At 62.4% G+C, this 57,145-nt stretch carries 49 protein-coding genes, 1 tRNA gene and 1 riboswitch (1 of these 51 cut by a window edge); of the genes, 35 read left to right on the top strand and 15 right to left on the bottom strand.

All coding sequences use genetic code 11. The features are described 5' to 3' along the window. The first annotated feature begins 46 nt into the window (after positions 1–46). Positions 47–2,686 (top strand): alanine--tRNA ligase, encoded by a 2,640-nt coding sequence (gene alaS / locus HAD_RS15605; protein ID WP_035573361.1) that lies wholly within the window; start codon positions 47–49, stop codon positions 2,684–2,686. 205 nt (positions 2,687–2,891) lie between these two features. Then, positions 2,892–3,899: a tryptophan--tRNA ligase gene (gene trpS, locus HAD_RS15600; protein WP_035573359.1), complete on the top strand. Its 1,008-nt coding sequence runs from the start codon at positions 2,892–2,894 to the stop codon at positions 3,897–3,899. A 60-nt stretch (positions 3,900–3,959) separates the two neighbouring features. On the opposite strand, the gene HAD_RS15595 is transcribed toward trpS, so the two are convergent. The 5 genes from HAD_RS15595 to trhO form a co-directional block, all read right to left on the bottom strand. Further along, entirely contained in the window at positions 3,960–5,342 is a 1,383-nt protein-coding gene (locus HAD_RS15595; RefSeq protein WP_035573358.1) for an MATE family efflux transporter, read from the bottom strand. 319 nt (positions 5,343–5,661) lie between these two features. After that, positions 5,662–5,738, bottom strand: a tRNA-Pro gene (locus tag HAD_RS15590). 68 nt (positions 5,739–5,806) lie between these two features. After that, complete coding sequence (locus HAD_RS15585) at positions 5,807–6,493, bottom strand: glutathione S-transferase (protein ID WP_035573356.1); 687 nt, start codon at positions 6,491–6,493, stop codon at positions 5,807–5,809. Continuing rightward, complete coding sequence (locus tag HAD_RS15580; RefSeq protein ID WP_206741289.1) at positions 6,493–6,936, bottom strand: GFA family protein; 444 nt, start codon at positions 6,934–6,936, stop codon at positions 6,493–6,495. The genes HAD_RS15585 and HAD_RS15580 overlap by 1 nt, the downstream gene beginning before the upstream one ends. Next, entirely contained in the window at positions 6,887–7,891 is a 1,005-nt protein-coding gene (gene trhO / locus HAD_RS15575) for an oxygen-dependent tRNA uridine(34) hydroxylase TrhO (protein ID WP_051596368.1), read from the bottom strand. The genes HAD_RS15580 and trhO overlap by 50 nt, the downstream gene beginning before the upstream one ends. Positions 7,892–8,076: 185 nt before the next feature. Here trhO and HAD_RS15570 point away from each other — a divergent pair, with 185 nt between their 5' ends. Both HAD_RS15570 and HAD_RS15565 read left to right on the top strand, forming a co-directional pair. Then, on the top strand, positions 8,077–8,607 hold the full coding sequence (locus HAD_RS15570) for a c-type cytochrome (RefSeq protein WP_051596367.1): 531 nt from the start codon (positions 8,077–8,079) through the stop codon (positions 8,605–8,607). 6 nt (positions 8,608–8,613) lie between these two features. After that, a complete protein-coding gene (locus tag HAD_RS15565; protein ID WP_035573352.1) occupies positions 8,614–9,291 on the top strand; it encodes a cytochrome b/b6 domain-containing protein in 678 nt (225 codons plus the stop codon). Positions 9,292–9,347: 56 nt separating this feature from the next. Here HAD_RS15565 and HAD_RS15560 read toward each other — a convergent pair whose 3' ends face one another. Further along, a complete protein-coding gene (locus HAD_RS15560; RefSeq protein ID WP_035573351.1) occupies positions 9,348–10,463 on the bottom strand; it encodes a ferritin-like domain-containing protein in 1,116 nt (371 codons plus the stop codon). Positions 10,464–10,642: 179 nt separating this feature from the next. Further along, a complete protein-coding gene (gene ispH, locus HAD_RS15555) occupies positions 10,643–11,590 on the bottom strand; it encodes a 4-hydroxy-3-methylbut-2-enyl diphosphate reductase (protein WP_035573350.1) in 948 nt (315 codons plus the stop codon). Positions 11,591–11,752: 162 nt separating this feature from the next. On the opposite strand from ispH, the gene HAD_RS15550 reads away from it, so the two are divergent. From HAD_RS15550 to HAD_RS18685, 3 genes are all read left to right on the top strand, one after another. After that, positions 11,753–12,319, top strand: coding sequence for a hypothetical protein (locus HAD_RS15550; protein WP_035573349.1), 567 nt, complete (start codon positions 11,753–11,755; stop codon positions 12,317–12,319). Between the two features lie 3 nt (positions 12,320–12,322). Beyond that, the gene (gene argS, locus HAD_RS15545) at positions 12,323–14,095 is read left to right on the top strand and encodes an arginine--tRNA ligase (protein ID WP_035573348.1); all 1,773 of its coding nucleotides are present in this window, start codon (positions 12,323–12,325) and stop codon (positions 14,093–14,095) included. A gap of 238 nt (positions 14,096–14,333) precedes the next feature. After that, positions 14,334–14,564, top strand: a complete 231-nt coding sequence (locus HAD_RS18685) for a hypothetical protein (protein ID WP_162177524.1) — start codon at positions 14,334–14,336, stop codon at positions 14,562–14,564. Here the strand turns inward: HAD_RS18685 and HAD_RS15535 are convergent. Next, positions 14,555–15,301, bottom strand: coding sequence for a DUF1223 domain-containing protein (locus HAD_RS15535; RefSeq protein WP_051596366.1), 747 nt, complete (start codon positions 15,299–15,301; stop codon positions 14,555–14,557). The genes HAD_RS18685 and HAD_RS15535 overlap by 10 nt on opposite strands. A gap of 331 nt (positions 15,302–15,632) precedes the next feature. Between HAD_RS15535 and HAD_RS15530 the strand changes: the two genes are divergently transcribed. From HAD_RS15530 to gcvPB, 6 genes are all read left to right on the top strand, one after another. Then, positions 15,633–16,013: a hypothetical protein gene (locus HAD_RS15530; protein WP_035573345.1), complete on the top strand. Its 381-nt coding sequence runs from the start codon at positions 15,633–15,635 to the stop codon at positions 16,011–16,013. Positions 16,014–16,161: 148 nt separating this feature from the next. Then, entirely contained in the window at positions 16,162–17,316 is a 1,155-nt protein-coding gene (locus tag HAD_RS15525) for a YcjF family protein (RefSeq protein WP_035573344.1), read from the top strand. Positions 17,317–17,426: 110 nt separating this feature from the next. Continuing rightward, a riboswitch (glycine riboswitch) is annotated at positions 17,427–17,518 on the top strand. A gap of 147 nt (positions 17,519–17,665) precedes the next feature. Further along, positions 17,666–18,823: a glycine cleavage system aminomethyltransferase GcvT gene (gcvT, locus tag HAD_RS15520; protein ID WP_035573343.1), complete on the top strand. Its 1,158-nt coding sequence runs from the start codon at positions 17,666–17,668 to the stop codon at positions 18,821–18,823. A 12-nt stretch (positions 18,824–18,835) separates the two neighbouring features. Beyond that, positions 18,836–19,225, top strand: coding sequence for a glycine cleavage system protein GcvH (gene gcvH / locus HAD_RS15515; RefSeq protein ID WP_035573342.1), 390 nt, complete (start codon positions 18,836–18,838; stop codon positions 19,223–19,225). Between the two features lie 28 nt (positions 19,226–19,253). Continuing rightward, positions 19,254–20,597, top strand: coding sequence for an aminomethyl-transferring glycine dehydrogenase subunit GcvPA (gcvPA, locus tag HAD_RS15510; RefSeq protein ID WP_035573340.1), 1,344 nt, complete (start codon positions 19,254–19,256; stop codon positions 20,595–20,597). Then, positions 20,597–22,171: an aminomethyl-transferring glycine dehydrogenase subunit GcvPB gene (gcvPB, locus tag HAD_RS15505; RefSeq protein ID WP_035573338.1), complete on the top strand. Its 1,575-nt coding sequence runs from the start codon at positions 20,597–20,599 to the stop codon at positions 22,169–22,171. Before gcvPA ends, gcvPB begins: the two co-directional genes overlap by 1 nt. Positions 22,172–22,197: 26 nt before the next feature. On the opposite strand, the gene HAD_RS15500 is transcribed toward gcvPB, so the two are convergent. After that, on the bottom strand, positions 22,198–23,568 hold the full coding sequence (locus tag HAD_RS15500) for an acyltransferase family protein (RefSeq protein WP_035573335.1): 1,371 nt from the start codon (positions 23,566–23,568) through the stop codon (positions 22,198–22,200). A 160-nt stretch (positions 23,569–23,728) separates the two neighbouring features. Between HAD_RS15500 and HAD_RS15495 the strand changes: the two genes are divergently transcribed. From HAD_RS15495 to HAD_RS15485, 3 genes are all read left to right on the top strand, one after another. Continuing rightward, a complete protein-coding gene (locus HAD_RS15495; RefSeq protein ID WP_199285854.1) occupies positions 23,729–24,061 on the top strand; it encodes a hypothetical protein in 333 nt (110 codons plus the stop codon). Between the two features lie 82 nt (positions 24,062–24,143). Further along, entirely contained in the window at positions 24,144–25,565 is a 1,422-nt protein-coding gene (locus HAD_RS15490; protein WP_035573333.1) for an amidohydrolase, read from the top strand. Beyond that, entirely contained in the window at positions 25,562–26,833 is a 1,272-nt protein-coding gene (locus HAD_RS15485; RefSeq protein WP_035573331.1) for an amidohydrolase family protein, read from the top strand. Before HAD_RS15490 ends, HAD_RS15485 begins: the two co-directional genes overlap by 4 nt. Before the next feature lie 12 nt (positions 26,834–26,845). Here HAD_RS15485 and HAD_RS15480 read toward each other — a convergent pair whose 3' ends face one another. Further along, positions 26,846–30,472: a peptidoglycan-binding protein gene (locus HAD_RS15480; RefSeq protein WP_035573329.1), complete on the bottom strand. Its 3,627-nt coding sequence runs from the start codon at positions 30,470–30,472 to the stop codon at positions 26,846–26,848. Between the two features lie 237 nt (positions 30,473–30,709). Here HAD_RS15480 and HAD_RS15475 point away from each other — a divergent pair, with 237 nt between their 5' ends. From HAD_RS15475 to HAD_RS15445, 7 genes are all read left to right on the top strand, one after another. Beyond that, positions 30,710–31,189: a MerR family transcriptional regulator gene (locus HAD_RS15475; RefSeq protein WP_051596365.1), complete on the top strand. Its 480-nt coding sequence runs from the start codon at positions 30,710–30,712 to the stop codon at positions 31,187–31,189. Positions 31,190–31,287: 98 nt separating this feature from the next. Next, positions 31,288–33,069, top strand: a complete 1,782-nt coding sequence (locus tag HAD_RS15470) for an acyl-CoA dehydrogenase C-terminal domain-containing protein (protein ID WP_035573328.1) — start codon at positions 31,288–31,290, stop codon at positions 33,067–33,069. 214 nt (positions 33,070–33,283) lie between these two features. Then, positions 33,284–34,450, top strand: coding sequence for an acyl-CoA dehydrogenase family protein (locus HAD_RS15465; RefSeq protein WP_035573327.1), 1,167 nt, complete (start codon positions 33,284–33,286; stop codon positions 34,448–34,450). A 6-nt stretch (positions 34,451–34,456) separates the two neighbouring features. Further along, on the top strand, positions 34,457–34,891 hold the full coding sequence (locus tag HAD_RS15460; protein ID WP_051596364.1) for a PaaI family thioesterase: 435 nt from the start codon (positions 34,457–34,459) through the stop codon (positions 34,889–34,891). Between the two features lies 1 nt (position 34,892). Then, positions 34,893–35,531 carry a pyridoxamine 5'-phosphate oxidase family protein gene (locus HAD_RS15455; RefSeq protein WP_206741288.1) on the top strand — a complete coding sequence of 213 codons (639 nt, stop codon included), beginning with the start codon at positions 34,893–34,895 and terminating at the stop codon, positions 35,529–35,531. Positions 35,532–35,570: 39 nt separating this feature from the next. Then, positions 35,571–36,776 carry an acetyl-CoA C-acetyltransferase gene (locus tag HAD_RS15450; protein ID WP_035573326.1) on the top strand — a complete coding sequence of 402 codons (1,206 nt, stop codon included), beginning with the start codon at positions 35,571–35,573 and terminating at the stop codon, positions 36,774–36,776. A gap of 31 nt (positions 36,777–36,807) precedes the next feature. Next, complete coding sequence (locus tag HAD_RS15445) at positions 36,808–39,039, top strand: 3-hydroxyacyl-CoA dehydrogenase NAD-binding domain-containing protein (protein ID WP_035573324.1); 2,232 nt, start codon at positions 36,808–36,810, stop codon at positions 39,037–39,039. Positions 39,040–39,116: 77 nt separating this feature from the next. Here HAD_RS15445 and HAD_RS15440 read toward each other — a convergent pair whose 3' ends face one another. Continuing rightward, positions 39,117–41,840, bottom strand: coding sequence for an Rne/Rng family ribonuclease (locus HAD_RS15440; protein ID WP_035573323.1), 2,724 nt, complete (start codon positions 41,838–41,840; stop codon positions 39,117–39,119). 431 nt (positions 41,841–42,271) lie between these two features. Here HAD_RS15440 and HAD_RS15435 point away from each other — a divergent pair, with 431 nt between their 5' ends. From HAD_RS15435 to HAD_RS15420, 4 genes are read left to right on the top strand one after another with little or no spacing between them, the layout of a single operon-like run. Continuing rightward, positions 42,272–43,456, top strand: a complete 1,185-nt coding sequence (locus HAD_RS15435; RefSeq protein ID WP_035573321.1) for an N-acetylmuramoyl-L-alanine amidase family protein — start codon at positions 42,272–42,274, stop codon at positions 43,454–43,456. Between the two features lie 50 nt (positions 43,457–43,506). Continuing rightward, a complete protein-coding gene (locus HAD_RS15430) occupies positions 43,507–45,261 on the top strand; it encodes a tetratricopeptide repeat protein (RefSeq protein WP_035573318.1) in 1,755 nt (584 codons plus the stop codon). Between the two features lie 5 nt (positions 45,262–45,266). After that, the gene (locus HAD_RS15425; protein WP_035573315.1) at positions 45,267–46,160 is read left to right on the top strand and encodes a 4-(cytidine 5'-diphospho)-2-C-methyl-D-erythritol kinase; all 894 of its coding nucleotides are present in this window, start codon (positions 45,267–45,269) and stop codon (positions 46,158–46,160) included. Further along, the gene (locus HAD_RS15420; protein ID WP_035573312.1) at positions 46,157–47,191 is read left to right on the top strand and encodes a glycosyltransferase family 4 protein; all 1,035 of its coding nucleotides are present in this window, start codon (positions 46,157–46,159) and stop codon (positions 47,189–47,191) included. The genes HAD_RS15425 and HAD_RS15420 overlap by 4 nt, the downstream gene beginning before the upstream one ends. 50 nt (positions 47,192–47,241) lie before the next feature. Here the strand turns inward: HAD_RS15420 and HAD_RS18890 are convergent, their stop codons facing one another. Together HAD_RS18890 and HAD_RS15415 are read right to left on the bottom strand one after the other, a co-directional pair. Then, positions 47,242–47,529 carry a CBU_0592 family membrane protein gene (locus HAD_RS18890; protein ID WP_084332004.1) on the bottom strand — a complete coding sequence of 96 codons (288 nt, stop codon included), beginning with the start codon at positions 47,527–47,529 and terminating at the stop codon, positions 47,242–47,244. Then, on the bottom strand, positions 47,483–48,226 hold the full coding sequence (locus tag HAD_RS15415; RefSeq protein ID WP_035573310.1) for a hypothetical protein: 744 nt from the start codon (positions 48,224–48,226) through the stop codon (positions 47,483–47,485). The genes HAD_RS18890 and HAD_RS15415 overlap by 47 nt, the downstream gene beginning before the upstream one ends. Positions 48,227–48,622: 396 nt before the next feature. On the opposite strand from HAD_RS15415, the gene HAD_RS15410 reads away from it, so the two are divergent. After that, a complete protein-coding gene (locus HAD_RS15410) occupies positions 48,623–49,870 on the top strand; it encodes an acyl-CoA dehydrogenase family protein (RefSeq protein WP_035573297.1) in 1,248 nt (415 codons plus the stop codon). 36 nt (positions 49,871–49,906) lie between these two features. Here the strand turns inward: HAD_RS15410 and HAD_RS15405 are convergent, their stop codons facing one another. Further along, positions 49,907–50,587 (bottom strand): transglutaminase-like domain-containing protein, encoded by a 681-nt coding sequence (locus tag HAD_RS15405; protein WP_035573295.1) that lies wholly within the window; start codon positions 50,585–50,587, stop codon positions 49,907–49,909. Positions 50,588–50,845: 258 nt separating this feature from the next. Here HAD_RS15405 and HAD_RS15400 point away from each other — a divergent pair, with 258 nt between their 5' ends. Further along, the gene (locus HAD_RS15400) at positions 50,846–52,771 is read left to right on the top strand and encodes a CocE/NonD family hydrolase (RefSeq protein WP_035573292.1); all 1,926 of its coding nucleotides are present in this window, start codon (positions 50,846–50,848) and stop codon (positions 52,769–52,771) included. Positions 52,772–52,828: 57 nt separating this feature from the next. On the opposite strand, the gene HAD_RS15395 is transcribed toward HAD_RS15400, so the two are convergent. Next, complete coding sequence (locus tag HAD_RS15395) at positions 52,829–53,785, bottom strand: polyprenyl synthetase family protein (protein WP_199285856.1); 957 nt, start codon at positions 53,783–53,785, stop codon at positions 52,829–52,831. A 213-nt stretch (positions 53,786–53,998) separates the two neighbouring features. On the opposite strand from HAD_RS15395, the gene HAD_RS15390 reads away from it, so the two are divergent. The 6 genes from HAD_RS15390 to HAD_RS15370 all read left to right on the top strand — a co-directional run. Continuing rightward, complete coding sequence (locus HAD_RS15390; protein WP_035573290.1) at positions 53,999–54,493, top strand: CC0125/CC1285 family lipoprotein; 495 nt, start codon at positions 53,999–54,001, stop codon at positions 54,491–54,493. Further along, on the top strand, positions 54,493–54,699 hold the full coding sequence (locus tag HAD_RS15385) for a putative signal transducing protein (RefSeq protein ID WP_035573287.1): 207 nt from the start codon (positions 54,493–54,495) through the stop codon (positions 54,697–54,699). Before HAD_RS15390 ends, HAD_RS15385 begins: the two co-directional genes overlap by 1 nt. After that, positions 54,696–55,418, top strand: coding sequence for a tRNA1(Val) (adenine(37)-N6)-methyltransferase (locus tag HAD_RS15380; protein WP_035573285.1), 723 nt, complete (start codon positions 54,696–54,698; stop codon positions 55,416–55,418). The genes HAD_RS15385 and HAD_RS15380 overlap by 4 nt, the downstream gene beginning before the upstream one ends. A 202-nt stretch (positions 55,419–55,620) precedes the next feature. Further along, complete coding sequence (locus HAD_RS18630) at positions 55,621–55,758, top strand: hypothetical protein (protein ID WP_156942307.1); 138 nt, start codon at positions 55,621–55,623, stop codon at positions 55,756–55,758. A 73-nt stretch (positions 55,759–55,831) separates the two neighbouring features. After that, positions 55,832–56,734 carry a glycine--tRNA ligase subunit alpha gene (locus HAD_RS15375; protein ID WP_035573282.1) on the top strand — a complete coding sequence of 301 codons (903 nt, stop codon included), beginning with the start codon at positions 55,832–55,834 and terminating at the stop codon, positions 56,732–56,734. Further along, on the top strand, positions 56,731–57,145 hold the 5' portion of the coding sequence (locus HAD_RS15370; protein WP_035573280.1) for a DUF2314 domain-containing protein. 71 nt of this gene lie beyond the right edge of the window; the window shows 415 of its 486 coding nt (coding positions 1–415); its start codon is at positions 56,731–56,733; its stop codon lies off the right edge, out of view. Before HAD_RS15375 ends, HAD_RS15370 begins: the two co-directional genes overlap by 4 nt.

The raw sequence follows: 57,145 nt of genomic DNA, 5'->3' as shown, positions 1-57,145 counted from the left end.
TTCGGCGGTTCGGGACAATTTTATACGCCGAGGACCCTGAGATCATATGACCAGCGTAAACCAGATCCGCGAAGCTTTTCTCGCCTATTTCGAGAAGCACGGGCACACCCGGCAGCCATCCGCGCCGCTGGTGCCGCAGAACGATCCGAGCCTTCTGTTCGTCAATGCCGGCATGGTGCCGTTCAAGAACATTTTCACCGGGGCGGAAACGCCTGTGTCCCCGCGCGCGGTGACCTCGCAGAAATGTGTCCGCGCTGGCGGCAAGCACAACGACCTCGACAATGTCGGCTATACGGCGCGCCATCACACTTTCTTCGAAATGCTGGGGAACTTCTCCTTCGGCGACTATTTCAAGGACGAGGCGATTGCCTTTGCCTGGGAAGTGGTGACGAAGGAATTCGGCCTCGACCCGAAACGTCTGCTCGTCACGGTCTATTCCGAGGACGACGAAGCCGCGGCCATCTGGAAGAAAGTGGCCGGGTTCGACGATTCGAAGATCATTCGCATCAGCACGTCGGACAATTTCTGGTCCATGGGCGATACCGGCCCGTGCGGTCCGTGCTCCGAAATCTTCTATGATCATGGCGAAGACATTCCCGGCGGCCCGCCCGGCAGCCCGGACGAGGATGGCGACCGGTTCATCGAGATCTGGAACCTGGTCTTCATGCAGTTCAACCAGCTCGCTGGCGGCGCCCGCGAGAATTTGCCGAAACCGTCCATCGACACCGGCATGGGTCTGGAGCGGATTTCCGCCGTCCTGCAGCATGTCCACAACAATTACGAAATCGACCTTTTCCGTGGCCTGATCGAAGCGGAAGAAAGCGTCTATGGCGCCAGGGCGACGGGCGACAAGCTCGCCTCCTTCCGCGTCATCGCTGACCATTTGCGGACGTCCGCCTTCCTGATTGCCGACGGGGTTCTGCCGTCCAATGAAGGGCGCGGCTATGTCCTGCGCCGCATCATGCGCCGCGCCATGCGCCACGGCCACCTCCTGGGCGCGCGCGAACCGCTGATGTACAAGCTGACCCCGGCGCTGATCTCCGAAATGGGCGAAGCCTATCCGGAGCTTGGCCGCGCCAAGGCCGCTATCGAGGCTGCGCTGGAGCAGGAAGAGGCCCGCTTCCAGCGGACGCTGGGCAATGGCCTTTCGCTGCTGGAAAAGGAATCCGAAACGCTGAAGCAAGGCGATGCCTTGCCGGGCGAGACGGCCTTCAAACTCTATGACACCTATGGCTTCCCGCTGGACCTGACGCAGGACATCCTGCGCGCCCGCGGCATGACAGTCGATGTCGACGCGTTCGATGCCTCCATGGAAGTCCAGCGCGAAGGCAGCCGCGCCGCAGGCTTTGCCTCCGGCGATCAGGCAACGGACGAAATCTGGTTCCGTGTCCGCGACAAGGTGGGCGCAACGAACTTCACTGGTTATGGCAAGACTGAAGGCACCGGCAAGCTGGTCGCCATCGCCGCTGGTGGGGCGCTGACCGATACATTGTCGCCCGGCCCGGCCGAACTCGTCTTCGATGCAACGCCGTTCTACGCCGAATCCGGCGGCCAGGCCGGCGACCATGGCGAGATCGTCTTCGAGGATGGCGCCCGCTTCATCGTGCGCGATGTGCAGAAACGCGCCGGCGATGTGCACGTCCATATCGGCGAACTCGTGTCGGGCGCGGCGAAGACCGGCGCATCGGCCCAGCTTCATGTCGATGCCGTCCGCCGCAAGGCCGTGATGGCGAACCATTCGGCAACGCACCTGATGCACGCCGCCCTGCGCAAGGTGCTGGGCGAACATGTCACGCAGAAGGGCTCCCTGGTGGAGGCCGATCGTCTGCGCTTTGACTTCTCGCATGGCGCGCCGCTCAGCGCAGCGGAGATTGAGGCCGTCGAAGATGAGGTCAACGCCCAGATCCGCGCGAACCTGCCAACGGGCATTCAGGTGACCACGCCGGAAAAAGCGATCGAGGCCGGCGCGCTGGCCCTGTTCGGTGAGAAATATGGCGATGAAGTCCGCGTGCTGTCCATGGGAACAGGCGACGACCGCCGGTATTCGGTGGAACTGTGCGGCGGAACCCACGTCGAACGCTCCGGCGATATTGCCGTGTTCATCATCACGTCGGAAAGTGGCGTCTCCGCTGGTGTGCGCCGGATCGAGGCCGCCACCGGCGCGGAAGCGCTGACCTGGCTGAAAGGCCGTGCACAGATCGGGGCGGATATTGCCGACAGTCTGAAAGTGCCGCTGAAAGACCTGCCCAAACGTGTCGCCACGCTGGGCGAGGAAAAGCGCAGCCTGGAACGCGAACTGGCCGAGACAAAACGCAAGCTCGCCATGGGCGGCAGCGGCGGCGCGCCGGCAGGCCCGGAAGAGATCGATGGCGTGAAGCTGCTCGCCCGTGTGGCCGAAGGTGTCGGCGGGAAAGACCTGCGCGCACTGGTCGATGAGGCCAAGGCCCAGATCGGTTCCGGCATTGTGGTCTTTGTCGGCGTCGCCGATGGCAAGGCAGGCGTGGCCGTCGGGGTCACCAAAGACCTGACGGACAAATTCTCCGCCGTGGACCTGGTCAAGGCCGCGTCCGAAGCGGTGGGCGGCAAGGGCGGCGGCGGCCGTCCCGACATGGCCATGGCCGGTGGCCCGGACGGCTCCAAAGCCGAAGAGGCCCTGAACGCCGTCCGCGCGATCCTGAAGGGCTGACCAGGCGGCATTGACGCGTGAGCGGGCCGGGTCTATCCGGCCCCTCATGGTCAACCGTCCGCATCTTCCGGCTTTCATCTGGTGGCGCTCCTTCTAGGAGCGGCCGGACGGATTCACCTTTTCCTCAAGGCCGCCGCGGAGGCGGCCTTTTTGTTTTTCCGGTCTTCTGCGGCGTGCCCTGTTTTCTTCAACAGGAGCTTCTCACATGACCACTCTACGCCCCGTCATTCTCACCGGTGACCGCACCACGGGACAGTTGCACCTCGGCCACTATGCCGGATCCCTGCGCAACCGGCTGGACCTGCAGGAAACGCACGACCAGTTCCTGCTGCTGGCCGATGCCCAGGCCCTGACAGACAATGCGCATAATATCGCGAAGGTCCGCGAGAATGTGTTCCAGGTCGCGCTGGATTACCTGGCCGTTGGCATCGATCCGGCGAAGTCCACGATCTGCCTTCAGTCTGCCTTGCCCGCACTGGCGCAGCTGTCGATGCTGTACCTGAACTTCGTCACGGTCTCGCGGCTGGAGCGGAACCCGACGATCAAGGACGAAATCCAGGCGCGCGGCTTCGGGCGGGATATTCCGGCAGGCTTTCTCTGTTACCCGGCGGCGCAGGCGGCCGACATCACGGCCTTCCGCGCGACGCTGGTGCCTGTGGGGGAAGACCAGGCGCCGCTGATCGAGCAGACGAACGAGATCGTCCGCCGCATCAATGCCGCCGCAGGGGCAGACCTGTTGCCGGAGGCCCGCGCGCTGATCCCGCCGGTGGGGCGGCTGCCGGGGATCGATGGGCGCCAGAAGATGAGCAAGTCCAGCGGCAACGCCATCCCCCTCTCGGCCAGTGCAGACGAGATTTCACATGCCGTGCGGCAGATGTTCACCGACCCGAACCATCTGCGCGTGGAGGATCCCGGCTGTGTAGAGGGCAATGTCGTGTTCCGCTACCTCGACGCATTCGATCCGGATAAGAAAGAGTTGGAGGCGCTGAAGGATCATTATCGCCGGGGTGGGCTGGGAGACCAGAAAGTGAAGCGGCGGCTGGAGGATATCCTGCAGGCTCTGCTGGAACCGATCCGTGAACGGCGTTTGGAACTGGCAGAGGCGCCGGACTATGTGATGGACGTCATCCGCAAGGGCACCGGACGCGCGCGTGAGATCACGGACCGCACATTTGACGATGTGGCGCGCGGTCTGGGCCTGTTTGTCCTTTGAGATGAGGGGGAGGGGCAACATCAGGAAAAGTGCGGGCCGGAAGAACCGGCCCGCACAAAGTCATTCCGCAAAGTCCGGCTGTGGCCTGTCAGGCTGCTGCTTCAGCGCGGTGATGAAGATTGCGGCGGCCACGAAGGCCATGACCCCGTCCGACAGGGGGAACGCGAACCAGACCGCGCCAGCCCCTCTGGTCGCCGCCAGCGCGGCGATCAGGACGGGCAACAGAATGAAGGCTTTCGACAGGGTCAGCACGGCGGCCTTCTGCGGTTGCCCGATGGACTGGAAATACATCGCTAGCGCCAGAACGGGGCCCGTGAACAGGTAGAAGACCGCCATCAGGCGCAGGATGCCTGCCACTCTTGCGATGACGCCAGCGTCGCCGATGAACGCGGCCCCGATGGCGTGCCCGCCTGTCAGGAACAGCCCTTCCATGCCAAGGCTGTAGACGAAGGCCGCCCCCATCGCGATGTGCAACACACTTCGTACACGGTCATAAAGACCTGCGCCCCAATTGTTGCCTACGATGCTCTGCAGGGCGAGCGCAAAGGCCATGCTTGGCAGGTAGGCAAAGCCGAGGATGCGCGTGACGATGCCATAGGCGGCGATCGTATCCGCATAGTCCGCCCCGGCCGTCAGGCGCAGCGAGACGATGACGCAGGCAGACACCAGTGCCATGCCGATGAAGCTGAGGCTAAGCGGCGCGCCGAGCCCCGCGAGGCGGCCCCACCCTCCCGTCCAGCGGTATCGGCGCAGCGCCAGCAGCGGGATAGCACCTTGTCCGCGGCCACGCAGCCACAGCAAGAGACCCAGCCCGAACACCTGCGCCAGGGCCGTGCCCCAGGCAGACCCCGCCACGCCCAGACCCAGCTCACCGATCAGGACATAGTTCAGCAGGATATTGGCCAGTGTCACGCCGACGGACAGGAGCGCGACCAGTCCGGCCCGGCCTTCATTCCGCCATGTGTCCGCATGCAGACCAAGGGCAAACTGCACAGGCAGGGCGAGCACGGTGATCGCCATATAGGTGAAGGCCATGCCCGCGATGACCGGGTCAGAGGCGGAAAGCTGGTCCGCGACCGCCCGTCCGCCGCACAGAAAGGCAATCATCACAATGGCCGAGATGGCAATGGCGAGGCCGTGGGCGCTGGCCAGCGTCGCGCCTGCGCTATCGGTATCACCTGCGCCCAGCTGGCGGGCCAGAAGGCTGGACATGCCGCCGCTGACCAGCGTGGACAGGGCGATCAGCACCATGATGGCCGGGAAGACCAGGCCGATGGCCGTCATCGCGCCGGTGCCCACGAAGTGGCCCAGGAAGACGGCATCGATAATGTTCAGCAGCCCGTTCATCAACATGATCAGCATCATGGGCAGGGCGTTGGCCACGAACACACGGCCCGGCGGCAGATGCAGGAAACGATTGTCGGGCGATGGTCGCAAAGACATCACACACTCCTCGAAAGAGGCATTCCGACTGGGATGGGGGCCTGCATTACCCACCGTCGAAATGCATCGAGGGTGAGGGAAGAGATGTCTTGAAAGAGCTTCACCGTGACAAGACGTCTGCAGGCGGCAGGTGCTCAAGAACCTTGCGCGGGGCAATAGGCCGGGTTGGGGCGGGTTGTCAATTGGGGATCGAAGGACGCCTTCGCTGGCGCTCAATCATTCATTGCCGGGAGATGGCTCTCGCTTGCGCGTCGAGCATTTCATCGCTCTTTTTGATCCACTGGATCAAAAAGTCCGGCAAAGCCGGACCGCGATGAAATGGTCGGAGTGAGAGGATTCGAACCTCCGGCCCCTGCCTCCCGAAGACAGTGCTCTACCAGGCTGAGCTACACTCCGTGCCGAAGAACGGGCTGTTTACGCCGCGCGGCGGATTTTGCAAGGGGGGAAAAGCGGGCCGGTGCAGCTTAACCGGCGACAGGCCCGGCAGCAGGCCCTGCTAGAGGTAAGACGGGTTCGGCCTCGCCCGGCGCCCATTGCGGATACTTCTTCATGATCGCGCGGAAGCGGGCGCTTTCCTTGTGCCCGGCCAGCCAGGTTTTCACCGGGCCGGGCGCCGCCGTTTCCCACCAGTCCATATCGGTATGGGCGAACTGGCGGACGAAGGGGAAGATCGCCATGTCGGCCAGCGTCGGCGCGGCGCCGAACAGCTGCCCGCCATGGGCCGCGATCCGCTCCGACAAATCTTGAAGAATGGCGAGGCCCGCATCGCGGTTTGCGGCCGGGTCGGCGCCTTCATCCTCATACCGGTTCGGATATTTGTAGCGGTCGAGCGCGTGTTTGAACGGTCCGTCATTCCGGGCGATGAGCGCGTCGGTCTCGCCCGCATCCGCGCTCAGCCAGCCTTCCGGGTCAGCCTGCGCCAGGGCCCAGCGCATCACGTCGAGGCTCTCGTCGATCACGCGGCCATCCGGCAGCACCAGCACCGGCACCGTGCCCTTGGGGCTCGCTTCCAGCATCGCCGCCGGCTTGTCGCGCAGCACCACTTCCCGCACGCGAATGTCCAGCCGCGCCGCCGACAGCGCCAGCCGCGCGCGCATGGCATAGGGACAGCGGCGGAACGTGTAGAGGATCGGGGCTGCGTCGTCCGGCATCACTTCGCGGGGAAGCCTTCCGGATATTCCGGAAGCACATCTTTCGGACTGTACCAGGTGGCGCAATCCGACCGCCAGATATGGCCCAGCGGATTGCCTTCGATCTCTGTATCGAGACAGCCCAGCCGCAACAGGACGACGGGCTGGCTCTCCCGCTCCGCCATGATGTGCGAGCCGCATTTGCTGCAGAAATGGCGGAACTTGCCTTCGCTGGATTCAAACCGGTTCAGCGCTTCGTCGCCAGCGGTCCAGCGGAACGCCTCCCGCGCCACCGGCATGACGGAGGAAAATGCGGCCCCGTGCGCCTTGCGGCAGGTGTGGCAATGGCAGTGAACGATGGGGCCGGGATCGGCCGACACTGCATAGCGCACCGCGCCGCACAGACAGCCGCCCTCAAGCATCTTCGGTGCCTGCGTCTTCCCTGGCGGCTTCTTGCGCTTCAAGCGCTTCTTCGCGGCGGCGGGCAGCGACGGCGGCTGCGTCCGGGCCCATATGCGCTTCGCCGCGCTTGCGGGCGAGGTTGATCTGTTTCTGGCGCTCGGCAAAGCGGCGCTTCTGTTCGGCGGACATTTCATCGATACAGTGCGGGCAGGAGACGCCGGGCACATAGGCATTGCCCTGTTTGTCTTCCTCGGTGATCGGCCGCTTGCAGGCATGGCACATGTCATAGTCACCTGGGGTCAGGTCATGTTTCACCGAGACCCGTTCGTCGAACACGAAACATTCCCCGCGCCACAGACTGTTTTCCTCCGGCACCTCTTCCAGATATTTCAGGATGCCGCCCTGCAGGTGGAACACATCGTCGATGCCTTCAGCCTTCACGAAGCTGGTCGCCTTCTCACAGCGGATGCCGCCTGTGCAGAACATGGCGATCTTCGGCTTGCGGCCTTCGGCTTCCAGTTTTTCGCGGAAGTCGCGGAACCAGTCCGGGAATTCGCGGAAGGTCTTGGTTTCCGGGTCGATGGCGCCCTCGAATGTGCCGATGGCGTATTCATAATCGTTGCGGGTATCGATCAGCACCGTGTCCGGGTCGCTGATCAGCGCGTTCCACTCTTCCGGCGTGACATAGGTGCCGACGAGCGCCTTCGGGTCCGTACCTGGCACGCCCATGGTGACGATTTCCTGCTTCAGGCGGACTTTCAGGCGCAGGAACGGGTTTTCGTCGGCCTCGGAGAACTTGGCCTCCAGCGCCTCGGCCCCCGGCAGGGCACGCAGCGCGGCGAGCGCCGTGTCGATGCCCTCGGGGCTGGCGGCGATGGTGCCGTTCACGCCTTCGGCGGCGAGCAGCACAGTGCCTTTGACACCGGCGGCCTCCAGCGTGGCGCGCAGCGGCTCGCGCGCGGCCTCATAGGTCGGGAACGGGAAGAACAGGTAAAAGGCGGCAATACGTGTGGTCATGGCGGGCCTTATGCCAGATTGCGCGGCAGATTTGAACAATTCGCTGCACGCGGCAAAAGACCGGCGCGTCCGATGTGCGCCCTTCATGGGCAACCGGTTCGCTTTGCCGCATGACGCCCCGGTTTCGATTGCACCGCCGGGGGGCTTCGCTTACCGTCCCTATGGGAAAGCCCATGGAGACTTGCATGAAGATTCGCCAAACCACATTTGCCCTTGCCGCGATTGCCGGCGCCTCCCTGCTGGCCGCTTGCGGCGGCAGTGACAACAGCGCACCCGAGGCCGACGCTGCGGCCCCCGCTGCCGAAGAAGTCGTGCTGGACAATGGCATGACCCCGAAAGAGCAGATCGAACTGCGCCAGGGCCAGCTGAAGAAAATGGGCAAGGCCTTCAAGACGATCAGCGACCAGCTGAAGGCCAGTGAGCCGGACATGGCGGCCATCCAGGCCGCGGCGGCCAGCGTGCCGGTCGAATCCGAAGGGATGGCGGACTGGTTCCCGGCAGGCACCGGTCCGGACTCCGGCGTGAAAACCGATGCCCTGCCGGCAATCTGGGAACAGCCGGACCTCTTCACCGAGAAGCTCTCTGACTTCCAGATGGCAGCAGGCGGTCTCGCAACAGCCGCGGAAACCGGTGACATGGCGGCGATCGGCGCAGCCTTCGCCACAACCGGCGGCACCTGCAAATCCTGCCACGAAACATTCCGCGAAGACGACTGATCCGTCATGGCCGGCAGTCAGCGTATCCTCGTCTGGGACGGCGCCCTGCGCCTGTTCCACTGGTCGCTCGTGCTTCTTGTCGCTGCCATGTGGTGGACGGCCGAGAATGGCGTGATGGACTGGCACAGGCGGACGGGCATGATCCTTGTCGGCCTGCTCACCTTCCGGTTCGTTTGGGGGCTGATCGGCTCGCAAACGGCCCGGTTTGGCAGTTGGCGCATCGGCCCGTCGGCGCTGCTTGGCTATTTCAAGGCCCTGCGCAGCGGGGTCCACAAGCCGAGCTTCGGGCACAATCCTGCCGGCACGCTCAGCGTGATCGCCATCCTGGTGGCGCTGTGCGTGCAGGTCGGCACCGGCCTGTTCGCGGTGGATGTGGACGGGCTGGAATCCGGCCCGCTCGCCAGGCTCGTCTCGTTCGAGGCCGGGCGTCAGGCGGCGGAGATCCACGAGATCAGCTTCAACATCCTGCTGGCGCTGATTGGCCTGCACCTTGCGGCGATCGTGACCTATCTCTTTTTCTTCAAGGACAATCTCGTCCGCCCGATGGTGACGGGCCGCCGCGACAGCGCAGACTTCAGCGCCGGGGACACCCTGTCCGACAGCAAGCTGTCCTGGGTCCGCCTTGCCATCGCACTGGCCGCCGCGCTCGCGGCGATGTGGGCTGTGCTTAATATCGGCGGCTGAGACGGAAAACCGGGGACGCAGCAGTCTGCGCCCCCGGCCCGTCGCATCGTCCCCACCTATTCGGCTGCGACATCCACGATCGGGCCTGTCTCCAGCGGACGCTCGAGCGCGGCCCAATCGATTTCTGCGTCGGTTGCGGCATCCTCGTACTGCAGAACGCCAAGCGCCTCGAATTTCGGTTTCACGCTTTCGGTCAGCAGGCCGACGCGTTTCAGGTTCGGGATCATTCGTTCAAAGAGGAAGTTCCGGAAAGCCTGGCCCCCGGCAGAGTCAATCGACATGCGGCGGGCTTCCTCGCGGTCGAAGCCGAATTCCTCGTCCACCACCGTCGAGAACAGGCGCTCGCGCATGATGGCACAGGCCTCATAGGCGAACTGGGCGCGTTCCTCGATGTCTTCCTGGGGCATCGCCTTGATCCAGTCTTCCAGATAATTGACGCCGAAGGCGACGTGCCGGCCTTCGTCCCGCATCACGAGATGCAGGATCTGACGCAGCAGCGGATCGCGCGTCGTCTGTGACATGGTCTGGAAAGCGGCCAGCGCCAGGCCTTCGATCAACACCTGCATGCCGATGAATTTCAGGTCCCAGCGCGGATCGGTCAGGATCTTGTCCAGCAACAGTTTGAGGCTGGGATTGACCGGATATTCGACATTGCAGCGCGTGCGCAGGTATTTGTTGAACACTTCCACATGGCGGGCCTCATCGAAGGTCTGCGAGGCGGCATACAGCTTGGCGTCATAGGTCGGCGCACACGAGACGAGCTGTGAGGCGACCATCATCGCGCCCTGTTCGCCGTGCAGGAATTGCGACAGAACCTGCGCCAGAGAGCGCCAGGCATATTCCTTCTTCTGTTCGTCGGTCATCGCCTTGTAGACCGGGTGATCGTGCAGGGGATTATAGCCCTCTTCAGACGGGCCTTCGGTCTTGTCGAAATGCACGTCCCAGTCGACATCCAGTTCGGCGTTCCAGTTGAACCGTTTCCCCAGCTCATACAGGCGGCGAATTTTGGAATTCGCGCTCTCATAGTCCCAATTGTAGGAACCGGTCAGCGGCGTGTTGAAGATTTCGCGGACGATTTCGACATCATCCGGCGTCAGCTTGTCCGCCAGTTCACCGGGGTCTTCAAAGGTGCGTGGCTGGCTGGGCGGGGCGTCAACGAGACGGACTTTCATGGTGTTTCCTCCTGGTCAGTCCCAGCCAGAGAGGGGGAAACGGCCGGAACAGAAGGAAGGCTAAACCCTGAAAAATCCGGGCGATATACGGAAAATGACGGAGGCGTCATCTTTTTCGGGTTAAATTTCGGTAAGGCGGGCACACGCCCTGTGACGCGGGAAGCGGGCGGACTGGCGCCTTACGCGGTCAGCACGCGGGGCAGTTTGAACGTCACCGTTTCGCGGGCGGTTTCGATCTTCTGGACGGACACGTCGAAGCGCGCGCGGCAGGCGGCGATGACATCCTGAACCAGGTCTTCAGGTGCGCTCGCTCCGGCGGTGAGGCCCAGCAGGGTCACCCCCTCGAACCAGTCCCAGTCGATGTCGTCGGCGCTGGCGACCAGTTCGGCCCGGTCGGCCCCGGCGCGCAGGGCCACTTCGACGAGGCGTTTGGAATTGGAGCTCGACTCCGCCCCGATCACGAGGACGAGGCCCGTGCCTTCGCCGATCACCTTCACCGCTTCCTGGCGGTTGGTGGTGGCGTAGCAGATATCTTCCTTGTGCGGGGTCGAGATGCCGGGAAAGCGCCTTTGCAGGGTCGCCACAATGTCGGCGGTGTCGTCCACGCTGAGCGTTGTCTGGGTGACGAAGGCGACGTTGGCCGGGTCTTTCGGCTGGAAGGCTTCGGCATCCTCCACCGTTTCGATCAGGTGGATGCGCCCCGGTGGCAGCTGGCCCATCGTGCCGATGACTTCCGGGTGACCGGCATGGCCAATCAGGATGATTTCGCGGCCTTCGCGGTCGTGGCGCTCGGCCTCGACATGCACCTTGGAAACCAGCGGGCAGGTCGCATCGACGAAGATCATGTTGCGGGATTTCGCCTCGGCGGGCACCGATTTGGGCACACCATGGGCAGAGAAGATGACCGGGCGGTCCTCCGGGCATTCGTCCAGTTCGTCCACGAATACAGCCCCCATGGCCTCCAGCCGGGACACGACGTGTGCGTTGTGGACGATCTCGTGGCGCACATAGACCGGCGCGCCCCACTTCTGCAGCGCTTCCTCGACGATCTGGATGGCGCGGTCGACCCCGGCGCAGAAGCCGCGCGGGGCGGCGAGGCGGATAATTAGCGGACGCCTTTCCGTCATTTCATCTCGTCTCCGGTTGCCATGGCGACCTGTCTGCCTTAGCGGCGTTGCACGGGGGCGCGTAGCCCTTTAACACAGGCCGGGCAAGTTCAGATGGGGCCACCAGGCTGCCCCGCCAAGAGATACGCCCAGAGATACTGGCCAAGAAGGACAGCGAAACGCATGCGCATTATCCTACCGATCCTCGCCCTGGCACTGGTGGCCGGCTGCTCCAGCACCAAGGACCTGGCCGAGTCGTTCGACAGCCGCCAGAACGCTGGTGCCTGCCCGCCGGTCGGATCGGTCTATGATGCCGCACGGATCGTCGAATTCGGCGACAATTCGGACGAACTTTACTCCGATATCCGCTACACCGGCGAAATTACCGACGTGCGCTCCTTCTGCCGTTATACCGGCGACAATCCGCTGACCGCCGAGATCGAGGTCGATTTCGCCTTCGGCAAGGGGGATCAGGCGGATTCGAACGAGCATGATTTTGGCTACTGGGTCGCCGTAACGCGCCGCAACGGCAAGGTTCTGGCCAAGGAATATTATACGGTCTCGGCCAAATTCCCGGGCAATGCCCCGCTGGCCGGCGCGACCCAGAAAATTGACCGGATCACCATCCCCCGCGCCGACGAGACCATCGCCGGCAGCAATTTCGAGATCCTGGTCGGCTTCGACCTGACGGAAGAAGAACTGGCGTTCAACCGCGCGGGCAAACGCTTCCGCATGGACGCCGGGTCCTGATCCATGGCCAGCTTGATGCAAGATCTGTCGGCGGCCGCCAGCGCCGCCTTTGAGGCCATGGGCCTCGAAGCCCGCTGGGGCGATATACGCCGCTCCGACAAGCCCGAACTGGCAGACTTCCAGTGCAATGGCGCGATGGGCGCGGCCAAGAAGGCCGGCAAGATCCCGCGCGACGTGGCCGCCGAGGTCGCCGCGGCGCTGAAGGAAAACGACATGGTCCTGTCGGCGGAAGTCGCCGGGCCGGGCTTCATCAATATCCGCGTCTCCGATGACGCGCTGGCCGCGCGGGCAGAGGCTGTGCGGGGCGAGAAGATGGCCGGGGCCGAAGGCGCGAGCGACCCGCAGGTCACCGTCATCGATTTCGGCGGCCCGAACGTCGCCAAGCCCATGCATGTCGGCCATTTGCGCTCTGCCGTGATCGGCGACACGCTGCGCCGCCTGCTGACCTTCCTTGGCGATCAGGTGACCGGCGATGTCCACCTCGGCGACTGGGGCCTGCAGATGGGCCACCTCGTTACCGAACTTCAGGACGAACAGCCGGGCCTCATCTATTTCGATGCAGATTTCACCGGTCCGTACCCGGAAGAGCCGCCGGTCACGATCGACGATCTGGCCCGCATGTACCCGGCCGCCAGCGCCAAGGCGAAGGACGACCCGGCCCGGCTGGAGCGCAGCCAGAAAGCCGTCGCCGAACTTCAGGCCGGCCGCCCCGGCTATCGCGCGCTGCTGAAGCATTTCATCGATGTCTCGGTCGCCGCGCTGAAGATCGACTATGAATTCCTCAACGTGCATTTCGACCTCTGGAAGGGCGAAAGCGATGTCGATGATCTGATCCCGGACCTGGTCGAGCAGTTCAAGAGGGCTGGCCTTGCCGAGGAAGACGGCGGCGCCGTGATTGTCCGCATCGCGCGCGACAGTGACAAGAAAGAGATGCCGCCGGTCATGCTGATCAACAGCCGCGGCGGCACCGGCTATCACACGACAGACCTCGCCACGATCATGGACCGGATGGAGACCCTCCAGCCGACGCCGCAGCGCATGCTCTACGTGGTGGACCAGCGCCAGGCGCTCCACTTCGAACAGGTGTTCCGCGCGGCGGAAATGGTCGGCCTGATAGACGAGGGCCGCCTCGAACATATCGGCTTCGGCACCGTGAACGGCCCGGACGGCAAACCCTTCAAGACCCGGGAAGGCGGCGTCCTGCGGCTGGCCGATCTCAACGCCATGGCGCTGGAAGAAGCGCAGAAGAAAATCGCCGAGGCCGGCAAGCTGCCGGAGGACATGGGCGCGGAAGAACGCGAAGAGGTCGCCGCAAGCGTCGCGCTCGCTGCACTGCGTTTCTCGGACCTGATGAATACACGGACCACGAACTATGTCTTCGATCTCGACAAGTTCACCAGCTTCGAAGGCAAGACCGGGCCGTACCTGCTGTACGCCGCCGTACGTGTGAAATCGCTGCTGCGCCGGGCCGAAGCCGACGGCAATGAAGCCGGCGACATCGCCATCGGCCACGATGCCGAGCGGGCGCTGGTCCTGCAGCTCGACAATTTTGCCTTCGCCTGCCTGCAGGCGCGCGAAAAGCGCATGCCGCATGTCCTGTGCGAACATCTCTACAATCTGGCGCAGGCGTTCAGCAGCTTCTATTCGGCCCTGCCGATTGCGTCGGAGAGCGACGCCACGCTGCGCGCCAGCCGTCTCGGCCTCGCCTCTGCCGTGCTGAAACAGCTGGAGACCGGGTTGGACCTTCTGGGCATTCGCGTGCCGGAGCGGATGTAGCGGCAGTTGAAGCGGCGGGCACGCGCTCAAGGCAACAGATCTGAATGAAGGCCACCGTCTGCAGCGCCGCGAGCAGCAGCGCGGGCAGGAACACGGCGTCGCTCGGCATCATCCGCCGGAAATTGCGCGGGTCCGGATCACCGTTGATCCAGAACAGCGCCGCCACAGCCGGAATGAGACACACGATGGCGGCATCGAGTGCCCGGTGCAATGTGCGCTGGTGCCGGTGGTCCGCCGCATGCCGGGGCAGCAACAGCGTGCCGAACGACCAGGCCGCATACCAGATCACGCCGCCCGCCAGCAGCCAGAGATTGGCGTGCAGCTTCGCGCGTTCGAGCAGGAAGCCGATATTGCCCGCCGGGTGGCGTTCCAGCAGGAAACTGCCCAGCCACAGCCATGGGCCGCCCGCAAGGAAAGCGGCGGTCCAGCAGGCATGACGGGCAGGGGCGCGCAGACGGGTCATGGGTAGGCCGGGCAGTATGCGGCGCCGAGTATGGCGCCATGGCCGGGCGCCTGCACAAAGAGGGCGCAGCTTTCCCCCGGTTTCAGGACGGGCAGGGCATAATTGTCGGGCGTGCCGGAATACTGGCCCAGCTTTTCCATTCCCAGCGCAACATTGCGGCCCTTCAGCTGGCGGCCCTTGTTCTCCCCGCCTCGCACGTTCGTTTCATGCTGTGTCAGCAGGCGGACGAAATATACATCCCCGCGGCCTTCGCCGGAGACCGACAAGGATCCGGGGCAGGTGGCAAGGCGCAGGGACGGGGCGGCGGCCCTGGCACGGGCGGCTTTCATGTCTCCGGCGCGGGAGCCGACGAATTCCGCCTTGCCACCCAGAATGGCTTGCGGCGTGTAGACCGAGGCCGTGCCGCGCAGGGCCTTGTTGTAGGCGCGTTGCCGGGCCGTGAAGTCCGGGGAGGAAAACGGGTCCTGCCAGCGCGAGCCGCCATATCGCAATTGGTCCCAGTAATCGACATGCCACTCAATGGTGACGAGGTCCGGGTCTTGGGCCAACCGGGCGAACAGCGCCTCGGCCGGCGGGCAGGAGGAACACCCTTGCGAGGTGAACAGTTCTGCGAGCTGGCGTCCCTGTGCTGTGTCTTGGGGCGTGCCTTGCGGTGGCTCGGATTTCGCCGGGGCGGCCATCAGGCTGAGGCTGGCGAGCACTGCCAGGGCGAGGATCGCGGACAAGGAAAGGGAACGGGACATCTGACGGCTCCGATTGCGGCAGCTGCCGTTCTGCCACCACCCGGTGCGCCATTTGAAATCACAAGGGCTCACACTTCTGTGCGCGCGCAGGGGCCCGTCGTGATCCGGTATCGTGTCGTGATCCGGTATAGTCCGGCATGATCATGGCTGGTCATGCAGGATCATGGCGTAGACGGATTTTGTGCAGCGGAAGTCATGTTCCACACGCGTCCCGCCCGATGGCTGCAAGTGGTGGGCTTATCCACCATTCCCGCCATCTGATCCTGCTGCAATCATTGCCGCGAAAACAAACTTATCCGACACTTCCGTCCCCGGACGTATACTCCGGCCCATGTCACTCTTCCAACCACCCGCGGGCTTCCCGCCGCATCTTGCGTATTTCTGGCCGCTGATCTGGTGCCAGGTGCTGTTGCTCCGTGCCGCGGTGCGGGCGGCCTATGGGCGGGGTGTGCAGTATCACTGGAGCGTCTCGCCCAATGGCCGCGTGTTTCTGACAAGCATTGACTGGCTGCCGTCCCAGAAGGCTGAACGCGCCTGGCTGGCGCCGGGCGAATATTCCAACAAGCGCCTCGCAGCGGCCTGCGATGGGACGGCCTTGTTGCTGGCCTATGCCCGTTTGTGCCTTGAACCGGCGGACTTTATGACAGCTGCACCGCTGCGTGGCCTTTGTCCGTTTGCCGTTGCTGGAAACCTGCCCCTGCCGGAAACCTGACACGCGGCCAGCCTCCGAAAACCTGTTCTCTGACGAAGCGCCTTCACGGGCGTCGCCCGCGCTTGCGGCGATGCAAGCTGTTGCCTCTGCGCCGCCTCTATCCCACCTATGGAGGGAGTTCAGCTTAAAAACAGGGAGGATGCGCGACATGGCCAGAAAGAAGGCCAAGGCGATACCGGGCCCGGACCAGCCCGCCAAGGACGGCACGGAGTGGGAACTTGCGTCCCAATGGGCGCAGGGCTGGAAATTCCTCAAATGGTCGGCCACTGCCTTTTTCGTGATCGCTTTCCTTGTGGTGATCGGGCAGGGCTTCCTGTTCTACCGCCTGTTCGACGACGTCCATCCGGTGCTGGGCTATGCCTATATCGTCATCCTGGCGCTGATGCTGGTGGTGCTGGTGGGCCGGCCGGTCATGGGCTTCCTGTCCATGCCGGTAGCGGCGAAACCGCCTTCCATCGCGATCGATCCGGACGCGCCAGCCCCGAAAGCCCTCGCCGCGCGCCTGCGCTATGACCTGAAATACCTGCTGATGCTGGTCGAGAATCCGCTGGTGCAGGAGGAGCGCGGCGCGATCGAGGAAGGCATCCTGCGCGGCCAGGCCCTTCTGCAGCGTGCCCGCCAGGCCGGGCCGGAAGAGGCGCTGATGATCTCCGCCGATCTCGAGCATTTCGAGCGCGACCATATCGAGGCGCTCCTGAAGCCGCTCGACAAGAAGGTGGAGCAGCTGATCCATGCCGAAGCTGTCGGCGTCGGCATCGCCACCGCCGTGTCGATGAACGGTACCGTGGATGCCTTCATCGTGCTTTGGCGGAACGCGAATCTCGTGGCCAAGGTGGCCCGGGTCTATTTCGGGCGCCCGCACCTGTGGGGCAGCCTGCGCATCCTGCGCGATGTTGCCGCCATCGTCGTGGTCGCCCGCGCGCTGGAGGATGTGACGGATCTGACCGGCGATGTCATCGGCAGCCTGCTGGGCCGGATGGGCGGCCTCGTCGCCGGGCCGGTCATGGATGGCGGGGTGAACGCGATGATGACGCTGAAGCTCGGCTATCTCGCCAAACGCCGCTGCCGCAGCTTCAAGGGCTGGTCGGCCGGGCAGGCGAAATCCATCTCGGCCGAGGCGCTGAAGGATGTGAAGGAGGAATCGGGTTCGGTCATCGGCGATCTGCTGAAGGGCGTGGGCGGGCTCACCTCCACGGCCTCAAGGGCGACAGAGAAGGCGCTGGCTGGCTCGCGCAGTGCCTGGGGTCTGGTGCAGAGCTGGTTCGGCGGCAACAAACCGGCCGGGGCGGGGCCGGAGAGCTGATCCGGCCATTTCAGGGCGCCCGATTCTGAGGCAGGCCTGTGGATTGCGCATCTGGCAGGGCTGTGCGCGCTTGCTGGCGCCGGGAATCCACGCTAGCAGGAGCACAGTATAAGTCCCCCCCGGGAGAGAGCGGGTATCAAGCCCCGCCGCCGAAGGCGCAACCGCCCCGGAAACGCTCAGGCAAAAGGGCCGGGAGAGGACCAACACGCTGGAAAGAGGCGGGCCGTCTGGCGCCACCTCGCCGAAGGAGCAAGCCCGGAGTTCACGGGCGGAATCTCTCAGGCGCCGAGACAGCGGGGGCGACGGACATGCGGCCGAGGCCGCTGACGTCTCCTGTGATGAGGGCGCCATGAGCGACGCAACAACCGAAGACCTGAAGCGAACCCCGCTGTACGACCTGCACGTCAAATGTGAGGCGAAGCTGGTGCCGTTCGCCGGGTATGAAATGCCGGTCCAGTTCCCCGCCGGCGTGATGGAAGAACACAACTGGACCCGCCAGCATGCGGGCCTGTTCGATGTCTCCCATATGGGGCCATGCTTCCTGACGCTGGAAGACGGCATTGGCGGCGGCGACGAAGCGCACGCGAAGATCGCGGCCATGGTCGAGGAACTGGTGCCGAGCGACATCACCAGCCTGAAGCCCGGCCAGGCGCGCCTCACCGTGCTGTTGAATGCGGAAGGCGGCATCCTGGACGACCTGATCATCACCCGCCCGATCGGCGATGACGCGCAGGGTAGCCTCTACATCGTCGTCAACGGCGCGATGAAAGAGCAGGACTGGGGCATCTTCGAAAAGGCGCTGGCTGGCCGCGCCGTGCTGACCCGGGCCGACGACCGCATCCTGTTCGCGCTTCAGGGGCCGGAAGCGGCTGACGTCATGAAGGATTTCTTCCCTGGCTGCGAAGAGCTCAAATTCATGCATCACATGCCGTTTGAACTGAACGGCACGCGCTGCATCGTTTCGCGCTGCGGCTATACCGGCGAAGACGGGTTCGAGGTTCTGGTGAAGCCGGAGGCGGGCATTCCGCTGGTCACGGAAATGCTGACCGATGAGCGGGTCAATCCCATCGGCCTCGGCGCGCGGGACTCGCTCCGCCTCGAAGCCGGCCTTTGCCTGTACGGGCATGACCTTGGCCCCGACACCTCGCCCATTGAAGCCGATCTTGGCTGGGTCATCCAGAAGCGCCGCCGCGAAGCGGGCGACTTCCCCGGCGCCGAGCGCATTCTCCGCGAGCGCAGCGAAGGCCCGTCCCGCAAGCGCGTCGGCATCAAGCCGCTGGAACGCGCCCCGGCCCGCGAGGGCACGGAAATCTTCATCGGGGACGAGAAAGTCGGCGTGGTCACGTCCGGCGGGTTCGGCCCGACGGTCGGCCATCCGGTCGCCATGGGCTATATTGCCACCGCCCACGCCGCACCGGGCACCGAAGTCCAGCTGATGGTGCGCGGCAAGGCGCGCCCGGCAGTTGTCGCCGATCTTCCCTTTGTTCCGCATAATTATAAGCGATAGGAGCCAGACCCCATGACCCGCTACACGCAACCGACGACCTTCTATACCGAAGACCATGAATGGGTGACGGTTCACAACGACCTCGCAACGGTCGGTATCACGCATTATGCCGAGAATGCCCTCGGCGACATCGTATTTGTCGAGCTTCCTGAAGTCGGTGCCGAGTTCGCGCCGGGCGACGACATGGCCGTCGTGGAAAGCGTCAAGGCCGCCTCCGACGTCTATGCCCCGATCCACGGCAAGGTCGTCGAAGTCAACGGCGCGCTCTCCGACAAGCCGGAAACGGTAAACGAGTCCCCGACGGAAAAAGGCTGGTTCTGCGTCCTGGAAATCAAGGACGGCGCCGAGATTGCCGGCCTGATGGATGAGGCAGCTTACAAGGCCTATTGCGAGAAGCTCTAGGCTTTTTCCAACACTTATGGAGTACGGGATGCGATATCTTCCCCTGACAGCGGACGACCGCGCCGAGATGCTGAAAACCATCGGTGCGAAATCGGTCGATGATTTTTATGCGGATGTTCCGGAGGCAGCCCGCCTGAACGGCACGGTCGAAGGCCTGCCGGATCATCAGGGGGAACTGGCCGTGGAGCGGCACATGTCGAACCTGGCTGCGAAGAACCGTGCGGCCTCGTCCGGCCCGTTCTTCGTCGGCGCCGGGGCCTACAAACACCATGTGCCGGCCACCGTGGACATGGTCATCCAGCGTTCCGAATTCCTGACGACCTACACGCCTTACCAGCCGGAAATCGCGCAGGGCACACTGCAGACCCTGTTTGAATTCCAGACGCAAGTTGCGGCCCTCACTGCCATGGATGTGGCCAACGCCTCCATGTATGACGGCTCGACGGCCTGCGCCGAAGCTGCCGTGATGGCGACACGCGCGACGCGCCGGAAGAAGGTGGTCCTCTCCGGCGGCCTGCATCCGCACTATGCCGCCGCAACGAAACTGCTGTGCGAAGCGCAGGGCATCGAAGTGGTGCAGCTGGAGCATGCCATCGATGGCGAACTGGCACTGGCCGACGCTGTCGACGATGCCACGGCCTGTGTGATCGGCCAGTCGCCGAACACGTTCGGGACGGTGACGGACCTCTCGCCTGTGGCCGAAGCGGCGCACGGAAAAGGCGCGCTGCTGGTCTCCGTGTTTACCGAAGCGGTCTCGCTCGGCCTCGTTACGCCACCCGGTGAAATGGGCGCCGACATCGCGGTCGGCGAAGGCCAGTCCATCGGGAACGGCCTGAATTTTGGCGGGCCTTATGTGGGCCTGTTTGCCTGTACCCAGAAACTTGTGCGGCAGATGCCGGGCCGCCTGTGCGGCGAGACGGTCGACGCGGAAGGCAAGCGCGGTTTCGTGCTGACGCTTTCGACCCGCGAGCAGCATATCCGCCGCGACAAGGCGACCTCGAACATCTGCACCAATTCCGGCCTCTGCGCGCTGGCCTTCACGGCGCACATGACGCTGCTGGGTGGTAAAGGCATGGAGCAGCTGGCCGTGCTGAACCATGAAGCCGCCTGCGACCTGGCCGACGCGCTGGCGGGCGTGCCCGGGGTCGAGATCCTCACGCCGCGCTTCTTCAACGAGTTCGCGTTCCGTACGCCCGTAAACGCAGAAGCCGTCCTCGCCATGCTGGACGAAGCCGGCATTGTCGGCGGCGTCCGTGCCAGCCGCTTGTTCCCGGGCGATCATCTGGGCGACGTCATCCTGTGCGCTGCGACGGAGTGCACGACACCGGAAGACATCGCCGCCTATGCCGCCGCCCTGAAGGAGATCATCTGATGACCATGAACACACAGGGCCGTCCCACTGCACCGGAGTCAGTCTCCATGTCCTCCATCGAAACCGTGTCCGGCTCGCGCGGCCTGTTGCAGCATGAAGACCTGCTGTTCGAGATCGGCACGTCTGAGACGACCGGCGTCGACTTGCCGGCCCCGAAAGGCACGAAGAACCGTCTCGGCGGTGTGGCCCGCAAGCAGCCGACCGGCCTGCCGGGCCTGTCCGAGCCGCAGGCGGTGCGCCACTACATGCGCCTCAGCCAGAAGAACTATGCCATCGACCTTGGCCTGTTCCCACTGGGCAGCTGCACGATGAAGCACAATCCGCGCCTCAATGAGAAGGTCGCGCGCCTGCCGGGGTTTGGCGACATTCACCCGCTGCAGCCGCAGGCGACGGTGCAGGGGGCGCTGGAGCTGATCGACGAACTGGCGATGTGGCTGAAGACGCTGACCAATATGCCGGCCGTGGCGATGAGCCCGAAGGCCGGCGCGCATGGTGAGTTCTGCGGCATGATGGCGATCCGCCAGGCGCTGATCGCGCGCGGCGAAGGGGAGACGCGCAAGCGCGTTCTGGTGCCGGAGTCCGCTCACGGAACGAACCCTGCGACGGCTGCCCAATGCGGTTTCATCGTCGACGAGATCAAGGCCAACAAGCGTGGCCGGGTCGATATGGACGACCTGAAAGCGAAGCTGGAAAAGCCGGATGATATTGCCGGCATCATGCTGACCAACCCGAACACGTGCGGCCTGTTCGAAACCGACATCAAGGAAATCGCCGATCTCATCCATGCGGCCGGCGGCTATTTCTATTGCGACGGCGCGAACTTCAACGCGATTGTCGGCCGGGTCCGTCCAGGTGATTTGGGCGTCGATGCGATGCACATCAATCTGCACAAGACCTTCTCTACCCCGCATGGCGGTGGCGGCCCGGGCTCCGGCCCGACAGTCCTGTCCGAAGCGCTGGCGCCCTATGCGCCGGTGCCATTCGTGGTGAAGGATGCCGACGGCATGTACCGCCTCGTCGAAGACATCGAAGGCGATGCGTCTGAAAGCTTTGGCCGCATGGTCGCTTTCCATGGCCAGATGGGCATGTTCGTGCGGGCGTTGACCTACATTCTCAGCCACGGCGCGGATGGGCTGAAACAGGCCAGCGAAGATGCGGTGCTGAACGCGAACTACATCCAGGCGCGCCTGAAGAGCGTGATGACAGCGCCGTTCGAAGGCTATTGCATGCACGAGGCGCTGTTCTCGGATGCATTCACGGCCGAAGGTATCGAGACGATCGACATCGCCAAGGCGCTGATCGACGAGGGATACCATCCGATGACGATGTATTTCCCGCTCGTGGTGCATGGCGCGATGCTGATCGAGCCGACGGAGTCGGAATCGAAGGCGGAGCTGGACAGGTTCTGTGACGCCTTGGAATCCATCGCCCGCCGCGCTGCGCAAGGGGATGAGGCGCTGAAAGGCGCACCGTATCTTGCTCCGATGCGGCGCCTCGATGAGACGAAAGCAGCGCGCAAGCCAGTGCTGAAATGGGCAGAGCCTGAACTGGCCCCGCCGGTCGCAGCCGAATAGGCTTTCTGTTCAGGCCACTACGTTGTTCAGGCTGGGGCGGGTCGCGGCTGGCCCCGGCGGAACAACCTCTCGCGCAGGCGCCCGAACAGGATGGTCAGCGGTTGCTCGTAGAAGCGATAGCTGAGCGCCGATGCGGTGAGGGTGAGGATGAGCCCGGTGACCGCGAAGGTGATGTTGTCCAGAACACCCGGATGCCCCAGCCGGAAAAACGGGGCGAGGCTTTCGGATTGTCCAAGCAATCCGAAGACATTTCGCAAAGCGCTGAGCACGATCAGGTGGCTAAGATAGAGTGCGAATGACCAGTCACCGACCTGGACCGCACCATCGAGCAGGGATTTGAAGAAGGATCGTATTCGCCGCAACTGGTCCGGCGCCCTCTGTCCCAGAAGCCAGCCGAACCAGATCACGATCGCCATGGCGATTGCCCCAACTGAAACAGTCAGGATCGTGGCGCCGCGCCGGACCGCTTCCGGGCTGTTCCTGTCGAACCCGGTGAGCTGATACAGCGCAAGCGTGACGAGGGCGCCAATCAGTGCGGGGATCAGCCAGGCGTGCCGTTTGGTCATGTCGAGCCCGGCGCAACCATAAACGAGAAGGGCGCACGGCAGGCCAAACGAGATCACCCGGCCCCACTGCAGCAGGAAATCGATTCCAGCGCCCTCATAGCACAGCGCCGCCAACAGCCACAAAGTGGCGACCAGGGTCAGGAGGCCGCTGCGCCAGATCAGGCCTTTCGTCACTGCCAGGCCAACGGCCGCGCCCAGAGTGAATTCCAGTGTCATCGGGTGAACGGCCAGCGCCAAAAAGGTCGTCGCGGTTGGCTGCGAGTAGCCCAGCAGCGCGCCGCTGGCGACGATGGCAGTCCAGATGGCGAGAAGGAGGGGCAGCCATCTGCGGGGCATCAGAAGGAACAGCGTGAAGACGAGGTAGAAATAGACTTCGTGGATAAGGGTCCAGCCCACGTTCAGCACCGGAAACGGTTCCTGCGGGACCAGGAGGAAAGACTTCACCAAGTATGGCACCATCGGATGCCCGAATGCCACCTTGTGCCAGCCGTCACTTTGTCCGCTGACCCCATGGGCGGCCAGCATGTAGATCGTTATACATCCCGCAAATGCCCACCAAACCGGATAGATCCGGGTGACCCGGGCGAAGAGGAAAGAAGCGGCAGGCTTCAGGCCGGTCAAACCATCGCGTGTGACGAACACCATGATGAAACCGGAAATCACGAAAAACAGATCGACCCCGGCAAAGCCGTTCGTGAAAAGTCCACCGATCAGGGGCTGCTCGGTCAGGCCATTCGCGGCAATGCCTTTGATTTCGAGTGCCCGGGCGTGCAACATGACGACCAGCAGCGCCGCGACGCCGCGAAGCGCCTGGATGGACTGCAGTTTCATATCGGCCTCGCTGTCCGGCGCCCCCCGGCGGTCATTTTCTAAGCAGGGTGTAGCAACCGGGCAACGTGGTTGCCAGACTTTGGACACATGGAAGTGATTTTACTTGGCAATGAAATTGGTCTGAACCCATATCCTCTTCATGTCCTCTACCGAACCTCCCATGACTGACTCACCTGCCGACGTTATTCGCAAACCGATCGACTCGGCCCGCAAGCATGTTGGAGGCTTGTTCCGCCAGATGCTGGCTGTGGTGGGCCTCATGCATATCGCGGTTGCGATCCCGGTGGGCATGGCGACACCCTTCCTGCCGATCGGCCTGCCGATCGCGATCATCGGCGTGATTCTGCTTGGACGGAACTCGACCTGGGGCCGCCGATGGATGGAAGGTGTCATGACGCGCCATCCCCGCGTGGAGCAGTTTGCTCCCAACTGGCTGATGCGGCTCGTCTTTGGCCGCGACAAACGGACCAACCTGAAAAGCCGCGCTGATTGATTGCTGTTGCACGGCTTGCAGCGCGCGCTGATCCACGCTCTATGGGGCCTGCACGAAACGGGAAGAACCGGGGCGAAGTATTATGACAAAATGGAACTGGGTGGCGCTCGCAGCGACGGCCATATTTCTTGCCGCATGCGGTGGCAGTGGTGATAACGGCGAACCGGCGATCAAGCCGTTTACGCCGAATGAACCGTTCGATCCCGATCCTTACCCATCGACTTACAAGGCCTATCCCAGCGCGCCTGTGTTGATCACCAACGCCACGATCCTGGATGGGGAAGGCGCGAAGATCGAAGAAGGCAGTCTGCTCCTGCAGGACGGAAAGGTTTCCGCCATTGGCGCAGACCTGGAGGCGCCGGAAGGCGTGACGGTCATCGACGCATCCGGCCGCTGGGTGACACCGGGTATCATCGACAATCACAGCCACCTCGGCGCGTATCCGTCTCCCTCCGTTTCTGCCCATCAGGATGGCAACGAAATTTCCGGGCCGGTCACCGCAGAAGTCTGGGTCGAGCATGGCATCTGGCCACAGGATCCAGGATTTGACCGGGCCTTGGCAGGCGGCGTGACCTCACTTCAGATTCTGCCCGGCAGCGCGAACCTGTTCGGCGGTCGCGGCATTACCCTGAAGAACGTCCCGGCGCGCACCGTGCAGGGCATGAAGTTTCCGGCTGCGCCGTACACGCTGAAGATGGCCTGCGGGGAAAACCCCAAGCGCGTGTATGGCTATGGCAGCGGCACGATTCCGGGCGGCGCGCCATTTTCCCGGATGGGGAACATGGCTGGCTACAGGGCCGCGTGGATCAAGGCGGCCGAATACAAGCGTAAATGGGACAAGTATTCCGCCGAGGGCGGCGAGATGCCGGCTCGCGACCTGGAACTCGATACGCTGGCTGGCGTGCTCGCGGGTGAGATCCTGGTTCACATGCACTGCTACCGTGCCGACGAGATGGCGCAGATCATGGATCTGTCGAACGAGTTTGGCTACAAGGTCACCGCTTTCCACCACGCCGTGGAGAGCTACAAGATCGCCGACAAACTGGCTGACTATGGCGCCTGTTCGTCCATGTGGGCGGACTGGTGGGGCTTCAAGATGGAAGCCTATGACGGCATCCCTGAAAACATTCCGATGGTTCATAATGCCGGCGCCTGTGCGATCGTGCATTCCGACAGCGACATCGGCATTCAGCGCCTGAACCAGGAAGCCGCCAAGGCGTGGGCCGACGGCAAGCGCGTCGGCATAGACGTGCCCATCGAAGAGGCCTGGGAATGGCTCTCACTGAACCCGGCAAAATCACTCGGCATTGATGCGCGGACTGGCTCCCTGAAGCCCGGCAAGATGGGCGATGTTGTGATCTGGTCCGGCAATCCGTTCAGCGTCTACACAAAGGCCGATCAGGTCTTTATCGATGGCGCTCTGATGTATGATCGCGCCGACGATTCCGTTCGTCCCGTCAGGGACTTTGAACTCGGCCAGCCTGGCGAAGGAGACATGAAATGATCCGCAAGCTGATGGCAAGCGCTGCAATTGCCGCCGTGGCCGTGCTCGGCGCTTCGGCACAAACCTATGTGGTCGAAGGCAAGAAAGTGTGGACCGGCACCGATGCCGGTACGATCGAGAATGGGGTCGTGGTTATCCGCAATGGCACGATCATGTCGGTCGGCCCCTCCACCACGACGAAACCAGAGGGCGCGGAAGTCATCAGTGCCGAATGGGTGACGCCCGGCCTCATCTCGGCTTATTCCCGGACGGGGATCATCGAAGTCGATGCGGAAGATTCGACCAATGATGCCATCGCGGCCCTGTCAGGATTTTCTGCTTCGCTGGATGCGTCCGATGGCTTCAATCCGGATGACACCGCGGTGGATGTCAGCCGGCTTGGCGGCGTGACTCGCGTTGCCGTCGTACCGCAACCATCGACCAATCTGTTTGCCGGTCAGGGCTTTATTGCCGATACGAGCGGCGCGCAGGACACCGACCTGACGCCGAAGGCTTTCACCTTCATCACGCTCGGTGAAGGCGGGGCAGGGCTGGCTGGCGGATCGCGCCCGGCGGCCTGGGCCCAGCTGAGGGCTGCCTTCGATGACGCCCGTGCCTATCCCACCCGCTATATTGCGGGCGGTGAAGGGGATGTCTTGTCCCGCCGGGATGCAGAAGCCCTGGCGCCAGCCGCACGAGGACGCCAGCTGATCCTGATCGATGCGCGCAGCGCGACCGATCTGAATGCTGTGATGGACCTTGCGGAATCGAACCGGAACCTGAAATTTGCCATCATCGGCGCTGACGAAGGCTGGCGAGTGGCAGACCGGCTGGCAGAGCTGGATATTCCGGTCATTGTCGACGGGTTCGCAAACCTGCCCGCGAGCTTCTCACAGCTTGCTGCGACGCAGGAAAATGCTGCCCGGCTCGATGATGCCGGGGTTCAGGTCGCGATCGTCAACCTTGATGACTCGACGCATCTGGCCCGCCTGATGACGCAAATTGCCGGCAATGCCGTGGCCAATGGCATGGACTGGGACGATGCCATGAAGGCACTGACCGTAACCCCTGCATCCATCTACGGATTGTCTGGCTACGGAATTCTGGCGCCCGGCGCCCATGCCGATGTCGTCGCATGGGACGGTGATCCACTGGAGGTGACCACGAACACCGATGCGGTCTTCATTGACGGGGAACCCCAGGAGATGACCTCGCGCCAGACGGAGCTGCGCGATCGTTACCTGTCGCTGGACAAGACTGATCGCCCCTATGCCTATGTGAAGCCATAGAGGCTGGAAGCATCAGCCGGCGCTTGCGCCTGCATTCAGTGCATTGATCAGATCCGCCGTGACCGTGCCCGTTACGGGCAGGTTGTTGGCGCGCTGATAATCACGGATCGCGGTGGCCGTTCCATCCCCCATGATGCCGTCTGGCGTGCCGGTCGCGTAACCGAGCGCGCTCAGGGCTTTCTGGATCGCCTGAACCTGCAGAGGGTTGCCCATATTCCAGGACTGGGCTCCGAAGCGGCCATTGGCAATCGCATTGGCCGGGGCAGGCTGCCAGGTTGCGGCGCGGCTGCGGGCCTGTGCGGCGGCTTCCGGTGAAACGCGTTCCATCAGTTCGGCGATCTTTGCCGGTGCGCCGCCGTCACCATTGCGGTTGGCGACGTCGAACCAGAACAGGGATTCGGTGAGGTTCGGGCTGATGCCGAGACCTTGCTCATAGAGGACGCCCAGATTGTACTGGCTGTCGACCACGCCATATTCGGCGCCCTTGCGGAACCATTCCACAGCGCCGGCATAGGTTTGCTCGCCACCTTCTCCTTCGGCCATGAAGACGGCCAGGTCGTGCATTGCTTTCACATTCCCGCCGGTTGCCGCTTTCTCGGTCCACTCCCGTGCAAGGGCAAGATCTTTCGGAACGCCGGTGCCGCGCTCGTGCAGCTTCGCGAGCGCATATTGCGCAATGGGGAGACCCTTCTGCGCGGCTTTGCGCATCAGTGCTGCGCCGTCGGCATAGTCCCCGGATGTCAGTTTTTCCTGAGCCAGTTGATACTGCGCGATATAGTTTCCGGATGCGGCAGCGGCCTGAACCGTCACGACGGGCGGGATTGGGGCATATTGTGCCTGAGCGGGCGGTGTTGCCGGTTCGCCGAACAGGTCCTCTTCGATGGCCGCTGCGGACTGGTCATCTGCATCGGCCGTATCATCGCTGGTCGCGAGCGAGGCGGCCGCGGCGTCGTTGGCACCCGGATCAACATAGGTGCTGACCGGCGCTGACTGGACCGGCGCGTCCTGCTTGCCGCGAATGTAGAGGTAGCCGCCTGCAGCCACGCCTGCGACGGCAACAGCTGAAGCAGCCGCGATCAGGGGCAGGCGGCTGGAGCCGACAGACGTCATCCGGACCAAGGGGCGCCCGGAGTTGCCGGCGGTTTGCGTGCTGCCTTTGCCGAAGCTTGCCGCCATGGCGGCTTTGCGCGCGCGTGTCAGGTAATCGGCGGTGTCGGCGTCGAGCTGTTTATCAGCCTCTTCAGCAGCTTCCGCTTCACTGGATTCCGGTTCCGCGGCCACGGCCACTTCTGCCTCATCCGCTGGCAGCTCGGCGGCGGGCAGGTCGATCGCCTCAAACTCTTCATCGTCGAAAATGTCGGATTCCCGTGCCTCGGTATGGGCTTCGTCGAGGCCTTCAAGCCCATCCAGCGCCTCCAGAGGGGTGACGAGTTCGTCTTCACTTTCCTCCGTAAACAGATCCGGGGTCTCGTCCGGTTCTGTTTCGCCGTCTGCTTCAGCCTCCAAGGTGGCAAAGCTCAGGCCTTCGACTGCGGCGCGGATAGCGTCGAAATCGTCTTCGAATGACTCTGCCGTTTCCGCCTGAATGTCGTCATCAGGTTCGGAATCCCAGGACTCGAGACCCGCTTCAAATGTGTCAGCATCATCATCGGCGGCATGGTCTTCTTCGACCGGGCCTTCGGCGTAAATTTCTTCGGCTTCGAAGGCGACGCCATCGTCGTCCTCTGAAACCTCAGTTTCTGCTTCGGGCGGGGCCGTGTCGGAGGCGTCGGCAGGCGGTGGCGTGTCTTCGGTTTCTGGCAGGGAGACCGCCGGCTCTATTTGTGAGCCCGGCTCATCTGCTTCGAAATCGGCAAAGGCCTCGAATGTGTCGAAGTCTTCAAAGCTGTCGAACTCGGATGGCGTGTCAAAGGCTTCGAACTGGCTGTCCGACAAGGGATTATCATCGATGTCAGCCAAGCTGGCGGGGACGCTGTCCAGTTCAACCGGCGCGCCGGGGGGCGGCGTGTTTTCTTCCAGGCTTTCGAGACGGGCCGCCAACATGGCGATGGCCTTCTGCACCGGAGACACGGATTCATTGGCCTGCGACTGCATTTGTTCCAGACGCTCGGAGACGCCGGCAAGCGCATCGGAAAGGCGGGCATCCGCTTTCTTCCGGTTTTCGTCGACCTGTTCGGCCAAGGCCTTGATCGCCTCGTTCTGGCGCGACTGGAGGCGATTATTGGCCGCGGCAACCTGATCGCCGATCTGCTCAATCGCTTCAGCGCTGCGGGATTCGCTGTCATTGACCCGTTGGGTCAGGTCTTCGGCCAGTTCATCGATCCGCTCACTGACCGTCTTGCCAAGACGCTCGATCTCTTCGCGCACGGCTTCGCCCGTGGCGGCATCACTGCGTTCTTCAACTTCGCGCAACCGGGTATCAAAGGTCTTGTTGAGCGAACCCACCTGCGCAGAGACTTGCTCGATGGCGCTGGCCTGACGCTCTTCGTTGGCGTCCAGCCGCTCCTGCATGCCGCTGAGCGTTTCCTTCACCTCGGCGACGGCTTCCTCTCCGGAGGTCGTTGCCGTGCGCGTGATTTCTTCCGCCAGCTCCTGGCGTACGGCATCAACCGTCTCGCGCACAGAGGACATCATGTCTTCGAAGCGGGCTTCAAATTCGGTCCGCAACTGGTCGGCGAGATCCGGGGCCATCTTGCTGGCAACGTCGCCGATCCGCTCATCGAGACTTGAGACCGTTGTTTCGAGATTCTTCAGCGCCGAGTCGGTCGTGGTTTCCGCACGCGTCAGCCGGTTCTGAATTTGGTCGAACCGCATATCCAGGGAATCGAGCGCGCCGGAGACATCGGTCTCAATGGCCTCCATGCGCGTTTCGGTTGCTTCCAGCCGTTCTGCCCGGTCGCTGACGGCCTCCAGGCGCTCCTGCACTTCCGTTTCGAGGCCGTCCATGCGTTCGGAAACCTGGCGCGCAACGCCGGCAGCACGAAGCGCGGCTTGTTCGACGCCCTGCTTGATTTGTTCGGCGGTGTCGGTCCGTGTGGTCTCGACCCGGGTTTCCATGGCCTCGACGCGTTCGATGATGTCCATGAACCCGGATTCGACCCGGCCCTTGATCGCCTGGGTTTCCTGCTCGGCGAGTTCGCTCTCTTCGTAGACATGGCTGGCCAGCTTGCCGAGGGCGCTTTCGAGCGCTTTCATGGCCTCAAGATTTTCCTGCTGGGAATCGTCTTCTTCCAGCCGGCGGACCTTCTGTTTCAGGGCATTGTGGGTTTCGCGCAGCTGGTCGATGACGCCTTCGACATGGCCTGCAATGGCAGCGGTTGTCTGCTGGGTGTCTTCCAGTCGGCCCACCAGGTCATGGATCGTGTCGTCCATGCTGGTGATTGCCATGGCCGAGCGGGCCTCGGTGGCTTCGATCCGGCGGGTCAGGCGCTCGAGTGCATCATCTGCCGAACCGGACCGCGGACGGCGGGCATCGGCAGGGCCGGGCACTTCATTCGGCTGGCGACCCTCAGCAGGGGCTTTCATCAGCCGGTCGAGGTATTCGCCCAGAGTCAGTCCTTCCGAGCGGGCGGCCTCTCTCGCGGCTTCGCGGGCGCGCTGGTCGATTCCCTTCGCCGCCCCTGTGCCTGACTGACTCATCCCCATACTCCTGACAGCCAATCCGCCCGCATCGGTTAACGAAACAGGCAGATTTGTTCATTTTCCCCATGTTTGATGGCAGGTGTCGTCTTAAGGGGAGGTTAAAGGTAAAGATTTCCGCTTAATCTGATAACTGTAGGGTAATTTCCGGTTAATTGGCTTAGAAGGCCGGAATGGCGCAAAATTTATTCGGGGCTTACGTTGACGTTCGCGTAAGGTTTGATCTAAGTTGACCCTATGTCACACAAGCACCCCTCGATTTCCGCTGCAGATTCCCGCACCTACACAATCTCTGAACTCGCCCGGGAGTTCGGGGTAACGCCACGGGCCCTGCGTTTCTACGAAGACAAAGACATGCTGCACCCGGCGCGTGATGGCATGATGCGGGTCTATTCAAACCGGGACCGCGCACGGCTGACGATAATTGTCCGCCTCAAGCGCCTTGGATTGCCGCTGGCCGACATCCGCGAGATCCTTGATCTCTATGCGCTGAATGACGGCAAGCGGGCGCAGACGCGCATGATGCTGGAGAAGTTCCGCAAACAGGTGAAAGAGCTGGAAATCCAGCGTGAAGATATCGACACCGCGCTCGGAGAACTCCGCAAAGGCATCGTCTGGCTGGAGGGCCTGGTTGACCAGGTCGGCCCTACCGAAGAAGGCAAACGTCAAGCGGCCGCCTATGAGGCTGTGGCACGTCGACAGCTTGATGAAGTCTGATCTGTAAGGCGGGTTTTCCGCCATATTAGAAAGACCTTTCCAGAAGGGCGCGCTACGAAAGTGGTAGACGCCCTTCACGCATTAAAGGACCTGCAAATATGCCTCGTTACGACGCCCCAATCCGCGACATGCGCTTCATTCTTCAGGAAGTGCTTCAGATCCAGAATTATTCGAACCTGCCCGGTTTCGAGGAAGTGACACCCGATCTGGTCAATGCGATTCTTGAGGAAGGCGGCAAGTTCGCGAAGGAAGTGCTGTATCCGCTGAACGCCACTGGTGACCGTCAGGGCTGTGTCCGCAGCGACGATGCAAGCGTGAAAACGCCGGACGGCTTCCCGGATGCTTACAAGCAGCTGGTCGAAGGTGGCTGGCCGCTTCTCTCGGTGGATCCGGAAATGGGCGGGCAGGGCCTGCCGCATGTTGTGAACATTGCATGGACCGAGATGGTATCGTCGTCGAACATGGCATTCGGCATGTATCCGGGGCTCACCCATGGCGCATTTCAGGCGCTGATGGCCGGTGGGTCCGATGAGCTGAAGGCGAAGTACGGCCCGAAAATGGCGTCGGCCGAATGGGCCGGCACGATGAACCTGACCGAGCCGCAGTGCGGGACCGATCTGGGTTTGATCAAGACGAAAGCCGTGCCCCAGGCGGACGGCACCTACAAGATCACGGGCCAGAAGATCTGGATCTCCGGTGGTGAGCAGGACCTGACGGACAATATCATCCATCTCGTTCTGGCGCGCATTGAAGGCGCCCCGGAAGGGATCAAGGGCATCTCGCTGTTCCTGGTGCCGAAGTACATGGTGGGAGAAGACGGTTCCATTGGCGAACGCAATGACTGTTCCTGCGGTGGTCTCGAAGAAAAGATGGGCATCCACGGCAATGCGACGTGCGTGATGAATTATGATGGCGCGACCGGCTTCCTCGTTGGCGAGGAGCACAAGGGGATGCGCACCATGTTCGTGATGATGAACGAAGCGCGCCTCGGCGTCGGCCTGCAGGGCCTGTCACAGGCTGAGCTGGCCTACCAGAACGCCGCTGACTTCGCGCGCGACCGCGTTCAGGGCCGCTCGCTGACCGGCGTGAAGTCGCCTGAACAGCCAGCCGATCCGATCATCGTGCACCCGGATGTGCGCCGCATGCTGTTGGACCAGAAGGCGTTCATCGAAGGGGCGCGTTGCTTCACTTACTGGACGGCGTTCCAGGCCGACCTGCAACACAAGTCGCCGGAAGATGAAGTGCGTGAAAAATCCTCCGACTACATGGCGCTACTGACCCCGGTGGTGAAAGCCTATCTGACCCACAAGGGCTATGAGTGTGCCAACTGGGCCCTGCAGCTGCATGGCGGTTCCGGATTTACCCGTGAATGGGGCATGGAGCAGATCGTCCGCGACTGCCGGATCACTACAATCTACGAAGGCACAAACGGCGTGCAGGCGCTGGACCTTGTTGGCCGCAAGCTGGCGGCCAATGGCGGACGCGCAGTCTTCTCCTTCTTCTCCGACATCGACGAATTCATTGCGGCGAATGAGGGCAATGAGGAGATGACGCTGTTCGTGGAGGGCTTGCAGAAGATCAAGGGTGAGCTGCAAGAGGGCACGATGTGGCTGATGCAGAATGGCATGTCGGATTTCAACAATGCCGGGGCATCCAGCCATGATTACCTGCACCTGTTCGGTCTGACAGCGCTGGCATACATGTGGGCGCAGATGGCGAAGATTGCGCTGGAGAACAAGGGCAGCGAGCCTTACTACGAGCAGAAACTGGTGACCGGGCGCTACTTCGTTGAGCGCCTCTTGCCGGATGGCGCAGCTCATCTCGCAAAAGTGAAGACCGGCGCAGCGCCGCTGATGGATCTCGAAGTAGACGCCTTCTGAGGCGAATCTTTCCTGGTTTTGATTGTCTCGGGGTAATCGCGGGAGTGTGATACACTCCCGGCGGTGCCCTGCGGCAAAATTTTCCCTGAATCCTCATACGTCTAACGCTGGGGAAGGACTGGGAAAAAATGGGCCGGGCGGCTACATGTTTACGTGAACGTAAGCGGAAATTGCCCGCTTGCTCACTATATTAGATGAAAGCCGGAGAACGACCATGCAACAGAGCCCGCTCAACGTACCCAAGCCCACGTGGCGTCAGGATGAGGAGCTCGACATTTTCTCCGATGCGGTCGGCCAGTTCTTTGAAAAGGAATGCGCTCCGCACGTGCCGGAGTGGCGCAAGGCCGGGGTCGTGCCGAAGGATATCTGGAAGAAGGCTGGCGAGATGGGCCTGCTTGGCGCGTCGGTGCCGGAAGAATATGGCGGTGCAGGCGGTGATTTCCGCCACGAGGCCATCATCATCGAACAACAACAGTGGAAGGGCATCGACGGGTTCGGCATCACGCTGCACAACGCGATCATCGCCCCCTACATCACCGCCTACGGTACCGAAGAGCAGAAGCGCCGCTGGCTGCCAGGCATCTGTAATGGCGATATCGTCACGGCCATCGCAATGACGGAGCCGGGCGCGGGCTCCGACCTCCAGGGCATGAAGACGACCGCCAAACGCGATGGCGACGAGTATGTCATCAACGGTTCGAAGACCTTCATTTCCAACGGCCAGACCGCCAACCTGATCCTGCTTTGCGTCAAGACTGATCCGAGCCAGGGCGCCAAAGGCATTTCGATTGTTGGCGTTGAGACAGACAAGGTGGAAGGCTTCCGCCGGGGCCGGAACCTGGAGAAAGTCGGCCAGCATGCTGCCGACACATCCGAACTGTTCTTCGACGATGTGCGCGTGCCCGCCTCGAACCTCCTCGGTGAGGAAGAAGGCAAGGGCTTCATCCAGCTGATGCAGAAGCTGCCGCAAGAGCGCCACATCATCGGCCTTCAGGGCGTTGGCATGATTGAGCGCGCGATCCATGAGACCGTCGAGTACGTCAAGAACCGCAAAGCGTTCGGCGGTACGATCTTCGATTTCCAGAACACCCAGTTCAAGCTCGCCGAGTGCAAGACCGAAGCGACTGTCGCAAAGGTCTTTGCTGATCACTGTACGGAGCTTCTCCTGAAAGAGGAGCTCGACGCTGCGACGGCCTCCATGTCGAAATACTGGATCAGCGACCTGCAGTGCAAGATCATCGACGAGTGTCTGCAACTGCACGGCGGCTTTGGTTATATGGACGAGTATCCCATCGCCCAGATGTATGCGGACGCCCGCGTGCAGCGCATTTATGGCGGGGCCAATGAAGTCATGAAAATGCTGATCGCGAGGACCCTCTAGCCTGACATGCCCGACAGCCACCTCATTCGTGATGTGTTTCCGACGCCCAGCCCGAGCTCGACGTCGCTTGGTTTCGAGCTTCTTGCGCTCGACATGAAAGAACTGACCACACGTGTGCGCTTCGAAGGCCGGCCAGAGTTCTGCAATCCGGCCGGTGTCATCCAGGGCGGCTATCTTGTCGCCATGATGGATGATACGATCGGCATGCTGGCGGGCATGAAAGCCGGCAAGACGAAACTGCCTTCGACGGTGGACCTGCATACGCATTTTCTCCGCCCTGTTCGCAAAGGCGCCATCGAAGTGGCCGCCCGCCTGCGCAATGTCGGCCGGGCAATGGTGTTCGCCGAAGCCGAGCTCTACGATTCACGCGGCAAGGAAGCTGCCCGCTCCACCGCGAGTCTCACCCTGAACCCGGTCCTGAAGCCGGCGAAGGAGGGGTAAAATGACTGTGATGCAGAACTATGCCGAACTCCTGTTTACCGATGCGGTAAAGGCCTACCAGGAACAGGCGGGCATGCGTGAGACATACGAACGTATCTACAGCAATCGCCATCGAGGCCCATTGGACGATGATACGATTGCGTTCCTGTCAGGTTCGACCAGCTTCTACATCGCTACCACCGGCAGCAACGGGTGGCCCTATATCCAGCATCGCGGCGGTCCTGCTGGCTTCGTGAAAATTCTCGGTCCGGACACGATCGGTTTTGCGGATTATCTCGGTAATCGGCAGTTCATCACACGCGGCAACCTTGACGGGTCAGACCGGGTATCTCTTTTTTTCATGGACTATCCTCGCCGCGCCCGGCTGAAAATGCTCGGAGAAGCCCGGATGGTCGATGCCGCTTCAGATCCGGATCTGCAAGATGCTCTGGCTCAGGATGGGCAGGGGCCGGTTGAGCGCCTGATGACGATCAAGATCGTCGCGCGCGACTGGAACTGCCCGAAATATATCCTGCCGCGGTATACAGAAGAACAAGTCGCTCAGTTGATCGCCCCACGGCTCAATGAGTTGGTGGAGGAAAACCAACAGCTCAAGGCCCGGGTCGCTCAATTGGAAAGCGGGCAATCGCCTGCAACATAGTCAGAATAACATCCCCTCCATCGAAAGGAGTCACTTCAAATGACTGAAGCCTATATCTACGACGCGGTCCGTACGCCGCGCGGCAAAGGCAAGAAAAGTGGTTCGTTGCACGAAATCACGTCGCTTAGCCTTGCCACGCAAGTGTTGCAGGCCATCCGTGAACGCAATGAACTCGACACGTCCAAGGTGGACGATGTGGTTCTGGGCTGTGTTTCGCCAGTGGGCGAGCAGGGGGCGGATATCGCCCGCGTGGCGGTGCTGAACGCCGACTATGCGGAAACGACTGCTGGTGTTCAGGTCGACCGCTTCTGTGCTTCGGGCCTTGAGGCTTGCAACATGGCCGCCTCGAAAGTGATGACCGGTGAAGCCGACATGGCAATCGGCGGCGGTGTCGAATCCATGAGCCGGGTCCCGATGGGTGCTTCTGGCGGTGCGTGGTCGACAGACCCGCAGGTCGCGCTGAAAACCTATTTCTCCCCTCAGGGAATTGGGGCTGACACGATTGCGACCAAGTACGGCTTTTCCCGCGATGACGTCGATGCCTTCGCCGTGGAAAGCCAGAAGCGTGCCGCGACGGCCTGGAAAGAAGGCCGGTTTGCCAAGTCCATCGTTCCGGTGAAAGACCAGATGGGCGGCATCCGCCTGGATCACGACGAGCACATGCGCCCGGATGCGGACATGCAATCGCTCGCCGGACTGAACCCGTCTTTTGCCGGTATGGGCGCCATGGGCTTCGACGAAGTCATCAAGCAGCGCTACCCGGAAGTGGAAAAGATCAATCACGTCCACCATGCGGGCAACTCGTCGGGTATTGTGGATGGTGCATCCGCTGTGCTGTTCGGCTCCAAGGAAATGGGCGAAGCCTTCGGCCTGAAGCCGCGTGCGCGCGTCAGAGCCATGGCGTCGATCGGGTCCGAACCGGGCATCATGCTGACCGGCCCGACCTATGTGACCCAGAAAGTGCTCAAGAAAGCCGGGATGAATCCGGAAGACATCGACCTGTACGAGCTGAACGAAGCGTTTGCGTCGGTTGTCCTGCTGATGATGCAAAACCTGAACATTCCGCACGAAAAGATGAACGTGAACGGCGGGGCGATCGCCATGGGACACCCACTGGGTGCCACCGGCGGCATGATCCTCGGCACAATGGTGGATGAGCTTGAGCGCTCGGGCAAGGAAACAGCCCTGATCACGCTCTGCGTCGGTGCCGGTATGGGCACGGCGACGATCATCGAACGCGTTTAATCCTTACACAGAATAATCGGAATATAGTATCATGAAACTCGAGACATTTGGTTGGGACATCGACGCTGACGGCATTGCACATGCTGTTTTCGACGTGCCGGGCCGCAGCATGAATACGCTGACGGGCAAAGCTGTCGCCGACATCATCGCGATTGCTGAAGAAGTCGCCTCCAACGACGCGATCAAAGGCCTGGTTATCTCTTCAGGCAAGCCGAGCGGTTTCTGCGCCGGGGCAGACCTGGGCGAGATGGGCCAGCGCGCTGGCGGCGGCCAGAAGCAGGAGCTCTCCGAAGCGGAACTCAAGAAGCAGCAATTCGACCAGGGCTTTGCCCTGAACGGTACGCTGCGCAAACTGGAAACCTGCGGCAAGCCAGTGGCGGTGGCCCTGAACGGTCTTGCCCTCGGCGGCGGCCTCGAAGTAGCCCTCGCTTGTCACTACCGCGTTGCCGCGAATGACAATCCGAAGCTTCAGTTCGGGCTGCCGGAAGCCAAGATCGGCCTTCTGCCGGGCGCAGGCGGTACACAGCGCTTGCCGCGGCTTGTTGGCGTTCAGGCTGCCCTGCCGCTCATCCTGCAAGGGCAGAGCTTTGATGCCGAAAAGGCGCTTGCCATGGGCGTCGTGCAGGAAATCGCTCCATCGTCCGAAACGGTGGACAAGGCCAAGGCATGGGTGAAAGCTAATCCGACAGCCAAGGCGCCGTGGGACGAGAAGGGCTTCAAAGTGCCGGGCGGCGTGCCGCACAAATCTCCGGGTGCCGGTCAGGTCGCAACGATGTCCAACATGATGCTGGCCTCGAAAACCTACGGAAACTATCCGGCCCAGAAGAATATCCTGTCCTGTGTCTATGAAGGCATCCAGGTGCCGATCGATGCCGGCCTGCGTATTGAAACGCGATACTTCATCAACACCCAGCAGCGCCCTGAAGCCAAGGCAATGATCCGCTCGCTGTTCCTGTCGATGCAGGAACTGTCGAAAGGGGCAAACCGCCCGGCAGGTCATCCGAAGACGGAATTCAAGAAGATCGCCGTTATTGGTGCGGGCCTGATGGGCGCAGGTATTGCCTACGTCCAGGCCAAAGCCGGCATCCCGACCGTTCTGGTCGACGTCTCGAAAGAGAACGCGGAGAAGGGCAAGGACTATTCCCGCCGCCTCGTCGACAAGGACGTGTCGCGCGGCAAGTCGACCAAAGAAAAGGGCGATGCCCTGCTCGACCTGATCACCACGACGGATTCCTATGATGACGTCAAAGGCGCCGATCTCGTGATTGAAGCCGTGTTCGAGAATGAAGAGCTGAAAGCCAAGATCACCGGGATGGCCGAAGCCGTTCTGGACGATAATGCCGTCTTCGGTTCCAACACATCGACCCTGCCGATCACGGGCCTCGCCAAGGCGTCGAAGCGTCCCGAGAATTTCATCGGCATTCACTTCTTCTCGCCGGTGGAGCGTATGGGTCTGGTCGAGATCATCTCGGGCAAGGAAACCAGCGAAGCCACGCTCGCCAAGGCGATCGACTATGTGCTTGCCATCCGCAAGACGCCGATTGCTGTGAACGACAGCCGCGGCTTCTACACCTCGCGTTGCTTCGGCACCTATACGCGCGAAGGTATGGAAATGCTGGGTGAGGGCATCAAGCCGGCCATCATCGAGAATGTCGGCCGCCAGTGCGGCATGCCGATGGGCGCTCTGGAAGTGTCTGACTCTGTCGGCCTCGACACCGCCCTGAAAGTGACACGTGCCACGGCCGAAGCTGCAGGCGTCGACCTGCAAAGCGATGACCGGACCCAGTTCCTCGCATGGCTGGTCGAAGATCAGGGCCGTGTCGGCCGCAAGGCGGGTAAGGGCTTCTACGACTATAACGAGAAGGGCAAGCCGGAACGCCTCTGGCCCGACATCAACAAGATGATCGAAGTGAAGGTGGACGAATGCCCGCCGGATCTGAAGAAAGAGCTGACCAACCGCTTCCTCGTGCGCCAGGCCATCGAAGTGGCCCGCTGCTTCGACGAAGGGGTCATCACTGATGCCCGCGATGCAGACATCGGCTCAATCCTGGCCTGGGGCTTTGCGCCGTTCACGGGCGGTTGCTGCTCCTATGTCGACCTGATCTGGGGCATCAAGGAGTTCGTTGCAGAGGCTGACCGTCTCGCCGCTAAATATGGCGACCGCTTCGAACCGCCGGCCGTCCTGCGCGACATGGCCGCTAAAGGCGAAGGCTTCTACGACCGCTTCCCGCCCGCCGGGTCGAAGGCGAAAGCTGCAGCCTAGGCGCAAGGGTTTCAGCCCAATAGAAAAGGCCGGAGCATTGCTCCGGCCTTTTTGTTTTTGCGGATGATATAGCGACCTTACTTCCGGGCGCGGGCCCACCAGCCGGTGCGGCGGGGGGCGTCAGATTTCTTGGCTTTCGCCGGTTCTGGTTCCGGTGTTGGTTCCGGCTTGGCAGCGCTTTCGTCCATGTGGGCAATAACGGCTTCCGCCTCGACTTCCGCTTCCACCGAATCGACCGCTTCTGCCGCGACATCGGCGGGCATCACTTCAGGCTCCGGCTGCGTTTCAGGTTCAGCCTCCTGTTTGGTGGCAGGCGCTTCGGCTTCCGGCTGCTCGGCGGGTGCCGCTTCCGCAGCCGCCTCATCGGCAGGTGCTTCGGATTTGCGGGCGCGGGAACGGCGGGTGCGTTTTGGCTTGGGCTTGTCTTCAGCTTCGGCCTCTTCGTTCGCTTTCACGTCAGCAACAGCTTCCTCAGCGACCGATTCCGGCATGATTTCCGGCTCTGACGCTTCCAGCTGGGCTGCTGGTTCTTCGTCCAGCATGTCCGGTGCACTGGCGGCCAGGCCATCGAGATAAGCCCCGCCATCGGCCGGTGCATTTTCGTTCTGGTCTTCGGAGCCTTCGGCACGGTCCGTATTGCTGCGGCGCCGACGACGGCCACCGCGGCGACCGCGGCGGCGGCGCTTGCGCGGTGTTTCCGAATCTTCGTCGGACGAGGCGTCATTGCTGTCGTCGTCATCATCACCGGACTCTTCGTCGTCGTCCGCGCTTTCCTCATCGAGGGCGACAATGGGGGCATCGCCATCGACGACTTCCATACCGGTTTCACGATCGCCCTTGCTGCGGCGGCGTCCGCCACGACGGCGGCGCTTGCGGCGGGACTTTTTCTCGTCACCGTCTTCGTCGCTGTCGGCCTCGTTCTCGGAATCGTCTGTCTCGTCGTCGTCGATGCTTTCATCGTCCGCATCCGACGGAGCCGGCTTGGACGGTTTCTGCAGCGAGCGAGGCTGTTTGCGTTTCTTCGGTTTGGCGTTCTGGTCGCGCTCGGCGTCAATCGTGAAATCGCCTGGCAGCATCTCCTCGGAGGAGTGGATGGAGACCGCAAAACCGGCCATCCGCTCGATTTCGATCAGCGCTTCGCGTTTGTTGTTCAGAATGTAGAGCGCGACATCCGTCGGGGCTTTCACCGAGATCGCCTTCAAGCCGCCCGTTGCGGCGCGGGCCTCGATCGCGCGGATCAGCTGGAGAGCAGCCGACGGGATGGAGCGGCGGCGGCCAGTGCCGTTACAGGACGGGCAGGGATCGGAAGTTGCCTGCAGGACGCCCTGGCGGCGGCGCTGCCGGGAGATTTCCATCAGGCCAAATTGCGAGATCCGGCCATGCTGAACGCGGGCGCGGTCGACCTTCAGGTGTTCTTTCAGCTTCTTCTCGACGGCGCGGTTGTTCTTGTTCTCATCCATATCGATGAAGTCGATGACGATGAGGCCGGCGAGATCGCGCAGGCGCATCTGGCGGCAGGCTTCCTCGGCGGCTTCCAGGTTCGTGCGGGTTGCCGTCTGTTCGATGTTCCGCTCACGCGTGGCCTTGCCGGAGTTCACGTCGATCGCCACCAGCGCTTCGGTCTGGTTGATGACCAGATAGCCGCCGGATTTCAGCTGCACGACAGGAGAGTAGATCGAATCGAGCTGTTCCTCGACCGCTTCTGAAACGAAGAGTGGGTCCTCTTCCTTCCATTGCTGAACCTTCTTGGACTGGCTCGGCATGATCAGCTTGGCGAGATCCTTCGCTTCGCGATAGGCATCTTCGCCTTGAACAAGGACTTCCTCGATCTCCTTGTCGAACATGTCCCGCATGGCGCGGTGGACCAGTCCGCCTTCGGCATTGATCAACATGGGGGCTTCGGAGGTGAGCGTCTTCTCGACGATCGTCTCCCAGAGCTTTGAAAGATAATCGTAATCGCGTTTGATCTCGGCCTTGGTGCGTTTGGCGCCAGCCGTGCGCACGATCAGGCCCATGCCGTCCGGCACGTCCAGGTCGGAAACGATGGACTTCAGGCGCTTGCGGTCAGAGCTGTTGACGATCTTGCGGGAGATGCCGCCGCCACGGGGCGTATTCGGCATCAGGACCGAGTAGCGGCCTGCGAGGGAGAGATAAGTGGTCAGCGCCGCGCCCTTGGAGCCGCGCTCTTCCTTGACTACCTGCACCAGCATCACCTGCCGGCGGCGGATCACTTCCTGGATCTTGTAGCGTTTGGAGATTGACGTCCGGCTGGACTTGCGGGCCGGACGGCGGCTGGAAGACTTGGCGGGTTTCTTTTTCCGGCCGCCCTGGTCACCATTGTCTTCGTCGTCTTCGTCATCGGCCGAGGCTTCGTCAGCCTCATCGCCGTTTTCGGAATCGTCTTCTGCCGCGGCGTCCTCATCGTCGATATCTGAATCGTCGGAGTCGTCGCCGTTTTCGGCATCGGCGGAAGCGTCGTCGTCCTCATCGTCATCTTCGATGGCGGCGGCGGCCTCTTCGGCGGCTTCACGCAGCAAGGCTTCGCGGTCTTCAGCCGGAAGCTGGTAATAGTCGGGGTGGATCTCGCTGAAGGCGAGGAAGCCATGGCGATTACCGCCATACTCCACGAAGGCCGCCTGCAGCGACGGCTCAACCCGCGTTACCTTTGCCAGGTAAATGTTGCCGCGGAGTTGTTCGTTACCAGTTGTTTCGAAGTCGAAGTCGTCGACCTGCCCATTGTTGACGATCGCCACACGGGTCTCTTCCGGGTGGGCGGCGTCGATCAGCATGAGTTTGCTCATGTAGAGGAACCTTTTGATCCGGCGCTGCTGTAACGGGCGGTTTTCGCCTCAGGCAGTCTAGCTGGCCGGTCTGAATATTGAGGGAATGGGTGCTGGCACGTCCGCCTTGATGCCGTCTTGGCGGCATTGAAAAAGCGTCATTTAGGGCGGCACCCTGGTACATTTGCTCTGCTTTCCGGAGCGCGGCGCCCGCTGACCTGTGTTGGGTGAGCCGGGATCGCTGGCGCGTCATAAGGAAACTTGCGTTGTAGCACGGCAATCCGGCTACGCCCCGGATAGTGCCCAATTTTCCCGACTAAGAAAAGAGTCAAATAGTGAATTGGCTGCTGTTGCTGATTAGCTCCGGTCAATCGTGGGTTAATGTTCGGTTTGCTATGGAGGCTGTTCGTTCGGTCTATTTGTTGTGTTCTGGTGGTAAGAGTATCAACTTTATGTTGAATATTCGGTTTATTTTTCTGGCAATTGCCTTTTGTCTCGGGGCTTTTCAGGCCCGCGGTGAAGTGCGCGATGTACGCGTCGTGGGCAACGGCGCGCCAACCCGAATCACGATCTGGACCGACACGGCACAGGATCCGAGGGCTTATATGGTCGAAGGCGCCAGCGGGCGCTCGGTCGTTCTGCCCTTGCACGGGGCCACGACGGCGCGGTCTGGCAAAGGCATGGGCGGGGTCCCGGAATGGGCTGTGAGCGGGTCTGAATTGCGTTTCAGCCTCGATCGGCCGCTGATGGTGACACGGGTTCTGACCCTCCCGCCCACCGGTACGGCAACAGATCACCGGGTGATCATCGATCTCGACACCGTTTCTGGCGCCCGGTTCGCCAGCGTGGCCCGGCGCGACATGCGCCAGCTGGCCAAGGCGCTGACCGCCCTCAACGAGGCAGGACAGCGCCGCGAGGTTGCGGCACTCAAGCCTGGCGTTGGCAACAAGAAATACGTGATCGTCGTCGATGCGGGCCATGGCGGGAAAGATCCCGGCGCGCTGGCCGTGACAGGCAAGAAAGAAAAAGACATCACGCTCGCGGCGGCGCTCCAGCTGAAAAAGCTGCTGGAGGCAGACCCGCGCTATGAGGTCCGCCTGACACGGGAAACCGACACATTCATTGAGCTTGAAGACCGCGTGACACTTGCCCGGAACTGGGGGGCAAACCTGTTCATCTCGCTGCACGCCGATGCAGCGGGCCGCTCAACCGTCTCCGGCGCGTCGGTCTATACGATTTCGGCACGGGGCGAATCCCGGATCGACAAGGAGGCCAGCAAGAATGACTGGCAGATCCCGATGGAGGATGGCACAGCCCAGTCGATCACCGGTATCCTGAAGGATCTGGTGAAGCGGGAGACCAAGACCCATTCGGCGGAATTTGCCGAATTGCTGCTGCCAGAGCTGCAGCAGGCCGGGCCTGTGCTGCGCGATACCCACAAGAATGCAGGCTTTTACGTGCTGTTGGCGCCGGATGTCCCGGCTGTCCTGCTGGAGCTTGGCTTTCTGACCAACCGGGAGGACGCCAACCGGCTGCAATCGCGATCTGGCCGCCAGAAATCCATGAATGCCGTCAAGCGCGGCATCGATCGTTTCTTCATTCAGCAGGAAAAGCTTCTGGCGGACCGTTCCGGCTGATCCTACGGGGAAATTCGCTTGCCGGGCCGGAAACGAACTGAGACACTTTCATGATGAGACGAACCGGGGCCGTTTCCGCATTCCTGCTGTCGCTGAGCTGCGCGGCATGTGCCTCCTATCCAGGGTTCGGCGCCTACGGCTTTTCCGTCGACTCTGCTCATGCGCCGCCTGCTGACGCGGCGGCGCTGGGGGATTTCCTGGTTGCCCGCTACGCCGCGATGACCAATGACCCGCGGGAGGCTGCCCGCCGGTACGCCGCGTCGATTGATACCGCACCGGAATCCACTGGCATCGCGGAGCGCGCCGTTTATTCGGCCCTTGTGTCAGGCGACTACCCTCAGGCGGTGCAGCTTGCAAACAAGGCGCATGGCGTCGGGAATTTCGGCACGCTGGTCAGGCTGACGCTCGGCATCGAGGCCATGTCCGAAGGCAAGGATGCCGAGTCGGCTGCCTATTTGGCGGAAGACGGGTTCGGTCCGTTTAACCGGACTGTGGCACGCGGCGTATCCGCGTGGCGGATGCTTGACGCGGACGGGCCGGAGGCGGCTGAAACCTATCTCCGGGACACGCTGACCGGCGACCCGCGTCTCGATAGCGCTACCCTCTATATGATGGGCCTGATTCAGTTGTCGGCCCACAGTGATGCAGACGCGCTGGATACATTTGAAACCTTGTGGAATTCCGGGGCACGACTGGCGGTTGGCCTTGATGCGCATGCCCGTTTGCTGGCGGCGAACGGGGACCGCGCTCGCGCGCTGACCCTGTTGAATACTTTCCGTGAAGAGGTCGGTGAGAACTCAGCCCTGGAAAGCCTGCGCAAGGATATCCAGGCGGGCCGGGAGATTCAGGTCACGCGCCTCTCGTCCCGGCAAGGGGCCGCCCTGGCTGTGTACGTTCCGGCAGCTGCCCTGATCACACGGACGGACGATGATGTTGCATCGGTCTATTTCGTGCTTGCCCTGGCCCTCGACCCGGATCTGCACGAGGCACGGAGCCTTTGGGCGCAGTCCCTCGAGAAAGCCGGCCGGGAAATTGAGGCGATCGCTGTGCTTGCGCAAATCCCTGAAACATCCCCCTATTATTCGCCGGCTCGCGGGCAGATCGCCTGGGCGCTCCTCGGGCTTGGCCGGGAAGATGAGGCCGTGCAGGTCGCCCGCCAGGCATTGGCCCAGGCACCCGACCGGGGGCTTCGCGTCCAGCTGGCTGAAATCTACCGGGCGCAGGCGCAGTACCGGGAAGCGAACCGCCTGCTGACCGGGATTATCGAGGACGATGCCCTGAAGGGCCGTGAGGATTGGCGCCTCCTGTTTTCGCGCGGCGCGACCCGCCACGCGCTGGATGACTGGGACGGCGCAGAGGCCGACCTGAAGCGGGCGCTGCAGCTTCAGCCGCACAGCCCGCTGGTGCTGAACTATCTCGGCTATGCCTATGTCGATCAGGGGATTCATCTGGAGGAGGGGCTGAACCTGATCCGGACGGCGCTGACCTACGACCCGGATTCCGGCTTCATTACCGACAGTCTCGGCTGGGCCTACTACCGGCTCGGCCGGTACGAGCTCGCGATCTACTTCCTTGAAAAAGCAGTAGAATTGGAGCCCGCAGACGCAACCCTGAACGACCATCTGGGCGACGCCTACTGGCGCAGCGGGCGGAAGCTGGAGGCGAAGTTCCAGTGGGAGCGGTCGCTGAAGCTGGAACCGGCGGAAAAGGAGCGGGCCCGCATCGAGGTGAAGCTGCTGAAGGGGCCGGATGAGCCTGCCGTGGTCAAGGCAGAGTCCGAACAGCCCCTGCCAAACCGGCCTTAAACCAAATGAAAACAGACGACTACAGCGCGCTGGCCCCAGCCAAGGTGAACCTGTTCCTGCATGTCGGGCCGGTGCAGCCGAACGGCCGCCACCCGCTCGACTCGCTCGTCATGTTCGCCGGCGAGGCGGCCGCAGACCGGCTTTCCGTCATGATCAGCGATGACTTGTCCATGACCCTAACCGGACCAGGCATGACCAATCCGGATCATATCGGACCAGTGGATGACAATCTCGTGCTTCGCGCGGCCAGGGCGCTGCAGGCCGAAACCGGCTCCACGCAGGGCGCCGCATTCACCCTCGAGAAGCACCTCCCCATCGCCGCAGGCATCGGAGGCGGCTCTGCCGACGCCGCCGCGGCGCTTCGCCTTCTGACAGACCTTTGGGGCACAGACACCGCCGCCGCCCACAAGATCGCTCCGGCGCTTGGCGGCGATGTCCCGGTCGCGCTGCAAGGCCACACCGCGTTGATGCAGGGCGAGGGCGAACGGATCCGCCGGGCGCCGGACCTGCCGCGCGTGCCGGCCCTGCTGGTCAATCCGGGACTTGCCTGTCCGACCGGGCCCGTCTTCCGCGCCTATGACGCAGCAGGCGGCGGCGCCGGCTTCCGCGAGTTCGGCGCCGTGCCGCCATTCGAGCGCGTCTGGGATCTCGTCCACTGGCTGGGCAACCAGCGCAACGACCTTCAGGCCCCGGCGATCGCCGCCGTGCCGGAGATCGCCGGTGTGCTGGACACGCTGCAGGCCTTGCCAGATGTCCTGCTGGCCCGCATGAGCGGATCGGGCGCGACCTGTTTCGCCCTGTTCGACACCGAAGACGCCGCCCGCCGGGCTGAAGCGCAGCTCAGCGCAGACCGGCCGGACTGGTGGATAAGGGCAACCTCGCTGGGAGATGCGGCGTGAGCTGGGAAGCGATGACCTTCATTCGCCTGATGGGGCCGGTCCTGTTATCGGCGGCCCTGTGCGGCATGATGTTCCTGATACGGATTGACGATGCACCGGATGGCGGGCGCAAGGTTCAGAAGACGCCGGTGCCAAGTTCCGGCGGCGTCGCCATCCTCATCGCGCTGGGTGTTTCCGCGTGGCTGGCGAGCGAGGCCGGGCTGCTGTCCGATTACTGGCTGCACAATGGCACACAGACCGTTCTGGCCATCACGATGGCGGCGGGGGCCATCGGTTTTGTGGACGACAAATGGGGCATGAGCGCGTGGCTGAAACTCGTGCTGACGGCCACCCTGGCAATCAGTTTCGCCGTGCTCGACCCCGGCCTGCGCCTGGCCAGCCTGCCACTGCCGCTGGTCATGGCGGGGGTCGCCTTCTGGCTGCTGGTCACCATGAATGGCGTGAACTTCATGGACGGCTCCAACGGCCTCGCCATGGGGTCTTCCGCGATCATGCTGCTGGGGGCGGCGGGCGTGCTGTGGCGGGTGGACCCGTCCCAGCCCTTTCCCGGCCCGGCGCCGGACCTTGCCTTTCTCTGCGTAACCGCATCGCTGGCCATTCTCGGCTTCCTGGCGTGGAACCTGCCGGGCAAGCTCTATGCCGGGGATTCCGGGGCCTTCGGCATTGGTGCCTTGTTCGGCGGGGCGGGCATCATCGTCGGCGTCGTGTCGACCATCTGGACCGCCGCGATCCTGTTCCTGCCATTCCTGGTGGATGTGGTGCTGACCGTGCTGTGGCGCGCGAAGAACGGCCAGTCGGTCATGACGGCCCACCGCGACCATGCCTACCAGCTGTTCCTGCGAAGCGGCTGGAAACACATTCCCGTCGCCGTACTCTGGTGGGTTTTCAGCTGGACCTGCGCGCTGGCGGCGATGAACGTGCCGGATGGCCTCGCGATGTTTGCGTTCTTTGGACTGACGGTTTTCGGCAGCGCCCTCTGGTTCCTCCAGCGCCTCACGCTCGGCCGGAGGCTGGCGGCGGAGGGGCTTTAGTTTCGAACAGTATGTGCGAACACAAAGTGACCCACCGAACAACCATTTCGTCAACGGCTCCGGCGCCACCGTTTATAAACCAACGTCGTTAGGCCAAAAACGCTAATTAGTACCCAAGATGTCTCGATGGCAAATGAAGCCAAATTGAAGTTTCGGCTCAACGAAACAAGTACGCCGAGCGATCCAATCAAATTCATGAGAAGGTAAATTACACTGCGTGCGCCAACTTTTTCAGTCTGCAGTAAGAAGTAAGCGAGCAAGACGATAGAAACGCCTACAATACCGATAGCGTCATGCAGCACTGAAACGCTCTCCGTAGTCAGGAAATTTCGCCGCATACATCCGGCCAATTCCCACGAGTTCGTCAGTGTGCTCGCCATCCATCGCAATATAGTAATTTAGCTGACTTTGAGGCAGCCACTCGATGCCAACGCGTTCGGGGTTGTTGGCATTGTAAATAACAACTTCTGTATAGAAAGCAAAATACTCCTGCGGAACCAGGTAGAATGTGACCTGTCCACTCTTGAAAGAGTGCAGCTTCCGGTAGCGGTCAATCACATCATAGGAAGACGGTACATCCGGAACGAAGTAGACATATTTCAGACCAGCATTGAGATTTGAACGCACGGCTTGAAAAATTTCGCCAGCCTGATCCAGATCATTGTGGAGCTTTCTCGTGAATACCCAAGTCTCACTCGATCCGACCTCAAGCGCACGAATGTATTTGTCATTTACGATCCATCCCATGTGCTGAGCGTTGATGAACTCTTTCATGTCGGCAATTCGGTCTTCAAACTCTTCTTTGCGCCCAATCCGAAAGAAGAGTGCGCTGACCAAAATGGATGAAAAAAGTAGGACCGCCACGCCCAGAGCGGACCAAACGAAAATACGAGAATTGAAATCAGATTGAACAGTGCTGTACACCAGCGCGACCACCATCGCCGCTGCGTAGTAGAGCGAGATCGTGATTGGATGCCGTATTACTTGATTGATCCATCCAGTTTTGGTGCTGCTGCTGGAGCTCCCGATTTCCATTGATTTCAATCCCCGTCCTACTTCTAGTTACATTTTAACCGCTCATCGACCAGCAAGTCGACCACTAATGCCTCTCCGCTACTCGTGATCGGCGAGCGTGGTTTTCTTCGTCGAGAATTTTGCCAATTCAAGTGGGGCATTCATCTTCGAAGTCCGGGCTCACTCGAGCTGGCAGGATGGGTTGAGCGAAGCAATGCCTACCAAACCACATGTATCTCTGATGGGTGTCGACAGCGCCTCAACCCACGCTGCAGTTCGCGCGGCGGCTGACTCGAGGCTCTCGAATAGTTCAGATCCACCCACCTGCCGCAAGGTGAGACTTCCTGCTCCGTTGCCTGTGGTCCGGAAGCCGCGCAGAGTGGTTTCAGAGATCAGAGGCAACAGAGGAAACGGACCATGACCGAGCTGAATACCGAGCTTTTCGACCTGACCATGTCGGAGAAGGCGAAGCCGCTTTTCGAGCGGGTGAAAAAGCACCTCGAAGAGAATGTCGCGCCCTGGCAGGAGGAGTTCGCGGCCCTGAACAAGGAGAAGGAAGACCGCTGGACCTGGCATCCGCGCCAGCTGGAGCTGCTGGAAGCGGCCAAGGCCAAGGCGCGCGAAGCGGGGCTGTGGAACTTCTTTCTGCCGGATGCCGAGACGGGCGTGGGGCTGAGCAATCTCGACTATGCCTATATCGCGGCGGAGCTCGGCAAGTATCCGCAAGGTTCGGAAACGCTGAACTGTTCGGCGCCGGACACGGGCAATATGGAAGTGCTGGAACGGGTCGGCACACCGGCACAGAAGGAGAAGTGGCTGGAGCCGCTGCTCAATGGCGAGATCCGCTCCGCCTATGCGATGACCGAGCCGGGGGTCGCCTCATCCGACGCCAAGAACATCTCCACCACCGCTGTGCTGGACGGGGATGAATGGGTCATCAATGGTGAGAAATTCTACATCTCCGGCGCGGGCGATCCGCGCTGCAAGATCATGATCGTCATGGTCAAGACGGACCCGAACGCGGAAGCCTCGAAACAGCAATCGCAGATCCTCGTGCCGATGGACACGCCCGGCGTGGAAATCCTGGGCGGTATGGAAGTGATGGGCGAAGACCATGCCCCGCGCGGCCACATGCATCTGCGGTTCGATAATGTTCGTGTGCCGAAGGAGAATGTGCTGCTGGGCGTCGGGCGCGGCTTCGAGATTTCGCAGGTGCGGCTTGGGCCGGGCCGTATCCACCACTGCATGCGCTCCATCGGCAAGGCAGAGATCGCGCTGGAGCTGATGATCAAGCGCGCCGGCACGCGCGAAGCCTTCGGCAAGCCGATCGCCAAGCTCGGCAAGAACCTCGAAGTGATCTCGCGCGCCCGGATCGAGATCAACGCCATGCGGCTTGCCGTGTTGCAGGCGGCCAAGGCCATGGACGTGCTCGGCAACAAGGAAGCGCGGGTCTATGTCAGCGCGGTGAAGGCGATGGTGCCTGAGAAGGTCTGCCTGATCATCGACCAGGCGATGCAGATGCACGGCGCGGCGGGCATGTCGCAATGGTTCCCGCTGGCCGGCATGTATGCCGACATGCGCCACCTGCGCTATGCCGACGGGCCGGATGAGGTGCACCACATGGTGGTGGGCCGCGCCGAAGTGCAGAAGCACGGCCTCTGGTAAGCGCTGCGATTTCCGGTGTCGGAGGTGGGCGGGGCCTTAGTGGAACCGCTCGTCTTTCGATGCCGGGGCCGCTTCGACACGGGTGGCTTCGCCGTCCGGGCCGATTTCCCAGCCGGGATAGACTTCGGCGAAGGTCCTGAACATCTCCGCCAGCGGAAGATCGAGATAGCTGCCCCGCTCGCGGACATATTCCATATGTCGCCGGCCGGACTCGTCGAAGGGGTGCATCAGCGCGCCCTCGACGGGGTCGAACTCCAGTGCCTTCACGCCGAACCGGTCGCAGAGCTCCTTGTTGAACGCGGTCGACAGTTTCACCCAGCGGCCATCCAGCCAGAGCTCGCTATAGCCGTGCCAGGCGAAAAGGTCGGTGCCCATCGTCTCGGTGAGCTTCTCGCTGGTCAGGTGATTGCGGACATCGGCAAAGCCGAGGCGCGCCGGAATGCCGGAGGCGCGCGCCATCGCGGTCAGGACAATCGATTTCGGAACGCACCAGGTGGCGGTTTCGCCCAGAATGTTGCTCGCCTTGAACGCCTCGCGCTCCGTGGCGAGATTGTAGGGGTCATAGCGGAAGCCGTCTCGGACGGCGTAGAACAGGCGTTCGGCAATTTGCACATCATCCGTGGCCCCATCGGCGAGGGTGCGGGCTTTCGCGATGATCGCCGCGTCATCGCTATCGACAAAATAGGTCGCCTGAAGTGCGTCGTCCTGTTCCGACATCGTGCTCGCTCCGGTCCGCCATGGCTGGTCTCAAGGCAGATGGTAGCAACGCAACGCGCCGCGTAAATTGTGCCGTCGCGTCACCTGCGCCGACGCAACCCCGGCTTATTCGCTGCCTTGCCCGTTACCCCCGTGCCGCCGTATGGGGGTTTGCAGTGTTTACGCCGCACTTTATCAATTGGTGCGTTCTACTTTAAGGTTGGGCCGGTCCGATCGGGTGAGACCATCCCGTCCGGCCCACAACAGGGACTCCCGCTCATGAAATTGCTTCGTTCATCCTCGGCTCTGCTCATGGCGGCCGGTCTGCTGTTTGGAGGTCTGACCGCGTCAGCGCAGGACGCAGCGCCGGTCACGCCGATGACGCCCGACGTCATTGAAAGCTACGACCCGGTCCTGCCGTCGGCAGACTTCATCCGCCGGGAAGTGATGGTGCCGATGCGCGACGGGACGAAGCTCTACACCGTGATCGTGATGAAGAAAGGCACGAAGAACGGCCCCATTCTCCTGTCCCGCACGCCCTATGATGCCTATGGCGACGTCCACCGCGTTCCCAGCCAGCGGATCGTCGACATCCTGCCGGCGATGGACATCGAGTTCGCCGAAGATGGCTATATCCGCGTTTATCAGGATATCCGGGGCCTTCATCGTTCCGAGGGCGAGTTTGTTCTGAACCGGCCGCTTTCCGGCCCGCTGAACGATACGGGGATCGACGAGGCGACGGATGCCTATGACACGATCGACTGGCTGTCGAAGAATGTGCCGGAGTCGAACGGCAAGGTCGGAATCATTGGCTCGTCCTACCTCGGGTTCACGGCGCTTATGGCGACGATCGATCCGCATCCGGCGCTGAAAGCTGCCGTCGCGGAGAGCCCCATGGTGGATGGCTGGATCGGCGACGACTGGTTCCATAATGGCGCCTTCCGGGTGAGTTCGCTCGAATTTGCCCTCTGGATGGCCGTCAACAAGGGCGCAGGCGGGGGCGGCCTCGCCCTTGGGGCGGGCGACCAGTATACGCGCTATCTTGAGGCTGGCTCCGTTGCGGACTTTGCGAAATCGGTCGGCATCACGCACGTGCCGGGTGTCCGCAAGTTCCTTGAAAATCCTGCCTATACCGATTTCTGGTCCTTGCAGGCCGTCGACAAATGGCTTGCTGCCCGGCCGCTGAAAGTGCCGACCATGATCGAACTGGGCCAGTGGGACCAGGAAGACAGCTATGGCGGCCCTGCGGTCTACCGGGCGCTGGAGCCGAAGGACAAGAACAACGACATGGTCTCGCTGGTGATCGGCCCATGGCGTCACTCAGGTGCCAACCATTACGGCTATGAGCTGGGCGATCTGACCTTCACGGGAGATACGGCCAGAGAGTGGCGTGTGAAATATGTGAAGCCTTATTTCGATCACTGGCTGAAGGGCGCGCCGAAACCGAACACGCCGCCGGTGCTGACCTATGCGACCGGCATCAATGAATGGCAGGAATCCCCGCGCTGGCCGATGGGCTCGTCGAAACCGCTGTATCTTTCAGCCGATGGCGCCGCCAGCTTCGACAAGCCGGCAAAGGCCGGACATGACGACTATGTCAGCGACCCGGCGCATCCGGTGCCCTTCATTCCGCGCCCGATCGACATGAGCGACGCTGACCAGTGGAAGCCGTGGCTGGTGCATGACCAGCGTTTTGTGTCGGATCGTCCAGACGTCGCCGTCTGGGAGACGGAACCGCTCGAGGAGGCCGTCCACATCATGGGTGCTCCGGAAGTTGAGCTGTTCGCCTCGACAACCGGGACGGACAGCGACTGGGTGGTGAAACTGATCGACGTCTATCCGAACGACGTGCCTGAGCCGGCAATCCAGGGCAGCAAGCCGCCCATGCCTGGCTTCGAACTGCCGATCGGCATTGAGATTTTCCGCGGTCGTTATGTCGACAGCCTGGCAGAACCCGTTGCGCTGAAGCCGGGTGAAGTCGAGCATTACAAATGGTCGCTTCCCAATGTCGATCACGTCTTCCTGCCGGGCCACAAGATCATGGTGCAGGTGCAGTCGAGCCTGTTCCCGCTCTATGACCGCAATCCGCAGACCTTCGTCGACAACATCATGTATGCGAAGCCGGAAGACTATCAGAAGGCCACGCAATCGATCTGGCATGGCGGCAAATCCGCCAGTTCCGTGGTGTTGCCGGTCGTCGAGTAATCGCAAAGCCGGGGGGCGGCCTGTCCGGGGCGCCCCCTGGTCATTGATCCTTATGGCCTAGTAGGCGCGGCTGACGCAGAAGTCGGCGAGGTCGATGAGCGCGTCGCGGTAGGGCGAGTCCGGCAGCGGACGCAGGGCGCCCTTGGCCATGCCGGCATAGGCTTCGGCTTCCTGCACGGTGGCCTCGGCGGCGCCGGTGGCGCGGATCAGGTGCACGGCGTGGGCAAGGTCTGCGTCTTCCTGCGTATCCGGGTTCATCGCACGGTCCCAGAAAGCGCGATCTTCATCAGAGCCGCGGCGTTTCGCAATGATTACCGGGAGGGTGATCTTGCACTCGCGGAAGTCGTCGCCGACCGACTTGCCGATGACAGACGTGGTGCCGCCATAGTCCAGCACATCGTCGATGATCTGGAAGGCGAGGCCGAGATTCTTGCCATAGGTCGCGAAGGCATGGGCAAATTCGTCGCCGCCCGCGGACATGGCGCCGGATTCGGCGGCCGCCTCGAACAGGGCGCCGGTCTTGGCCTCGACAATGGCGAGATATTCTTCGGTCGGCATGTCCCGCGCATTCATCGCGGCCAGCTGGCGCACTTCGCCTTCGGCAATCGTGGTGGAGGCCGTGGCCAGCTTGTCCAGGATGTCCAGGCTGCGGGTTTCGACCAGCAGGTTGAAGGCGCGGGCGAACAGGAAATCGCCCACCAGGATGGAGGCGCTGTTGCCCCAGATCGCCTTGGCGGCGGGCTTGCCGCGGCGCAGGTCACTCTCGTCGACGACATCATCGTGCAGCAGGGTGGCAGTGTGGATGAACTCCACAGCGGCCGCGAGGACGTGGGTGGCGTTGTTCGGTTTGCCGACCGCATGGGCGGCTATCAGGGTCAGCATCGGGCGCAGGCGCTTGCCGCCGGCCGAGACGATGTAACCCGAGAGATCCGGAATGACGGCAACAGGGCTGGCCGCGCGGTCGATGAGGATTTTCTCGACTTCCGCGAGATCGCCGGCCACCAGGGCCTGCATACGGTCCACCACCGAGCCGGAGGCAGACTTGCCTTTCGGTTTGGGGGACAGGGTCAAACGGAGCACTCCGGAATTGTCGCAGACAGGTGCAATTAGGCTTAAGCGAGCGGAGAGGCAAGAACGACGTGGCACCGGGCCGCAGCATATCTGCGCAAATTGGCGTGATCATGGAAAGACTGGCGGACCAAAGGGCTTGCAGGTTAGATTGCAGGCATGAAGCGTCTCCTCATGTGTTCCGCGATCGTGTTGGTGGCAGCCTGCGCCAGCACGTCCACCTACGGGCCCGCCGCCAAGTCTGGCGCCATGGGCTATGAATCCCTGCAGATTGAGAACGACCGGTTCCAGGTGTCCTACACCGATACGGACGCGGCGAAAGCGCGTGACCGGGCCTTGCTGCGCGCGGCAGAAGTGACGATGGAGCAGGGCAAGGAGTGGTTCGAAGTGACCAGTTCCTACTCGTCCGACGAATCGGCGCGCGCCAGCGGCAGCCGGACATCCGTCAGCATTGGCGGATCGACCGGCTCCTATGGCCGTTCCAGCGTTGGGGTGGGCGTCGGCATCGGCTTTCCGCTGGGCGGCACCAGCAGCAGCGGCAAGGTGACCGAAGTGCTGGAGATCAAGGTCGGCTCGGGCGAAAAGCCAGACCGTCCGAACGTCTATGACGCCCGGTCGGTGGACATAAACCTCCGGGGTTCGGCGACCTCCTGATGGAAGAGGTTTTCAGGACCAACGACCTGATCAAGCTGAGCTATGTGGAGCATCTGCTACAGGAAGCGGGCATCGATTATTTCGTGGCCGACCAGCATATCTCGGCCGTGGAGGGCAATATCGGCGCCTTCCCGCGCCGGGTCATGGTGCAGGAAGCCGTGAAGGAGCATGCGCTGGCGGCGCTGGCCGGGGTCGATAAGGGATGACGACCGAAGACACGGTCTATCAGGGCCGCGTGCACCTGGTTCAGCCGGAGCAGGGCTTCCGGGCGGGCACCGATTCGCTGCTGCTGGCCGCCGCGCTCGCCTGCCGGCCGGGCGGCGAGGTGCTGGAAATCGGCTGCGGTTGCGGCGGGGCCCTGCTGCCGGCGGCCTATCGTATGGACGACGTCCGGCTGACCGGGCTGGACCTCGACATGACCATGGCGGACTTAGCCCGCACGGGCGCCGACCGTAACGGATTTGCCGGCCGGGTGACCGTGGAGACCGGCGAAGCCTCCGGCTGGGTCCGCGCCCATGAGAACCGGTTCGACCTCGTCTTCGCCAATCCACCTTATTTCGAGCCGGGGCGCATCTCCGCGCCGGGCGAGGGAAAAGCGGACGCCTATATCGAGACGCTGGACCTTGCCGGCTGGATCAAGGCCATGGCGTTTGCGGCAAAGCCCCGCGCGCCGCTGGTGATGATCCACCGCGCCGCGGAGCTGGCCCGGATCCTCGCCACATTCGACCGGCAAACGGGGGAAATCACCGTGCTGCCGATTGCGTCGAAGCCGGGCGAGGAGGCGCGGCGCGTGCTGGTACGTGGCCGCAAGGGGCTGAAGCGCGGGCCGGTGCGCCTGCTGGCGCCGCTGGTCACCCACCAGTCGGATGGGTCGCCCAGCCCGGCGCTGGAAGCGGTCCGCCGGGGTGAACCAATCGCCTGGTAGGGCCTTGTCTGGACTTGTGCTACCGTGATCCGGTCCCACCTTAAGCCTGAGGCAGGCAAAGGGGGCAGGGAGGAGCATTGAAGTGTTCGGCATCTTGTTCTGGAGTTTCCTGGTGATCGGCCTGATCGTTGCGGGATTGGGCTTTACCAGCGTGTACCGGCGGCGGGATGACCGCGACGGGCGCTACTGAGGAGACGGACCCTTGTTTGCAGCCCTGTTCTGGTTGTTTCTTCTCAGCGGCATTTTCGTCGCCATGATGGGCCATTCCGGCTTTTACCGCTTCGTCACCGGCCGCGATGGCGGATCCATGGACGATCCGGACTCCCGTGGCTGTTTCTGAGCAAACGCCCGCGCTTGCGCCCCTGCGCCAGCGGGGCTAGTCCGGCAGGGAAATTTTCCAACGGAACCAAGCCATGTCCGCACCCAAGGCAGAAGCCAAGCCGAAATCCTTCCAGGACCTGATCCTGACGCTTCAGAATTACTGGGCAGAGCAGGGCTGTGCCGTCCTGCAGCCTTACGACATGGAAGTCGGCGCCGGGACGCTGCATCCGGCCACTGTGCTGCGCGCGCTGGGCCCGAAGAACTGGCGGGCGGCTTACGTCCAGCCGTCGCGCCGTCCGAAAGACGCGCGCTATGGCGAGAACCCGAACCGCCTCGGCCACTATTACCAGTTCCAGGTCATCCTGAAGCCGAACCCGGACAACCTGCAGGACCTTTACCTGACCAGCCTCTACAAGATCGGCATCGACCCGACCGTCCACGACATCCGCTTTGTCGAGGACGACTGGGAGAACCCGACCGTCGGCGCCTGGGGCCTTGGGTGGGAAGTCTGGTGCGACGGGATGGAAGTCAGCCAGTACACATATTTCCAGCAGGTCGGCGGCCTCGATGTGCGCCCGGTTTCGGGTGAGCTGACTTACGGCCTCGAACGCCTCGCCATGTATGTGTTCGGCGTCGATAACGTCTATGACCTGCCGTACAATGATCCGGACTCTGAGGTTCCGCTCAGCTATGGTGATGTGTTCCTCGAAAACGAGAAGCAGCAGTCGGCCTTCAACTTCGAATTTTCCGATGTCGAGATGCTGAAGCGCTGGTTTGCCGATTGCGAGAACCAGTCGAACGCCCTGCGCGCCGCCGGCAAACCGCTGCCCGCCTATGACTATGCGCTGAAGGCCAGTCATACTTTCAACCTGATCGACGCCCGCGGCGCGATCAGCCCGACCGAGCGGCAGGCCTATATCGGCCGGGTCCGTGACCTCGCCCGCGGCGCCGCCGAACAATGGGCCGAGCAGGAAGACGCGCGGGCCGGGGGATGAAGGCGCCGGGTCTCTTCCTGGCACTGGCCCTGATCGCTGCTTGCAGCGGGGAACGTGTTGCCGAGGAAGGCCCGCCACCTCTCTACAAATACAACGCAATGAAAGAGGCCGTCGCGGAAGCCCGGCAGACGCTGCCCGTTTTCTGGGACGCGCTTCAGTCCGGCGATCCGGCCTATTCCGATTTCGCGCTGAACGTGACGACCTCCTCGGACCGCTACACCGAAGAACATGTCTGGCTGGCCGATATCCGTCAGGTAAATGACGCGCACTATGCGGGCGTCGTTCCCGAGGACCATGAGATCCGCGACGGGTTGGAAGCCGGCGACATGATTGCCTTCCGGCCGGAGCAAATCGCCGACTGGCGCTTCCGGGAGGACGGGAAATTCCGCGGGGCCTACACGACCCGCGCCA

The organism is Hyphomonas adhaerens MHS-3, assembly GCF_000685235.1.
Classification (GTDB): Bacteria; Pseudomonadota; Alphaproteobacteria; order Caulobacterales; family Hyphomonadaceae; genus Hyphomonas; species Hyphomonas adhaerens.
This window is presented reverse-complemented; position numbering and strand designations above follow the sequence as displayed.

What these genes read in the sequence shown, in the direction of transcription:
- HAD_RS15560 (WP_035573351.1), bottom strand. Translation starts at nt 10,463, where the DNA reads ATGAAAGTCCGTCTCGTTGACGCCCCGCCCAGCCAGCCACGCACCTTT.
- HAD_RS15480 (WP_035573329.1), bottom strand. Translation starts at nt 30,472, where the DNA reads ATGAGTCAGTCAGGCACAGGGGCGGCGAAGGGAATCGACCAGCGCGCC.
- HAD_RS15565 (WP_035573352.1), top strand. Translation starts at nt 8,614, where the DNA reads ATGGCCGGCAGTCAGCGTATCCTCGTCTGGGACGGCGCCCTGCGCCTG.
- HAD_RS15395 (WP_199285856.1), bottom strand. Translation starts at nt 53,785, where the DNA reads ATGCAGGCCCTGGTGGCCGGCGATCTCGCGGAAGTCGAGAAAATCCTC.
- HAD_RS15375 (WP_035573282.1), top strand. Translation starts at nt 55,832, where the DNA reads ATGTCCGCACCCAAGGCAGAAGCCAAGCCGAAATCCTTCCAGGACCTG.
- ispH (WP_035573350.1), bottom strand. Translation starts at nt 11,590, where the DNA reads ATGACGGAAAGGCGTCCGCTAATTATCCGCCTCGCCGCCCCGCGCGGC.
- HAD_RS15405 (WP_035573295.1), bottom strand. Translation starts at nt 50,587, where the DNA reads ATGTCGGAACAGGACGACGCACTTCAGGCGACCTATTTTGTCGATAGC.
- HAD_RS15500 (WP_035573335.1), bottom strand. Translation starts at nt 23,568, where the DNA reads ATGAAACTGCAGTCCATCCAGGCGCTTCGCGGCGTCGCGGCGCTGCTG.
- HAD_RS15445 (WP_035573324.1), top strand. Translation starts at nt 36,808, where the DNA reads ATGAAACTCGAGACATTTGGTTGGGACATCGACGCTGACGGCATTGCA.
- HAD_RS15465 (WP_035573327.1), top strand. Translation starts at nt 33,284, where the DNA reads ATGCAACAGAGCCCGCTCAACGTACCCAAGCCCACGTGGCGTCAGGAT.
- argS (WP_035573348.1), top strand. Translation starts at nt 12,323, where the DNA reads ATGGCCAGCTTGATGCAAGATCTGTCGGCGGCCGCCAGCGCCGCCTTT.
- gcvPA (WP_035573340.1), top strand. Translation starts at nt 19,254, where the DNA reads ATGCGATATCTTCCCCTGACAGCGGACGACCGCGCCGAGATGCTGAAA.
- HAD_RS15415 (WP_035573310.1), bottom strand. Translation starts at nt 48,226, where the DNA reads ATGGAAATCGGGAGCTCCAGCAGCAGCACCAAAACTGGATGGATCAAT.
- HAD_RS15460 (WP_051596364.1), top strand. Translation starts at nt 34,457, where the DNA reads ATGCCCGACAGCCACCTCATTCGTGATGTGTTTCCGACGCCCAGCCCG.
- HAD_RS15570 (WP_051596367.1), top strand. Translation starts at nt 8,077, where the DNA reads ATGAAGATTCGCCAAACCACATTTGCCCTTGCCGCGATTGCCGGCGCC.
- HAD_RS15470 (WP_035573328.1), top strand. Translation starts at nt 31,288, where the DNA reads ATGCCTCGTTACGACGCCCCAATCCGCGACATGCGCTTCATTCTTCAG.
- HAD_RS15455 (WP_206741288.1), top strand. Translation starts at nt 34,893, where the DNA reads ATGACTGTGATGCAGAACTATGCCGAACTCCTGTTTACCGATGCGGTA.
- HAD_RS15385 (WP_035573287.1), top strand. Translation starts at nt 54,493, where the DNA reads ATGGAAGAGGTTTTCAGGACCAACGACCTGATCAAGCTGAGCTATGTG.
- HAD_RS15495 (WP_199285854.1), top strand. Translation starts at nt 23,729, where the DNA reads ATGACTGACTCACCTGCCGACGTTATTCGCAAACCGATCGACTCGGCC.
- HAD_RS15490 (WP_035573333.1), top strand. Translation starts at nt 24,144, where the DNA reads ATGACAAAATGGAACTGGGTGGCGCTCGCAGCGACGGCCATATTTCTT.
- HAD_RS15525 (WP_035573344.1), top strand. Translation starts at nt 16,162, where the DNA reads ATGGCCAGAAAGAAGGCCAAGGCGATACCGGGCCCGGACCAGCCCGCC.
- gcvH (WP_035573342.1), top strand. Translation starts at nt 18,836, where the DNA reads ATGACCCGCTACACGCAACCGACGACCTTCTATACCGAAGACCATGAA.
- HAD_RS15530 (WP_035573345.1), top strand. Translation starts at nt 15,633, where the DNA reads ATGTCACTCTTCCAACCACCCGCGGGCTTCCCGCCGCATCTTGCGTAT.
- HAD_RS18685 (WP_162177524.1), top strand. Translation starts at nt 14,334, where the DNA reads ATGCCGGGGCAGCAACAGCGTGCCGAACGACCAGGCCGCATACCAGAT.
- HAD_RS15430 (WP_035573318.1), top strand. Translation starts at nt 43,507, where the DNA reads ATGATGAGACGAACCGGGGCCGTTTCCGCATTCCTGCTGTCGCTGAGC.
- HAD_RS15450 (WP_035573326.1), top strand. Translation starts at nt 35,571, where the DNA reads ATGACTGAAGCCTATATCTACGACGCGGTCCGTACGCCGCGCGGCAAA.
- gcvPB (WP_035573338.1), top strand. Translation starts at nt 20,597, where the DNA reads ATGACCATGAACACACAGGGCCGTCCCACTGCACCGGAGTCAGTCTCC.
- alaS (WP_035573361.1), top strand. Translation starts at nt 47, where the DNA reads ATGACCAGCGTAAACCAGATCCGCGAAGCTTTTCTCGCCTATTTCGAG.
- HAD_RS15585 (WP_035573356.1), bottom strand. Translation starts at nt 6,493, where the DNA reads ATGCCGGACGACGCAGCCCCGATCCTCTACACGTTCCGCCGCTGTCCC.
- trpS (WP_035573359.1), top strand. Translation starts at nt 2,892, where the DNA reads ATGACCACTCTACGCCCCGTCATTCTCACCGGTGACCGCACCACGGGA.
- HAD_RS15435 (WP_035573321.1), top strand. Translation starts at nt 42,272, where the DNA reads ATGTTGAATATTCGGTTTATTTTTCTGGCAATTGCCTTTTGTCTCGGG.
- HAD_RS15535 (WP_051596366.1), bottom strand. Translation starts at nt 15,301, where the DNA reads ATGTCCCGTTCCCTTTCCTTGTCCGCGATCCTCGCCCTGGCAGTGCTC.
- HAD_RS15425 (WP_035573315.1), top strand. Translation starts at nt 45,267, where the DNA reads ATGAAAACAGACGACTACAGCGCGCTGGCCCCAGCCAAGGTGAACCTG.
- HAD_RS18890 (WP_084332004.1), bottom strand. Translation starts at nt 47,529, where the DNA reads ATGCGGCGAAATTTCCTGACTACGGAGAGCGTTTCAGTGCTGCATGAC.
- HAD_RS15390 (WP_035573290.1), top strand. Translation starts at nt 53,999, where the DNA reads ATGAAGCGTCTCCTCATGTGTTCCGCGATCGTGTTGGTGGCAGCCTGC.
- HAD_RS15400 (WP_035573292.1), top strand. Translation starts at nt 50,846, where the DNA reads ATGAAATTGCTTCGTTCATCCTCGGCTCTGCTCATGGCGGCCGGTCTG.
- HAD_RS15595 (WP_035573358.1), bottom strand. Translation starts at nt 5,342, where the DNA reads ATGTCTTTGCGACCATCGCCCGACAATCGTTTCCTGCATCTGCCGCCG.
- HAD_RS15485 (WP_035573331.1), top strand. Translation starts at nt 25,562, where the DNA reads ATGATCCGCAAGCTGATGGCAAGCGCTGCAATTGCCGCCGTGGCCGTG.
- HAD_RS15550 (WP_035573349.1), top strand. Translation starts at nt 11,753, where the DNA reads ATGCGCATTATCCTACCGATCCTCGCCCTGGCACTGGTGGCCGGCTGC.
- HAD_RS15380 (WP_035573285.1), top strand. Translation starts at nt 54,696, where the DNA reads ATGACGACCGAAGACACGGTCTATCAGGGCCGCGTGCACCTGGTTCAG.
- trhO (WP_051596368.1), bottom strand. Translation starts at nt 7,891, where the DNA reads ATGACCACACGTATTGCCGCCTTTTACCTGTTCTTCCCGTTCCCGACC.
- HAD_RS15410 (WP_035573297.1), top strand. Translation starts at nt 48,623, where the DNA reads ATGACCGAGCTGAATACCGAGCTTTTCGACCTGACCATGTCGGAGAAG.
- HAD_RS15440 (WP_035573323.1), bottom strand. Translation starts at nt 41,840, where the DNA reads ATGAGCAAACTCATGCTGATCGACGCCGCCCACCCGGAAGAGACCCGT.
- gcvT (WP_035573343.1), top strand. Translation starts at nt 17,666, where the DNA reads ATGAGCGACGCAACAACCGAAGACCTGAAGCGAACCCCGCTGTACGAC.
- HAD_RS15475 (WP_051596365.1), top strand. Translation starts at nt 30,710, where the DNA reads ATGTCACACAAGCACCCCTCGATTTCCGCTGCAGATTCCCGCACCTAC.